Raw genomic sequence first — 56,829 nt, 5'->3', positions numbered from 1 at the left:
GGGACAGCTGCCGACGGCCGTCAGACCGACGGCCTGTTTCACCCCACTGCTGACCGTTCGTGTGGGATGCGTCCAGTCGTGGGGGGTTCGGCTGTGCTGCATCAGTTCGGACAGTCTTCCATCGTGGTACCTTGGTTGCACTCGGAGTGTTGGCCCAGACACCTGTGGAAGGGTACGCTAACAGCCGAGAATTGCCCGCACCCGGCGGTCTAGCTGTACAGAGAGAGTCGCCACTCCCGAAGCCGCCCTGGAGACTGTATCTTCATCCATCCACGGTCGGCACAGCTGGAGGGGTTCAGGGCTGTCGACTGGCCTCGATTACGACCGGGCGTCTCGAGCCGACGTGGTCTCGTGGTCGGGGATCCGGATCGAGACGACGCTGCCGTGGGGCTCATGTTCACGGAACGCGAGTGTCCCGCCGAGACGCGTCACGCCCCAGTACACGAGCCAGAGCCCGAGGCCACTGCCGTGACGGAGTGGCCGCTCTTCGCCGTCGAGAAGCACTGCCCGTTCCCGCTCCGGAATCCCCGGGCCGTCGTCACGGACTTCGATGACGACCTCGTCGCCTCGTCGTGCGTGTATCTCGACCTGTGGTGTCTCTACATCACTGTGTTCGATGCCGTTCTGGACGACCTCTTCGAGAACGATCTCGAGAATCTGACGGTCAGTTCGGAGGGTGATCGGCGAGTCCTCCGTCGTAATCAGGAGCGAGGCATCGGTGTGTGTCTCGCTGACGCGCTCCTCGATTCCGGCCAGGACCGCGCCGAGTTCGACCCGTTCGAGGTCGAGTCCCTCGACTTCGAGCAACCGATCTGCCGAGGAGAGCATGGTCCCGAGGTCAGCGACTTCAGTTGCAGTCGTTCGAATCTGTCTCGCCAGCGTGGCATCGTCTACAGGTGCGTCCTCCTGCTCGAGCGTCTCCGCGAATCCCCTGATGGCGTCGAGATCGTTCCTGAGATTGTGTCGCAACACCCTGTTGAGGACGTCCAGTCGTTGTTCGTGTGTCCGCCGCTCGGTCACGTCACGGAGGATGTAGGCACGACCCATCTGTTCCCCGTTCTGTCTGGTAAGTTCGGCGCGGTCCGACACGAACTCGCGTCGGCCCTCACTGGTACCGACGGTGAGTGGATAGCTCTCCCGGTTCGGGTCGAAGCCCAGTGCGTCCTCAACCGGTTTCCCGAGTGCGTCCGGTCGTTCCAGGTCGAACGTCCGTTCGGCTGTAGCGTTGATGTCGAGAAGCCGGTCTCGACGCCCGGTTATCGCGACCGCGGCGGACATCTCGTCGAGAACGCTCTCCCTGGCCAGGTGCCCAGGATTCGCCCCCGTCTCGAAGATGCGGTACCGAACGCCCGCGACGAGGAGAAGTACTGCTATCGAGCCGAGAATGGCCTCCGAGACTGCGAACACGGTCCCGAGCGCCAGTGGTGGGGTCAGAACCATGACGATGGTGGCGCCAACGAGGCCAGTCCCGACCGCAGACAGGACGAGGCTCCCGACCCGCGTCAGGTCGCCGTACTCGATGGCCGAGCGTGCGACAAGCACCGCACCGTATCCAACGGCGGCGATCAGAACGAACTGTATGGCGTTGATCACGAGGAACGACACCTGAACCAGAATATCGGGCATGCCCACGCTGAGTAGGGGGCTGAGGGCGGCAGTCACGCCGAAGGCAGCGAGTCCCCACGCCAGTCGCCGCGTGACGACCGGCCCGCGCCCGGTGTAGTCGAAGGCGAGTGCCACCCAGGCAAGGGAAGCGAATACGAAGGGGACGTACAGTGCGTAGATATTCCACTGCTGGGGGAGCAATCCCGACCGCGCGACCACGATACCCAGGGTCATCGCCGCGAGCAGTCCAGCGAGCACGAGGAACGGCACTGCTCCCGGCTCCTCGCGGTGTTCGAGACCGAAGACCACGACGGCGAGGAATCCCAGAACGATGGCCACGTCGATAGCGAGTGTCACCAGCGTCGTCATCGCTCCTCCACCTCCTCCGGTCCCCCGGTCGGTGAGGTCGGCGAGTCAGTGATTGGGAGCGACCGGCCAGCGGTCTCCGGGCCGCCGGACGTCGTCGGGAGTTCGACGGTCGTCCGTCGCGTGCCAGTACCCGTGGTCTCGACCGTCACTTGCCCACCGTAGTACTGCATCGCCTGCTGAGCTATCTCGACCAGTACGGCGCTCCGAGATTGGTCTTCGGTCGCAGGACTCCACTCGGGGGCGGCCTCGCTACGGTCCAGTGACCACTCACTCGCGACGATGTGGACGACGCGTCCATCCCCGGTGTCGGCCTCCTCCACACCAACCGTCTCGGGATTCCCATCGAGGGCGTCGGTGAGGAGCATCTCGAAGATAGTCTCCAGGAGGCGTCGGTCGATCCGGACGGCAGCATCCGTCTCCACGGAGATGGTCACGTCGAGTGGCTCGTCGTCGGTGACAGTCGCGGCCGCGTCGCGGACAGCGTCCACCACTGGGACCTGGTCGGCGGATTCCGTTGCGAGACTCCGTTCGATCTCTCGTGCCCAGGTGACGAGGTGCAGGAGCCTCGTCGTCTCGGTTCGCACGTGAGAGCCGAGTTCCGACGCATCGGTCCGCTCCGGCGAAGCGTCGTCGACTGAGCTCGCGACCGGGGCGGCTCTGTCTGCGATGGCGTCCATCCGCTCACTGACAGCCCCGGTCAGGAGCTGGTTGAGCACGCTCAGCCGTCTTTCGCGACGCTGGCGGTCGGTCACGTCGCGAAACACCAGAATGTGGCCGAAGAATCGGTTACGCTGGTCCGTGATTCGGTTAGCGTCACACGCGAGCGTCGCACCCGACGAGGTCCGGAGGTGTACGGTCTCGCTCGACTCCGCGACCCGCTCCGGGTCGAGCGGCGACGGGAGCAGGGTCTGCAGCGGTTCACCGCGGACGGTCTCGCTACCCACGTCGAAGTAACGTTCACTGGCCGGGTTCAAGTCCCGTACGGTGTCGTTACTGTCGACGACGACGAACGGGTCGTTCATCTCCTCGATGAGACGGTCGCGGCCGGCGATACGTGCGACTGGTGGCGCCTCGAACGCCGGATATCGGGTGATGGCGACCAGGAACGCACATCCCGCGAGCGAGAGCATCACGGGAACAGTAGTGGCGACCTGTAGATTGCTGGCAGCGACCGGCATGAACGCCACGAGGACGCCACCGCCGGCGAGGGCGACCGCCTCGCCGATACCGACGGCGTTCCGACGCAACGAGGTCGTCAGGATGAGCGCTGCCCCGACGATCATCAGGACACTCATCAAGTACCCGCCCAGGAACAGGACCAGTTCGGCGCTCGACCCCGCAGGGACGGTGGAATCGGGCGAGAAATCTCCGAGCACCGCGGCCGTGGCGACGACGAGCCAGTAGCCGACGACGCCAGCGGCCGTGATCGGACGTAAGCGGCCGCCGCGGCCGGTGTACTCCAGCGTGAACAGGAACCAGAAGCCACCGCCGATGAGAACGACCCCGATCAGGAGGGCGAACCAGAGCGGTGCGCCTGTTGCGGCCGGTTCGGTGTCCGGTAGCGACTGACGGGTCGGGGCAGCGTGGACCAGGAGTACGAATCCGACGCTCCCGACGAGCAGGAGTGCCGCGAACGCGAACAGGGGACGGGCCGTAGGTGCCGACCGACGCTTCCACATCGCGACCGTGAAGTAGCCAGTCAGGAGGACGGCGAGCAGTTCGACCCCCAGCTGTGCCGTGGCGGCTACGTCGACCATCGATCACACACATCCTGATCCCGAATCTGGTGGGCTAGTTCCCTTGCGTCTGTCTCGTTCACCCGCTCGACGCTGTCGGCCACGTGCCTGTCGATGTTCCCGTGTCCCCCGGTCGGTCCAACGCGACTCCCCATGGTTCGTCCTGTCAGAGTGTTCGCGGTATTGTGTAATCAATTTGGGTGCATATACACGCAGATCGGAGTGTCCAACGGGGCGGCCTAGACTGACGAAAGTGAACTGCGACTACGCTCAATCTGGCGGCGAAGGGCTAGTGGTTATTACACTTCCGGCAAAACGAATCGAACTGCGCATGCAACACGGCTCTGACGCGGCCGAGAAGCCGAGGGCACTGGTCGTCGACGACGAGAAACAGGTCGCTGACGCGTACGCCCTCCGACTCGAGGGCGTGTGCGACGTCGACACTGCATACAGTGGAGGGGAAGCGCTCTCGGCGGTCGAGGAGCGGGATATGGACGTGGTCCTCCTCGACCGCCACATGCCCGGCATGTCGGGGGACGAGGTCCTGTCGGAACTCGACGAGCGGGACTACTACGGTCGGGTGATCATGGTCACAGCCATCGATCCATCCTTCGACGTGTTGGAGATGCCGTTCGACGACTACCTCTGCAAACCCATCGAGCGAGAGGGCGTGCGTGCCGCCGTTCGCCAGCAGTGTTCGGTCCTCGGCTACGAGACGCTGGGGGAGTACTTCAGCGTCGAATCGAAACGGGCGGTCCTGGAAGCGGAGCTGCCACCGGCTGAGCTGGAAGACAACGAGAGATATCAGGGGCTCGGGGAACGCGCGACGACGCTCGAACGTCGCGCACGCCGGGTGCTCGAGGACCCGGACCCCTTGTTCGACCGCTTCGAGACCGTGGAGCGGGAGGGCCGCTGAAACGGGGACGGGGGGAATCAGACAGGGTGGGGATGACAGACGGTCTCTCAGCCGGATACTGTCCGCCGCCTCCGGACGAGGCGGGCACTCGCCGATACGGCCCCGAAGCGTATCAAAGCCGAAACAGTGTTTCGCACGCTGAAACGCCAGTGCTTCTCGCGAAACGCGGTGTCACCGTAGAGTACTCCCCGAGTATGCCGCCGACCAAGTTGAACACCTGTCAGAGGCTTTCGTAGACGGAGCGACTAGCTGACACGGTGTGACACCTGAATCGGTAGCACACCGTCGTCGAGACACATAGGCCAGCCACCCAAGTCCGAGTGAAGACAATCCCGCATAGCAAAGCCCACCGTCGGGTGGATAGTCGAACCATGGTACTCGGAACTACCCTATCCGCATTGGAACGGTCGCTCGAACCCCTACGGGATCTTATTCGCCCCCTGCTGTCGGACCCGACAGTGATGGCGGCCTGGGGGATTCTGGTGCTGTTCTCCCTTGCAGTACTGGTCTGGGACCTCCAGCAGCACAACCGGGCGCTCCCATCCCTGATGAAGGGTGTCTGGGGACTGGTGGTGCTCTACTCCGGACCGGTCGGCCTGGGGGTGTACACCATCGCCGGACGGGCGCAAATCGCCCGCGATTCCCTCTGGCGACGCGGTCTGCGGTCGACCGCGCACTGCTACTCCGGTTGTGGTGCGGGTGAGATTTTGGGGTTCCTGCTGCTCGCCGGGCTGCTCGCCCTCGACAGTTCGACGATTATCACCGCCGGCACGTTCGGCCTCGCGTACCTGTTCGGCTACGGCCTCACGGTCGGCCCGTTGCTGCAGGAGGGTGTCGGGTTTGCAGAATCGATACGCGACGCGCTCTACAGCGAGACGCCGAGCATCACAGTGATGGAGGTCGCAGCCATCGGGACCGACTTGCTGCTCGCCGGCGAGGCGACCATCGGAGACGTGCTGTTCTGGGGCGCCCTGGTGTTCTCCCTGTCCGTGGGGTTCCTGGTGGCGTTTCCCGTCAACGTGGCCCTCGTCCATCTCGGCGTCAAGGAGGGTATGAAGAACCCCGCTGAGATGGGCGGCACGACCGACGGTGGACCGACATTCTGAACACTCGAACAGTGTGGCTCACCAACAGTGAAAAACGTTAACTACGAACTCACCTTCTCTGTGTAAATGACCGCCATCGATGAATCCGACCACGAATCGGGAGCGACTCTCCGACAGATTCGCCGACCCCGGCGAGTCGTTGGAGTCGAAAGTCCGAGGCGGGCTGGAGTTGGGCACCGACTCCCTGGAGCTCCCGATCGGTTTCCTCACTCGGATTCGCGATGGCACACAGGAGGTCGTCTACGCCATCAGTGACCACCCGCTCATCCAACCCGGTGAGAGCTGTCCACTCGACCAGGCATACTGTCGTCGAACGACCCAGATCGACAGTGCGCTGGCTATCGAACACGTCGGGCGTTCCTCTCAGATACCACAGCAGGCCTTCGAGGCGTTCGAACTCGGCACCTACATCGGTGCGAAGGTTATCGTGGACGACGAGTCCTACGGGACGATCTGTTTCGCCGATACCGCCGAGCAAGCGATTCCACCGAATCCGAGACGTACCTCGTGGAGCTGTTCGCCAGGTTAGTCGGCCAGACGGTCGAACGACGGGAGTACGAACGAGATCGAGGCCCGCCAAGTGGCGCTCCGCGGCGGTCCCAGCTCATCGGCCTTCTGAACCGCGTGCTGCGACACAACTTCCGGAACGACATGAGCCTCGTTCTCGGGGCCGCGAAGAGACTGGACGAACAACTCGACGGACAGGACGCCGACTTCGCCTCAACCAACAACAGTGTTTTTAGCTAACGTGACAGCTTTGCTCGTGCAGCGGGAGATCTTCGGCATAGAGCTTCGCCGATTTCCCGCTTCATCTTCCAAATTCCTCCGGTCGAAACCGACGCTGTCTAGTGATTCACCAGAGCCATTAAATACTTCCCTCATGCATCACCTTGATTCAGTGTGAATGACAAGACCAGGAGACGGTTCTTAATCGCCGCGACCGGGCTTACAACTACTTTGTCGGGCTGCTCGGGCTTTATTGAGTCCGATCAAGCAGAAGCACCTGACGTCGATACGGCAGAACCAACCCCGACATCAACAGCAGAAACAGAACAGCCTACAGAGTCGGCAGAAAATAACCAGTCAGACCCAAGTGCGAGCGCTGTCTCCATTGAGCAGGTATCCTCCGGTGAACTGCGAGTCGTTAACGGTTCATCTGCGATGATTCCAATGGCCACAGTGTTTACCGAGATAGATTCAGAAGAAGGAGATTATCGAGAGCCAGAAGACGTCCCACTATTTGAAATTCCAGCTGGAGGACAACAAGAATTCGAGGGCTACAACGCGTCCGATTCCGCCTTCTCTAACCTGTACTTCGAGAATAAGGGTTACCTCGCGACGGAGGACGCTGACGTAACAAGCGCTCCGATGGGAATCACGAAGCTCCAAAACCCGACTGATTCAGATTCGACTGCTGCAGACCTGAATTATCAGATACCAAATCGGACAAATATCGCAAACGAGGATATTAGAGAGGCAACTTTATCCGGTGAAGCATATAGGCTTGAACGCTATGGCGACGATGGAAAAGAGTTAGAAGTGACTGATGAAGGAATTGTTCTTTCAACGGCCTATGCGTACCCATGGACATCAGTCAGTGAGGTCACAGTCAGCTCAGTTTCGTCGAGTGAGACGTTCACTTGGCGTGCGTCCTCTGCACCGGATATAGATATTTCTGTTTCCGGAACACTCAATGATTTTGACGTTACCGTCACCGCACAGTCACAGACACCGGTGCTAAACGCTGTTATTTACGCGGTTGCCATCGGACCGAGTGTTTCGGGGATTCCCAACGCCACGACAATGACGTACCGAAGTGAAGCACGAGTGTCCGATGATCCGACCACGACAGCCCTAGTCGCGGAATCAGTATCCGAAAGTCACGTCGGAACATCACGAACTGTGAATCTTGATTACCCAGAGATCTCGCCAGACTTCCCCCTCGAAGACGCTGACAAATTTGTCGTTGGGGTCGCCTCGGAAGAAGAAGGCAATGGGTATCCAGTAACGAGTACTGAAATTCCACTTTCGGACCTCTTTGAGTAGCTCGTGTGTCCAATTGTGTGAGCAGACAGAATCTACAGCAATCAGAAGCTCTCATTGGTTTGAATCTGGCCTTAGAAACAGCTCAGAACACAGTACCAGGTCCGGAAAGACAGGTGTGAATCAGGTCTTAGTACGACCTCCAGAAACCACGAGGCGCTCGATACCACTACTCGAAACGCTTCGGTATCGAGTCGAGCTATCGCTTGTCCGAGCAAGCGATAGCGACGACAACGACGCGAGACGCGACGGTGAGACTGCTGTAGGTCGTGGTGAGTCTGCTGCTCCAGAATGTGTGGCGGTATCTGCACTACGAGTTTGTGGCGACGCCGCGCCGAGGCGGGCGTCGCCTCTGGTGGTGGCCGTACACGGAGTTCGTGAATCTGGTTCGGGGCTGCGTGGACGGCCCTCGCGGTGCGTCGGGCCGTCCCTGCTCACCGGCCACCGGACGACCGGTTTACTCGGTAACTCTCGTCCGAGTTGGTCTGCGGTGTGAGTGGCGACGCTGTCGCCGACAGCGACAGCTCTGGGAACGTTCGTCCAGGATTCTCGCCGCCGAGACCTGCAATGCAACCGCTCCGCCACAGAACTCAGGCTTCAGAAACACTATCTGAGGATGCTTTGTGAGGTACTGAGTGTACGTATTTTCGAACGACACGGTGACGAATCACGAACCCGCCCGTCACGGGTGTCAACCCCGTCGCTCGAATCAGTTGGTCCTGCAGATGGAGACCGCAGCACGGACTGGAGCCACCAGCCGGAGCGTCCGGCTCACTCGTCGTCCGCGCTGCCCTCGCCGATGAGCTCCTCCCACTCGTCGGTATCCTGCAGGTCCGATTCCTCGACCGCTTCGAGCTCCGCCTCCATCACGCGTTCCTCCTGCCGCCGCTCCTCCTTGTGCGCCTTCTTGTCGCGACCTTTCTTCGTATCTGCCATGTGCTACCAATGTGCTTGTACCCTCCTAACCTTTGTGAACGGTGACCCAGTCGAAGTGGTCTTCTGACAGATGTCCCCCGCAGATAGAGGACTCACAATCACCGGACAACCTAAACCATCGACGGGCGTAGGTGAAAGTAGGCAACTGGACCCATTATGGAACACATCGAGTACGCGTACACACGAGGGATGGACGACGAGGAGATCGCCGAGAGACTGGCGTCCGCCGAGTCTGGTGTGCTCTCGATGGCGGACGGAGGTGACGCCTACGGCATCCCGCTCGCCCACTACTACGACGGCGAGGACCTCTACTTCCGTCTGGGGATGACAGCGGGCAGCCACAAGCGGGAGGTGCTCGATCACGGTGGCTCCGTCTCCTACGTCGTCTACGGCGCCGAGGAGACCGACGAGGCCCGTGGTATCGACTCCTGGAGCATCGTCGTGCGCGGCACGCTCGAGCGCATCCCCGAGTCGGACCACGACCGGTTCGACACCGCCGAGATCAACCGCCAGTTCACTCCGATTCGCGTGTTCGACGAGGACATCAACGATATCGACATCGTCATCTTCAGGCTGGACGCCGAATCAGTGACCGGCCGCTCGACCCCGCTGGACTGACTCACACCCCCTGCGCGGGCCTACCCGCCGAAGTCGGTGACGACCTCCACGCCGCGTGTTCCGTAGTCCGTCATCGCGGCGAGTCGGTCCGACACGTCCGAGAGCGCGACGCGACGAGTCACCAGCGCACCGGGGTCGATTCGGCCCGTCGCAATCATTCGCAGCAGTTCGTCGTAGCGCGTCGGTGGCATCCCGCGCGACCCGAGGAAAGAGATGTCCCAGCGGGACATCCGGTCGACGGGGAGCGCGATTTCTCCACGTTCCGCGTCGGTCGTCAGCCCGAGCTGGACGTGGGTCCCACGCGTCCGCAGACACTCGACGCTGTTCCGGCAGGTCTCCGCCCGGCCGAGTGCGTCGATAGAGACGTGGGCACCGCCGTCGGTATGCGTCGCCACTGCCTCGGGAACATCGTCGACGTCCGACGCGTCCACCGTCGCGGTCGCCCCGAGGTCCGACGCCAGTTCGAGCGGATCCTCGCGAACGTCGACCGCGACGACACCCGCTCCGAGCGCGGCTGCCAGTTGCACGGCCGCGAGGCCGAGGCCTCCACAGCCGTGCACGGCGACCCAGTCACCTGCCCCGAGGTCGACCCGGTGTGAGAGCGCGTGGAACGCCGTCACGTACCGACAGCCGAGCGCGGCCATCTCCTCGGACGCCACGTTCGCGGGGAGCTCGACGGCGTTGTAGTCGGCGTGTGGGACGTGGACTGCCTCCGCGAAGGCACCGGGTGCGGCCTGTTCGAAGCCGAGTGCGTACCCGTCGTCACAGACGTTGCCGTGGCCGTTCAGGCAGTGCGGGCAGGCTCCGTCCCCCAGATTGAACGGCACCGCGACGCGGTCGCCGACGGAGAGCCGCGTCACGTCCTCGCCCACCGCTGCGACCCGGCCCGCGGGCTCGTGACCGAGCACCTGACCGAGCGGAACCTGGTCGTCCGCCCACTCGCCGTGGCCCTGCCACGCGTGCCAGTCGCTCCGGCAGATGCCGCAGGCTTCGACCTCGACTACCGTGCCGTGTGGTTCGGGCTCCGGTTCCGGCACCGACTCGATACGAAGGGGTTCGCCGTAGGATTCGAGGACTGCTGCGCGCATATCGAGACGGAGCAGGGGAGCCACCTTAGCTCTGGGCCCGCGAGAGGAGGGGCGGGACCGACAAGAGCTAAATGCCGGTGTCACACACTGTCGCACAGAATGGCTATCGTCGAGGAAACGTCGAACCCGTCCCTGGTCCCCGCCCCGGACCAGCAAGGAAACCGGGCGGCTTCACGTCGGCAGGTGGGACGATGAACCGACGAGCGGCCCGCGACCGCGAGGACCGCCCGCTCGTCGCGACGTTCGACCGGTACCTGCAGGACAAGGGGAAGGGCCGCGGCGGCGATGGGGGGAACTACCGGCGGAACGCCGCCCGCGAGCTCGACCGCTTCGCCGAGTGGGCACGAGGCGAGCGCGGCCCGGGCGACTGGTCCGGCATCGCCCCCGAGGCCGACCGGGAGCCGACGTTCGCGGACCTCGACGAACGTGTCTTTCGCGAGTACGCACGCCACCTCGCCGGCGACCGCGGGCTCAAGCCCAACACCGTCCAGACCTACTACGCCTACGTCTCGGCCTGGTGTGGCTGGTGCGTCAACGAGGGGTACCTGAGTGCCCACCACGCACAGCGCGCGAGCGCGACGGCCCCGTTGCCCACCGACGACGGGCGCAAACCCGGCGACCAGCAGGCGTGGACGCCCGAACAGCGCCACGCACTGACCAGACATGTCGACACGGTGGCACGGGACGCCATCGAGGAGTTCACCGGGCTACCCGAGGACACCGACCCCCTCGACCGCGGTCGGGCCCGGTACCGGGCTATCCGTGCTGCCAGGGACCGCGCGCTCGTCTTCGTCGTCGCCTACACTGCCGTCCGTGTGGGCGAGGTGTTGCGGGACCCCGACGACCCCCGACGGCGCGGCGTCCGCTGGAACGAGATCGACGTCGAGGCAGGGAGCATGGAGGTGTACCGCAAGAAACAGCAGTGGGACGCCGCGAGCCTGCCCGACCCCGTCGTCGGACCCCTGCGGCGGTACCGCAAGCTCCTCGACCCGCCGAGCGACCGGTGGCCGGTGTTCCCGACGCTCGACCAGCGGACACTCGCCACGGTCGTGACGGACGGACTGGCCGACCGCGGGCTCAAGTCGGACGAGATTGCCGACCGGCGCGCGGAGCACGCCCGCGACCTCCTCTTGGCGCTCGAGTCCGACCTGCGACCGCCGTCGTTGACGACCGACGGTGGCCGGAGCGTGCTGCGTCGGGTGACGGAGGCGAGCGACGTCGACGTCGACCACCCGAAGCACGACTACCTCGCTCCCCACGGTGGCCGCCGCGGCATGGGAGAGGTACTGGTTCGCGCCTTCGGCTACACCGTGGCCGCGCGCTATCTCGACAACTCCGAGGAGATGGTCCGCGACCGGTACTCGCACATCGAGGCCGGCGAGCTCGGCGACGTGGCGACCGAGGCGCTGGACGAAGTGGACTTCTGACCGACGCAGTCTCGTCCGCAGATGCGCTCGCTCGGCAATGTGGTGGTGCCGGCAGTGCTGACGGTGGGCGACTGCCGTCAGTCGGTCGATACCGACGTACACATACGGGTCGCGGCTGACGAACGCCCATGGGCCTCGTCGCCGAGTTCGAGATCACCTGCGAGGTGCTGCCGTTCGTCTCCGTCGTCGACGGCCTGTCGTGCGAAGGCATCGAGCTGGAGATGCAGTTGAACCACGGCAGCACGCCGATTTTCTTCGCGTACGTGACCGGAGCCCCGGTGACCGAGGTCGAGGCGGCGTTCGACCGCGCGTCTTTCGTCGGTCAGTCCACGCTCGTCGGCCGGGCCGGCGACACCCTCCGCTATCAGGTCGTTCCGAGCGTCGGCATGGAGGCACACATGGGCGACGAGATCGACGACCTCGACGGCCTCCGCGACCTCGCCCAGGCGGAGGCCATCATCGACCACATCGAGGTCACACCGACGGGGTGGGTCCAGTCAGGGTGGTTCGCCGACCGCGCAGCGTTCGACGCGTTCAGGCGCTTCTGGCAGGACGAGGGGAGGTTCGCGCTCCGGCGGCTCACCCGCGACGGCGACCCCGAACCGCCGGGTGACGGGCTGACGGACCCACAGCGCGAGGCGCTCCGTACGGCCTACGAGATGGGCTACTTCGACGTGCCGCGCGGGGCGTCGCTCGATGACATCGCCGCGGAGCTCGGTATCGGGGCCTCGGCGGCCTCGGAACGGCTCCGGCGTGCGCAGACCCACCTCGTCGAGACCACCGTCGCCTCGACGTGGCCACCGCTGCCCGACTGACTTAAACGGCCCCACGACTGCGAGTCACCGTTAGCCCTGGCCGGCCCCGAGCAATGCATACCGTATGCAGACAGTCACATCCGCAGATGAGACACGGATCGCGTACGAACGACACGGCGAGGGGCCACCTATGGTCCTCCTCCACGGCGACTCCATCGGCAAGGAGTACTGGGACGCCGTCGTCCCCCACCTCGAGGACGACTACGAACTCACCATCTCCGACCGGCGTGGCCGCGGTCGGAGCGAGGACAGCGAAGCCTACAGCCTAAGGCGGGAGGTCGAGGACGCCCGGGCGGTCATCGACTCGGTCGACGGGGAGCCGGTCGTCTTCGGGCACTCCTTCGGCGGGCTGCAGGCCATCGAGGCAGCCCGTGAAGCCCCGGTCTCGGCGGTCGTCGCCTACGAGCCGGCCATCCTCGTCGGGGAGTACCGCGAGGAGGCCGGCCTCGCGAGCAAGATGCAGGAACGACTCGACGCAGGGGACCGCGAGGGCGCGATGAAGCGCCACGTGGAGGAGGTCATCCACGGCGGTTCCCTGTCCGGCGAGGCGCTCGACGCGTGGCTGGAGGAATGGCCCGTCTGGCCGGAGTACGTCCGGTTCGTCGAGAACTCGGTCCGGATGAACCGGGCACTGGAGAGCTACGAGCTCCCCGAGACGGTGGACGTCCGCGCGCCAGCGCTCATGCTCACCGGGACCGAGGCCCCCTCGCATCTCCGGGACGGCGTCCGAGCCGCGAACGAGGCCGTCGTCGACAGTCGACTCGTCGAGTTCGACGGTCTGAGCCACATGGGTCCCAACGAGGACCCAGAGCGCGTCGTCGACGCGGTCCGGTCGTTCCTCGCAACGGTCGACGCTGCAGAAAAGACCGCGTAAGCCACTGAAAGACGAGACGACGAGGTTTGGTCCGATCCGGCCCAAGACACTTACCTGACGCGACAGCAGCCCGACGTATGCGACAGCAGGCCCTCCCAGTCCTGGTCCTCTGCGTGGTGCTCCTCGCCGGGTGTTCGGCGGTCACACCCGGTGGTAACGGTTCGACCGAGTCACCGACGTCGACGCCAGTCGAGACGGCGACTGCGACGGAGACGGCGACAGACACAGAGACGTGGACCGCCGGCGGCACCGGCGCGATGGGCCCCGACTCAGACCTTGTCCAGCTGTCGGTCGCCGAGAAATTCTCCGGGACCGTCGAAATGGACGGTACGTGTCTCGACGACGCTCGCACGGTCGGGGCCGGGGCGACTGTCACCGTCGAGCGCGAGGAACCCGGCGGGACGTGTTCGTTCACGGTCAGGGTGAACGGGACGGTGGCCGTCGAGGACGATGTCGCCGACTACGAGACGGCCATCGTCGAGGTGGCCGCGGAGGGTACCGTCGATGTGAGCACGCTCGCGACCTGAACAGGGGCGACAGTCTCGAGGTCGAGTCCGAACGGAAAAGCGGGGGGCCAATGATTCTCACCGGTCGAGAATCATAGGGTTAGAGTATCGATTTTGCAGGCGTACTATAACATGGTGATTGAACATGACTAGAAACAGTATCTTCTCTCGAACGACCGAGACGCCCAACGTGACGACCGACGACGACCGGACCATCGCCGGTCTCCTGCTGTTCGTTCTGGGTGCGGGGTTCATGACCGCCATCATGCTCGCCGCGGCGCTGGTCCCCGGCTACGACTTCCGTGGCGGGGCCATCAGCGACCTCGGCGTGTTCTCCGAGTCCGCACTGCTGTTCAACGGCGGGCTCGTCATGGTCGCTCTGCTGAACCTCGCTGGCGGCTACCTGCTCGGGTACACTCCCACGCCCGACGTGAAGTAACGGCGACCGTTCTTTTTCCGCGTGGCGGGCATTGGTTGGACCGAAATCTGCAAGACGGATGTCTTCGAAGGGTGGGACCAGATGACGAACCCAGGTGGTCTCGGCGGACGCGACGAACCGGCACGGAACGGCGACGACCACTCGGAACTCCTCTCGGAGTTGGACTCGCACGACCTGGCCCTCGCGCTCGACGTCGTGGATACCGAGGACGCCGACGTGTTCGAGCCCGACGCCGAGGGCGACCCCGACGCGGTGTTCCCCCAGTCCGTCGCGAGCGGCGGCCCGACCCCGACTGGTGTCATCCTCTGGACGCGGATATCACCCGCCGTGTTCGACCCTGATACACCGCTCGCCGTCCAAGTTTCCGAGGACGATTCGTTCGAGACCATCGTCTACGACGGGGTCGTGACAGAATCGGAGCGCATCAGTTCGCACGACAACACCGTGAAGGTCGACCTCGACGGGCAACTCGAGTCCGGTAGTCGCTACTACTACCGATTCGTCTACGACGGCGTCGCCTCCCGGACCGGACGTTGCCGGACGCTCCCGCACCCCGACGACTCCCCGGAATCGGTCTCCTTCGCTGTCGTCGCCTGTCAGAACTTCCTGAACGGCTACTATCCGGCGTTCCACTACGTCGCCAACGAGGACGTCGACTTCATCGTCCACGTCGGGGACGCCATCTACGAGTCGGAGGCTGGCGACTTCAAGGGCTTCGGGTCGTACGACTACCCCGGACGGGAGAAAGACCTGCCGAGTGGTAAGGAACGCGTCTGGAATCTCGAGGACTACCGCTACCTCTACCGGACGTACCGGTCCGACCGGTTCTTCCAGGAGGCGCTGGAGTCACACACCCTCATCGCCGGCTGGGACGACCACGAACTCGTCAACGACGTCTACTGGGACGACCGGACCGACGCGCCAGCTGGCGACCACCCCCGTGGAGACGACCCCGAGTTCATGACCGAACTCGTCGCCGACGGGATGCACGCCTGGTGGGAGTTCATGCCCGCCCGTGTGGAGTACGACCCCAACGGCGAGTCGCTGCAGGACCGCTTCCGGCTCTGGCGCAGGCTCCAGTTCGGCGACCTCGTCACGCTCGCGATGACCGACGAGCGACTGTTCCGCGACCCGCCACGCGAGGCCATCCCGACGCCCGACAACGTCGGTCCCCAGTACGAACCGCCGGGGCGCACGATGCTCGGCGAGGAACAGCGTGAGTGGCTCGTCGACACCATAACCGAGTCCGAGACGCTCTGGCGCGTCTGGGCCGACGAGGTGCTCACGGTTCCGTTCCGTCTCGGCTCCGGCCCGCTCTCGGTGTATCCGGTGCAGGGCGGCTGGGACGGCTACACCCGCGAGCGACAGCAGATCACCGAGGCCATCGCGAGCGCGGACGTCGAGAACTACGTCACGCTGACCGGCGACATGCACTGCTACGTCGCGGCCTACCAGCAGACCTCGTACCCCGGTCGTGTCAGCGGCGGGGAGGGTGTCGCACAGGGCGACCGCATCGGCGTGGAGTTCATGACGCCAGCCATCACGTCGCTGAACGCTGCCGAAGCACTGCACATCACCCGGGGCTGGCGGGGGAAGATCACCGAGCCGCTCCTGACGAAACTCGTCACCGGCATGAACCCACACATCGAGTTCTTCGACAGCCACAACTGGGGGTACTCGGTCGTCGAGTTCACCCGCGAGGACTGCACCTACGTCGGCTTCGCGGTGGACAAGACGACGAACTCGGAGTTCGCCGACCGTGACGTGGTCGCTGCCTACCGTGTCCCCGAGGGGAAGGTGGAACTCGAGGACGTTACTGGCACTTACCGTCGCCGGTACCCCTCCCGATAGCCGGTCAGGCGCTTGCTCTCCCCCCGAGTTCGATGTCGAGCGGGTCCTCGATCTCACCCATCACAGCCTCCAGCGCGTCGGTCGCGGTCATGAGGCCGACCACGGACCCATCCTCGTCGGTTACGAGCGCGAGCTCCTGGTGTTCGCGCTGGAAGGTGTCGACGGCCGCGCTGATCTTCGTCGTCCCCTCGATGGTGAGGGGCTCCGCGGCGACGTCCTCCCAGCTCGCCGCTCCGGACCGCAGGTCGTCGATACGGTCGACCACGGCTGGCACGTAGACGATGCCGAGGAACTCCCCCGGACTGTCCCCCACCAGTGGGAAGCGGGTGTGCGGGCTCGACCCGATCCGATCGAGATTCTCCGCAGCGCTCGCATCCGCCGAGAGGAAAATCACGTCGTCGACGTCGGTCATGACCTCGGCGACGGGCCTGTCGCCGACCGTGAACGCGTTGAGTATCTCCTGTTTGCGCTCCTCGTGGAGGTCACCGCGCTCGAGCAGCGAGCCGAGCCGGTTCCGGAGGTCTGCACGAGATTCCACGCGTTCGGACTCCGTCTCCAGCCACGCCCCAGTCATCTCGACCCCGAACAGTCCCAGCGTCCACTTCGCCACCCCGTCACCGACGTAGATAGCGGGCGAGACGATCCTCGCGAACCAGTACAGCGGCCTCGCACCGTAGCGTGCGACGAACTTCGTGCGCTCCACACCGAGGTAGGTCGGCGTCTGCTCGCCGTGGGTCAGGTGCAGCAGGTTGATGATGAGGAACGCGAGCACACCGCCGGCACCGACCGAGGCCAGGGCAGTGTTCTCGAGGAACGGCTCGAAGAGCGCGGCGAGCGCTGGCTCGGCCACGATACCGACCGCAATGCTCGAGGCCGTGATCCCGACCTGGCAGCTCGTCAGGTAGATCTCCAGTTCCTCCGTCATCTCCCACGCCCGACGCAGGCCGGGGGCCTCGAACTCCGATTCGGGATACTGTCGGACCCGAGTGAGCGCGAACTCGATGGCGACGAAGAAGCCGTTGGCGAGGATGAGCAACAGACCGGCGACGAGCCGGCCCACCAGTTCGAACTCGTTCATGCGCGGGGTTTCTCGACCATCGTTGAAGTCACTGCTGCCAGTTCCCACTGTCTGCTCGTCGGTGCAGGAATCGCCTCCCATCGTCCGGGAATCGGGACAATCATCTTGTCTCTCCAGTTCGTCTGGTCAACTGATGTACGATAGAATTCTCCTTCCGACGGACGGTGACTCCAGCACGACCGACGCGACGCGGCACGCCATCGAGCTCGCCGCGGCTACTGGCGCCACCCTCACCGTCCTCTACGTCGTCGACGAGGACGTGTACGGAGCCTACCCGGGCGACGAGTACGTCCACGACCACGAGGGTGCCGAATCCGGACTCGAGGAGGCGGGCCGGGAGGCTCTCGACGCCGTGGCCGAAGAGGCCGACGACGCCGGGGTCACTGTCGAAAGCGTCATGGAGTACGGACACCCTCACGAGGAGATCCTCGACACGGTCGCCGATATCGATGCCGACCTCGTCGTCATGGGCACGAAGTCGCGCTCCGGCGAGTACCGTCAGCTACTCGGGAGCGTGACCGACCGTGTGGTGCGGCTCTGTGACGCGCCCGTGACCGTCGTGAAAACCGAAACGGACTGAGACTCTCCGGTCCAGAAGTGAGTTTCGCGCCGTCCCAACCGACACTCGGCATGCCGGAACTGTCCCGACCCAGCAGGGCGTTTTATCCAGACGAAAGAATCTGCACAGAGATAGTATCACGGCGCGCTACGAATCGTGCCTACGCTCCCGGGTTCGGGCACGTCGTTCGGTCTGCCAGGACTGAGGGCACGGACCCGTCGATGGCGGTTGTCCAGACCCTGGCCGAGGCCACAACCACCCACTCAGGTGGAGACGCTGCTCGACGACATCGGTCCAGACGTGCTGGGCCCTCTCCTTCGTTCGGACCTTCGAACCTGCCACGTGCGTCATGTTCTCCGTCGAGGAACGGACTGTTACCGCGGGCTGCGACGGGTTCGTCGTCGTCGCGGGACCCTGTTCCGGGACGGTCTGACTGACTGTCGGAACAGGGCGTTCCGAAAAACGAGTTAGGCACTTTCTACCCGGCCATTCAGTCGTCGAAACGGACTCGCGGCTTTATTATCATCAGCGGGGATGGACGTGGTGATGACTCCGAGACAGTGGCACGCATCGCCGGGATCTCGTCTGCGACCGGGACCAGTACTCCGGACGACTGGCGCGTTCCCCGTTCCCGACAGTCGAACGGACGAGGGGGGCTGAAGATGCCGTTCTGCAACAACTGCGGTCGGTACGTCTCGCACGATTTCGTCCGGGTATTCGGCTGGGAGGGCGAGGTCGAGCACTGTCTCGACTGTGCACGTCACGCCGATATCCACGATGGCGCGGCTGCCCGCTGAACGCCGACGCCCCCACGAGCAGTCCATCAACGACCGACACTGGCGAGTTCTGGTGCCCGATACCTAGTCGGAGACGCTGGTCGATTGGTAGCCCCATCCCTGCGACCGTCGACTGAGGACCCTCCCGCCGAGAGACCAGTCCCGGTCCGTCCAGCTGGCAGCGATACCGTCGTCGACGCTATCGCGACCGCTCTCGCTTCCACGCGACTCCCAGAACCGACGCCACCACGACGAGGCCACCGGCAACGATGCCGGGAAAACCACCGAACCCCGCGAGGATGTACCCGACGACTGCAGCCGCCCCGAGAAGGAGCGTCTGTCGGCTATCGTTGTCCGCACGCTCGCCCACGTCGAGATACGGATCCAGCTGTTCGGCGTTCGGTCCCTCGGAAACCGTCCCACGGTTCTTGTCGAACTCCACGACTCCCGAACTGGCCATCTTCGGGAGGTGACATTGATACAGACCGACGTAGACGCGCTTGCGCTGCTGCGCCGACAGGGCCTCCTCGGTCGTGTCGTTCTCGATTGCTGCGATGTGCTCCGAGAGGTCACTCAGTTCGAGAGTCTCTTCGTCGCTCTCATCGAGGCACTGGAGGACCAGCCGTCGGCGACTGTTCCCGATTATCTCGAATATGATATCCAGCGCCAGCTCCTGTTCAACCTTGTCCGGCCGGTCGCCGTGGTCCGCGTTTCGGTCACCTCCCGTCTCTGTTTCTCCGTCCGATCCCCCACTGTTTGTGGTTACTGTCTCATTTCGAGCGCTCATTGCCGTTGAAACGTTGCCTCGGTTCGATTTAACTCGCGGTCCGTGTTCCCCCGTAGCAGTACGTAGCGACAGCATACCGCAGCGAATGCGCGACGCTTCCGCTTCAGAATCGCCGCACACTGTGGCATGTATACACATGCCAGTAGCACGTATAAGTTTAATTCTACGAATCCGACCATAACCAGTCCGTCTCCGTGAAGACAGTCCGTACGCTCCACGTGGAGGTAGAGAGTGGTGTCAGACAGGAGAACCGACGACGGTCACTCCGACGGGACCCGACTCTGCCCGGGTGTGCCCCAGTCCGTATCAGACCCGAGTGATCTCGAGGAACCCGTTACCGGAAACGAAGATTCGGCATCCCTCGTAGAGAAACGAAACCGAGAGTGACGGCTCCGCTGACGTGACGAGTGAGTCCAGTGCCTCGCAGTCGACGAACGAGCCGAGCGGTTCCAGCTCCGTGGCCTCCCGTCCTGTTACCTGCGCGACAGCGAGGGCGATCGTCGTCGCCACCGACTCGTCGCTTTCGTACTCGAACTTCGTCCCGTACTCCTGTCGCGTGCCCGTGTTGCCGTCCGTACTGCTTCCAGTAGTCATGGTGTGATTGCCCGTAGTCCGGGAACCGCCATCGATCGGGAGAACTGCCATCAACTCTGTTGTTGTGGTGCCTCACGGTGGCTCCCGGTTTGTTCGGTGGGGGACCGCATCGAGTATAAACTTCCCGGTGTGGAGTAAGATATTCATCGTTTCTATCATTGTCCTTCTTATTTCCGACGACCAGTGATGACTCGTGTTGACACCGGATTCATCCGAGATAGTCCCCGTGTAGTGTCCACTTCGCGGCACCCCCAGAGTAAGTCAGGTCACCCCTGTAGCAGGCGGGTTCGTAATAGATTCAAATAGCGAGTCTACTCTGCAGACCGCCAGCAGTCGTAGGCAGGGACACCGCCGTTTCAGCAATTGACTCCCGAGAACAGCATCGAATGGAAGGTACCTCTGAAGCGGTTCGTTCCACCCGAGCGCGTAACGGTAGTGGCTCCAGGCGATGAGAACTCGCCTCTGACTGAAGACGAGTGAGCTCTCTAGTGTTCGCTGTCGCCGTCTGTCTCCAGTTATACCATTGGACCTATCCAGCAGCAGCTGCTGCCGCTATTCTTGGTCGGCTATACCAGGTACCGGTACGAAAGGACACCCGTAACGGGGACACACCCACCACCGTTTCAGCAATTTCGCGAAGGCGTTAGAGCGTCACGAGTGATCTCGTACTGTTCGTTCTCGGCGTTCGAATCGGAACGAAGTCGAGGCCCCACACCGTCGTGTTCGGATACGGTTCACCACCCACCACCGTTTCAGGAACGTTTCGTTGGTGCTGTGTTCCGACTGTGCGTTCAAGACGCCGGTTCGCGAGAGGACAGCGCTACTGTCGGGTAGGGACCCACCACCATTTCGGGAATTTTGGTCACGTCCCTCGCCAACGCGAACGTCGTTCCGGGACGAGCCGTGGACGCCACCGGACACACCCACCACCGTTTCAGCAATTCGAGTCGTGTCCTCCTACCGTCCCGCCGTCCACTTCGAACCGATTGCCTGCTGAGTACCAACGGGAACTGGAGCATCGGGAGTCGGATCTGTGGCCTGCACCTGTTTCAAACAGAGGTCTACTCGCCGGACACCCACACCACTGTTTCGGGAATTCGTGACAGACCGGCGGGTGGACGGGGGAATCCCCTCCCATCGTTTCGGCACTCACGGTGGACCACGGGGACAGGCGATGAGTGGACACCCACACCACCGTTTCAGCAATTACCGGGCTGGGACGTGGGCCACGACGGAGTCTGCAATCCACCGACGAGGCAGCTGACGGTGGACGTAGTCCCAGCTGTGGCAGCTCGTCAACGGGCGAGGGACCCGAAGCTAGCCAACGAACAAAGCGGCTTCGTTGCAGGAACGGTTCGATGTCGGAACGGAACTATGGACGTCGGTAGTGAACCACCACACCCACACCACCGTTTCAGCAATTTCCCGGCGAGCTGGAGGGGGTCGCTTAGCCGTAGCGTGGCTGACGGGAGCCCGTGAATCCACTGCAGAAGCCCAGTAGTTATAAAGAAACGAAATAGGAGGACGACAACTATCTAAACAGCTTTCTCAAGGTTTGATTCTCTACCCTTACTACTACTAAACGATAACGTTATATAATATAATATAAAGCGAACGGATCAGGATTCGTGCGATTCGGCGTCCTTGGATGTCAGAACCGCCGTTCACGGTTGTTTCGACCTAGCTTCCCCAGGATTCTCCTCCCCCCACCACCCTTCTCGTGGAAAATTCGCGAAACGGTGGTGTGGGTGTGGTCCCCCCAGAAGGACAATTCTAGACGTTCTCGACATTGCTGAAACTGGGGTTTTATGAACTTCCGCTGTGTGTGCTCTCGGTAATGACCCAGTTCTCCGAGACCTCGCCGATATTCGAGCGGGAGGAGGTCCTCCGTGAGGAACACTACCCCGACGACCTCCCGGAGCGGAAGGGCGAGATGGACGACCTCCACATGTCTCTCGCACCGGCGGCCAGAGGTGTCGGTGCGAACAACGTCTTCCTGCACGGGAAGGCCGGACAGGGCAAAACGGCCGCCGCGCAGGCAAAGCTCTCCGAGCTTCAGCATCACGCGGAGGAGGAGTCGGACCACCTGAACCTGACGACATGTTACGTCTCCTGCGAATCGCACGACCTCTCGACCTCGTACAAGGCTGCGTCCCGCATCTATCAGGAGCTAACGGGGGAGACGAGACCGACCGGGTACGCAACGGACGTGGTGATGGACATGATGTTCGAGGCGATGAACGATATCGGTGGCACCATCATCATCGTCCTCGACGAGATCGACACGCTGGGCGACGACGATCGGATCCTCTACAGTCTCCCGCGGGCACGGGCTCAGGGATACGTCGACGACCACGTGTTCCCGAGTATCATCGGTATCAGCAACGACCTGCAGTGGCGGGATAATCTCAGCCCAAAGGTCAAGAGTTCGCTGTACGACGACTCGGTACTGTTCTCACCGTACGATGCGACGCAGCTCCAGCAGATTCTCCGGCGGCGGGCCGCCAAGGCGTTCCGTGAGACCGAGCTCGTCCCCGTCGACGGCTCAGCACCGACACAACTCGACGACGACGGCGACGAACTAGATTCCGGTGACGACACTGCATCGACGTCGACGGACTCCACCTCGACCGCATCAGCGTCGGCGGACGCTACCTCGACGGCCTCTGCATCGACAGCCGATTCAGAAACGAACGACGGCAGTTCTCCCGAGAAGCTGACCGCAACGACGGACACTGTTGCGAGCGAGGAGACCGAGCAGCAGACCGACGCTACCGTCCAGGGAACGCCGGTGCAGGTCGACAACTCGGGCCAGGAGTACATCTTCCGGAGCGAGATCCTCACGGACGATGTCATCCCGCTCATCGCCGCACTGTCGGCACAGGACACCGGCGACGCTCGACAGGCGATCAAGTATCTCCGCAAGGCGGGCGAGCTGGCCGACAAGAGCGACGAGCCGATGGTCACCGCGGCGCACGCCCGTGAGGCACAGGCGCTCGTGGAACGCGAGGCGGTCGTGGAGGCGATGCGCGAGATGACTACGCAGGCCCACCTCGCGCTGGCAGCGCTCACCACACTCGAACTCTCCGGCGACGCCCCTGTTCGGGCGAAGCCTATCTACGGCGTCTACAAGAGCATCGCCTCCGAGGTCGACGCGGACAAGCTCGGGCAGCGTCGGTTCAAGGACCACCTCCGCGAACTGGACATGCAGGGCATCGCCGACGGCGAGAAGGTCGCAGCGGGCTCTATCGGCGGCCCAGCATGGCAGTACCAGCTTCAGGTCGACACCGAGATCGCCGTCGAAGTGTTGAAGGACACGACCCGTGTCGCCAACATCAATTTCAAGACCATCGGCGACGACCGGTCGCTCCCCTGATCGACAGCTTATCGGTGCCGAGCGTTGCGTCCTCGTGAACACTCCATCTCCATCACGCACACCACCGTTTCGAGAAATTCTTCTGCACCGTCGACTGCGCTCGGTGCCAGCAGGGGACATCGGTGTTTAACGTGGTAGACGCCGAATCTCCGGACGAGTACAATGTACGATACGGTCCTCGTTCCGACGGATGGGAGCGATCACGCGATACGCGCTGCCGAGCACGGGAGTTACCTGGCGTTGTTGTTCGATGCGACGGTCCACGTCGTCACGGTCGGTGACGTGGCAGACGTCGACCACCGAGTGGCAGGTGGCGACGTCGAGGAGACAACGACCGACGGCGAGACTCCAGCTGCAATCGATACCGAGGCTTCAGCCGCAATCGATACCGTGACCGGCGTGTTGGGCGAGACCGTCGAGGTCGAGACGGCGGTGCTCGAGGGTACTCCGGAAGAAGCGATTCTCGGGTACGCGGACGAGAACGACATCGACCTTCTGGCGATGGGAACCCACGGTCGAACCGGGGTGCACAGGTACGTGACCGGGAGCGTGACCGAATCGGTGGTCCGCCACGCGACCGCACCGGTGCTGACGGTCCGGGCGGTCGAGGACAGTCGGGTGGGTGGGTCGTACGACGACGTGCTGGTGCCCACGGACGGCAGCAACGAGGCCGGGCGGGCGGTCGAGCACGGACTCGCCATCGCGAAGGCGGCCGGTGCGACCGTCCACGTCGTCAACGTCGTCGACGTGGCGGGTCTGGGTGCGAGTCCGGAGTACACTACGCCAACGAGCGTGCTCGCGGACCTGGAGTCGAGCGGCGAGTCGGCGGCGGATGCCATCGCCGACCGTGCGAGAGACGCGGGACTCGAGGCGAGGACCGCGGTCCGACATGGCTCTCCCGGCTGGGAACTGCTGGACTACGCGGAAGAGTTCGACGTCGACCTGATAACGATGGGAACGGCAGGTCGCTCGGGCATCGACAGGTTCCTCCTCGGCAGCACGACGGAACGGCTCATCCGCCACGCGGACGTGCCCGTCGTGGCAGTCAACGCCGTGAATTCCGGTTCGGAGTAGGGAACTGGAGTGCGGATTCGAATGAGGGTTTGCGTGAGAGCAGCGAGACACGACGGAACAAATTCTTAACCAACAGAGTCGCCAGTGTTGGTTAAGACTCGTCTCGCGGGCGCTCCTTGCGGACTTCCAGTCCCGGCGTACGGCGTTCTGGCTCAGCCAGTCTCGACGAGCACGTCGTCGACGGCTCCTGGGGACTCGACGCGTATGTCCGGTGAGGGCCCGAACGGCTCCCACGGCGTCCCCGTGCGGTCGACCCAGGCTGCCTGCGTCCCTGCGTGGACCGCTCCGAACACGTCGAACCGGGCTGCGGTCACGTGCCGTACGAGTCGAACGTGACCGTGCAAACGGGTGTCGAGGCGAGTAATACCTTGGAACGCACTAGAACAGTTACAAGCGAGGGCGTCGAGGTGGCAGGTATGTCGGACCCGTTCGTAATCGTCGGAGGGGACGCGGCTGGGCTGAGCGCGGCCAGCAAACACAGGCGCGAGAACCCGGACCGGGAGGTCATCGTCTTCGAGAAGGGTCGCTGGGTCTCCTACGCGCAGTGCGGTATGCCCTACTACGTGAAAGGCGAGGTCGACTCGCTGCTCGACATGCTGTCGTTGACGCCGAGCGAGGCCAGAGAGCGAGGCATCGACCTCCGACGGGAGCACGAAGTCGTCGGGATAGACACGGACGCGAGCACTGTCTCGGTCGACGGGCCGGACGGCCAGTTCGAACAGCCCTACGGTGACCTGCTCGTCGCGACCGGTGCCGAGGCGGTGTCTGCGCCTATCGATGGGTCTCATCTGGATGGTGCCTTCACCATCCACAGCATGGACAGTACGGCGGCCGTGAGGGCGTTCCTGACCGACCCCGCGGAGCCCGAGTTCGCCGAACCGGACGTCGAGTACGTGGACACGGCACTGGTCGAGGAGTTCCTGGCCAGAGAGCCGCCGGAGACGGCCGCGATCGTCGGCGGCGGCTACGTCGGTGTGGAGATGGCCGAAGCGTTCGCCGCACACGACCTCGACGTCCACCTGTTCCAGCGCCCCGACCAGTTGCTGGAACCGTTCGGCGAGGCGGTCGGTGAGCGGGCCGCCGAGACGCTTCGGGAGAACGGTGTCACGCTCCACCTCGGCGAGACAGTCGACCGGATCGAGTCCGACGGGAACGGCGATGTCGGCGGCGTCAGGTCGACAAGTGGCTCGGTCGATGCGGACGTGGTGGTCGTCGGAATCGGCATCCGTCCGAACAGCGGACTCGTCGCCAACACCTCCATCGAACTCGGCGAGTCGGGAGCCATCGCGACCGACCGGTACGGCGAGACGAACGTCGACGGCGTCTACGCCGCGGGCGACTGTGCGGAGATGCGCCACGCCGTGACCGGCAGTCAGGACTGGGTCCCGCTGGGGCTGACAGCGAACCGGGCGGGGCGGGCTGTGGGCCAGACCGTCGCCGGGAAGCCGACATCCGTCGGTGACATCGCGGGGACGGCCGTCGTCAAGGCGTTCGACATGGAGTGCGGTCGGACGGGACTCGTCGACCACGAGCGAGCTACGGCTGCGGGGTTCGACCCCGTCTCGAAGACGGTGACTGCGGGCTCGCGCTCCGGCTACTACCCCGGCGGAGCGGAGACCACGGTGACGCTGACCGCCGACCGGGGCAGCGGCAAACTGCTCGGTGGGACCATCGCCGGGACGGACCGCGCGGCGATCCGCATCGATACCGTGGCGACGGCGCTCGAGAACGACATGACGGTCGCCGAACTCGAGCGGACGGACCTCGCCTACGCGCCGCCGTTCAGTCCCGTCTGGGACCCCGTCCTCGTCGGGGCGAAGGTGCTGAACGGGGCACTCGAGGACTGATTCCGCGGGGGAACGCTCGCGATATCAGTCGGCGGGCTCGGTCAGATGTTCGAGTCCCCAGTCCCGCATCTCGACGATTATCGGTTCCAGGGAGGCGCCCCGGTCGGTCAGCGAGTACTGCACACGGAACGGTTTCTCGCTGAGGATCTCCCGTGCGACCAGCTCGTTCTCCTCGAGGTCCTCCAGGCTGTCCGAGAGTACCTTCGAGGAGATTCCGTCCACGTCGGTCTTGAGCTCGTTGAAGCCGCTGGGCCCGTGTTCGAGGAGACGGTGGACGATGACTGGGTGCCACTTTCGGCAGATGAGTGACGCGGTCGTAGTCACCGGACACCAGTCCTCGCCGGCACACCAGACCTCCAGTTCGTCGGGTGCGCCGTCCCCGGCCGACTGGTCTACCATAGTCGAATCAACACACCCGGCCATGATAATAGTGCGCAAGCGAAAGTGGCTTTGGCACCGTAGCCCGACCGGATTCGAAACCGACCACCTTCATGTCGGAAAAAACGAATGGATGTCGGAAGTATGACGCTAGCTATCGTGTCGCTTACTATCTAGGCTTTGACGGAGAACGACGTACAGCAGGTATGAACAGACGTTCTTTCCTCGGCGCCAGCGCGCTGGTCCTCGCGGCTGGCGTCGCCGGCTGCACGACGTTCGAGGTGCGGAGCAGCGAGACGACGACGGATTCGACCCCGGCCGACGGCATCGACCGGATTCGTGTCAGCAACGCCGTTGGGGACGTCTCTGTCACCGGTGCCAACATCGAGAATATCGAGTACAGTGCGGAGAAGCAGCTTCGTGGCGAAGGCGACGACTTCGACCGACTCACCGTCACGGCAGCACAGTCGGACGGGCTGTGGGAACTGACCGGCGGATTCAGGGGGTCCAGCTCCGTCTTCGAGGACCGCGGCAGTATCACGCTCGATGTCAGGGTGCCCCGGGACCTCGTCGTCGAGGCTGTCGACGTGGACGTCGGACGCGTTTCGCTGCGTGATACGACCGGGGACAGCATCGTCCGCGTCGGTGTCGGCGGCATCGAGGCCCGACAGGTCGATGGATTTCTCGACATCTCGACCCAGACGGGGACGATAGAGGCCACCGACATCACGGGCCTCGACCACGCGAGCACCGACATCGGTGACGTGACAGTCGAAGTACGCCAGCTTCGCCGTGATGTCGACGCCAGGGCGGATATCGGCGAGGTCGACGTACGCGTGCGCTCGGACCTCGACCTGTATCTGGACCTCCGAGGCTCCAGAGTACAGAGTGACCTCCCACTGGTCGACGGAACCCGTGATGACGGCCACATCACTGGGCGGCTCAACGCCGGCGGCTACCGGTTACGGGTCGGGAGCGACCTCGGCGAGGCCCGGGTCCGCGCGCTCTGAGGTAGCCGCACGGGCAAGTCAGAGAGAGGAGTCCCAGACCGAGCTGGCGTAAATCACTTTGCGTGGTCGCTTACGGTTCGTCGAGAACGGGGAACAACGAGTCGAGTTCGGGGGCGGAGTCCCGGAGTTCGTACTCGTTACCCACGAGCGAGACGACCTCGGCCGCACGGAGGTGTTCAAGATGCGCGTAGGCCTCTCCGGGCCCGTGGAGGATGTGGATGCCGTCGAGCTCACCGAACAGGTGGGCACTCACCGTCCACGCGTCCGCTGGTCCGTGAGTCTCGAGAACGTCGACGACCCGGTCGGTGCGGTCTCGATGGTGGCGCAGAATCTGCCGTGCCCGCGCTTCGGGAGTCGAAATCGGGGCACGATGCCCGGGATAGGCGACGTCGAACCCGCCGTCGTCGATACGGACCAGCGTGTCGAGGTACGACCGCAGCGCGTGCTCGTCTCTGATGTCTGCCCCGCCGACGTTCGGCGTGTACTTCGGCAGCAGCGCGTCGCCACTGAACAGTGCACGGTCGCCGTCGCCGTCGACAACGAACCCGGACTGGCCGACGGTGTGCCCGGGCAGGTGCCACACGGTTGCCTCCCCGTCACCGACGGGAAACCGGTCGCCGTCGGTGAACGGTTCGACGTCCGCGTCCTCGGCCGACCAGAGGGTGTCGTCCGCGAGGCTCGCTCGGAGCTCCGCCGCTGCGGGTTCGGGCATCCCCCACTGGTCGAACAGCGACGAGTGCCGCTCGTCGAACGCCGCGAGTGCGTCAGGGTCGCGGGTCACGAGTGGTGCGTCGGCCTCGTGGACCCGAACGACCGCATCGCCGGCCGCCTGTATCGCTCCGGCTCCGCCCGCGTGGTCCCCGTGGAAGTGCGTGAGCAGGACCTGGTCGATGTCGGCCGGGGAGACACCGACGGCCTCGAGTTCAGCGACGAGCGCTGACTGTACGGTCTGCTGTGCGGTCGCGGTGTCCACCAGTGTCGTCGGCCCGTCGGAGTGGGCTCCCAGCAGATAGACCACGTTCGAACCTTCGAACTCGCGATTGTCCAGCTGAATTCTGTGCACGACTACCGGACCGAACGGCGGCTGGGGTCCTTAGACTGTCGTCATCGGACCTCCGAACTGGTGGGAGAAGGCCGACCGACTTAACCAACAGAGCGAAGTAGAACGGCGCCGTTGGTTAAACGGTCTAGCCGATGCCAGACGATCCACCGACGCCACCGGCGAACGTCCCTGCCGACCTCCGCGATGCCCTGGCGGACTGCACGCCAACGCAACTGCGTGAGGCAGCGACGTACGCACAGGAACTGGTAACGCACCGGGAGCGGAAAGCACGTCTCGACGAGGCAGAAGCATCCCAAGGAGCCACACCCGACTCCGACAGCAGGCCCGCAGCGGTCCCGATGAAGGCCAGCATCACCACGAAGACCATCAACGACAACCAGTACTACTACTGGCAGTGGCGCGACGGTGACGAGATAAAGTCGAAGTACCACGGGCCGGTCGAGGACGCGGACTGAGCCACCGGTCGGTCAGAGCGTGGCGGCGGCTTCAGCCAGCAGCGACGTTGCGAGCAGGAAGACGAGCCAGTCGAGCGACGGCTGTTTCTCGGCTGAACAGCTCTGTCCCTGCCCGCCCGGTGGCTGGGTCAGTCAGTCCGAAAGTTGCTCGCGATAGCCGGTACCTCGGATGGAGTTCACGGGCCTCGTCGACCGCTGGGACACTGTTTCGCCTCACTCCCCACGCTTGCGGTACCACACTCGCTCTCCAACTGGTGACTCGGACTCCCCGATGTCCAGCCGCGAGACGAACAGGTCACGGATGGCGAACGTGACGGTCAGGTCGATGGACTCGCCTTCTGCCGTCCGGACCCTGACGACACAGTGGCCGTCGACCTCGTCTAACGCCTCGATGGTTCCCGTGGACCAGCGTTCGATGTCGTGGCTCGGCTTCCTGGCGTGGATGCGGTCGTGGTCCATCAGTTGCCACCACCGAGGCCGGCGTCGGCAGTGACTGACGTGGTAGGCGAAGGCCGACCGCCGTCCGCCTGGTGTGCGAGGTCTGGCTCCGACATCTTCGTTCGTCTAGTATGCAGGTGTCGCAGCCCCAAAGCCACTCTGGATGCGGGGGCTGGATGGGGGCGTGACGGCGTCGATGGGGACCACACGGACACGCCTATTGCGATGGAACACCCGTGGTCGAGTATCGAATGGTCTCCGACTCGCCGGCCCGAATCGCCGCCGCGGCCCCCGGCTTCGTCGAGCGAGCGACGGCCAGTGCGCTCGACGACTGGCTGACGTACTTCGAGCCCGACGTGGTCGTGCTGGCCGGGGTGGAGCCGGCGCGCCGGGCGAGCAGCGCGCTCCGGCGCGTGACCGGCGACGAGACCTTCGTCTTCGATCCGAACGGTCTGGACCCGATTCGCGGACCCAGACAGGTGGCCGGGGTCCAACTGCAGTTCGCCCCCTCGCTCGACGACCTCGCGAGCCTGGAACGCAGCGGGACGACGTTCGTGCTCTCGGGCCTGCTCTCGCTCGACGTGGACCGGGCGACACTCTCGACCTCGCTGGATGGCCTGGTCGCGTATCGGGAGGCACTCGACCCGGCCGCCACCGGGACGGAACTCGTCCACCTCTCGACCCGGCTCCCGGCGAGCTACCGGCGCGAGTGGGACGGGCTGACCGTCGTCGGTGCCGGTGCGGACGCCGGTGTCGGCGACGAACCACTGACCGCACTGGACTGCCGGGCCGACGGCCGGGTGTTCGTACACACACTCGAGCGCTCGAACCTCGGGCTCCAGGCGCTCGACGGCGTCGGCGACACTCGTGCCAGAACGCTCCGGGACGCGGGGCTCGGTTCCCGGACGGCCATCGCTGCGGCGGAGCCATCGACGCTCGCGGAACTCGACGGACTCGGGGAATCGACCGTCGAACGGATTACGGCCAGCGCCCGGGCAGTCGCCGACGGCGAGGTCGTGCGGCGTACCGACGCCCAGCTTCCGAGCGGTGACCCGGTGTTCGTGGACATCGAGACGGACGGTCTCTCGCCGACGATCACGTGGCTCATCGGCGTCCTCGACACCGCGGGCGAGGAGGCCACCTACCGCTCGTTCGTCCAGCGCGACCCCGACGACCCCGGTGGCGCAGTCCGCGAGTTCCTGTCGTGGTACGACGCGGGAGGTGACGGCCGCCCCGTCGTGGCCTACAACGGCTGGCGGTTCGACTTCCAGGTGCTCGGCGAGCACGTCGCCGAATACTGTCCCGCGTTCGAGCCGATCTGGGACGCGATGGACCGCTTCGACCCGTATCGGTGGGCGGTCCGAGACGACAACGCCGTCCTCCCGGGTCGGACGAACAAGCTGGACGACGTGGCGGCGGCGCTCGGCCACGAGTCCGCCGAAACCGGGCTGACGGGGGCCGCCGTCGCTCGCGCGTACCGCGCCTGGATGGACGACCGCTCGCCCGAGACCGAACTCGACTGGGAGCGGTTCGACGCCTACTGCGAGGACGACGTGCGCGCTCTCGCGACCATCTGGACGGCACTCCAGGAGAGCGGCCGGGTCGTCTCGGCGACGAGTACCGACCCCGACGACGAGACCACCCAGGGCACGCTCTCGGACTGGTGAGACATGATGAGTCAGGACACACCCACCGACGCACCGACTTCGGCCGACCGACTCCGGGAGTCGTACCCCGACTACGAGGGGCAGCTACAGCACGCGGCGACCATCCCACCGCGCCCGGCGCACACCGTCGACCCGCACGAGGTGCTGCGTCCGGACCTCGCGCGCAGGTTCTCCGACGCCGTCGGGGAACTCTACACCCACCAGGCGCGAGCACTCGACGCCCTCGCCGACGGGGAGAACGTCTGTGTCGCCACCTCTACGTCGTCCGGGAAGACGTTCGTCTACGCGCTCCAGATCGCCCGCAACCACCTCGAAGACCCGGACTCGACCGCGCTGCTGGTCTACCCGACGAAGGCGCTCTCGCGCGACCAGGAGGGGGAGCTGAACGAGTTCTACGGCGACCTCGGGCTCGACATCTCGGTCCGGGTGTACGACGGCGATACGCCAGGCGACCGGCGGCGACGTATCCGCGACACCGCCGACGTCATCATCACGAACTTCGCGGGCGTCAACGCCTACCTGGGCCATCACAGCGGCTGGCGGCGGTTCTTCGCGAACTGCGAGCTGCTCGCTGTCGACGAGTCCCACACCTACACCGGCGTCCACGGGATGCACGTCGCGTGGACGCTGCGCCGCCTGCGGCGCATCCTCGACCACTACGGCAGCGACCCGCAGGTCGTCTGCACCTCCGCCACGGTCGGCAACCCCGCCGAGCACTCCGCGCGGCTCGTCGGCGAACCGTTCGCCGTGGTCGACGCCGACGGCTCGCCACGCGGCGAGCGCGACGTCGCGTTCTGGAAGCCGCCGGTCGACGAGGACGAACTGGCAGACGACGCCGACTTCGAGGCGTTCCAGGCCGCGGCGGCGAGCCCGGTCTGGGAGGGGGCGTCCATCCTCGCCCACCTCGGGCTCTACGGCCTCCAGACGCTCATGTTCGCCCGGAGCCGGAAGAACGCCGAGCTCGGCGCGAAGTACGCGGGCGACGCCGCCAGCAAACATCCACGACACGGCTACGTCGACGTCGCGCCGTACCACGCCGGGCTCGGCAAGGAGACCCGGCGCGGCACCGAGTACGAGTTCAAGACCGGCGCGCTCGACGGCGTCACCTCGACGAACGCGCTCGAACTCGGCATCGACGTGGGCTCGATGGACGCCACCGTGCTCACGGGCTACCCCGGCACCAGACAGTCGTTCTGGCAGCAGGTCGGCCGCTCCGGCCGGGGGGAGAGCGACGCGCTCTCGGTGTTCGTCGCCCGCGCCGACGCCATCGACCAGTACATCCTCGACAACCCCGACTACGTCCTCGGCGACGCAATCGAGGACGGGGTCGTCGGGCTGGAGAACAACCCCGTGTACGCAGAGCACGTCCGCTGTGCGGCGCACGAGAAACCGCTCACCGCCGACGACCGGCAGTGGTTCGACGGTGACCGCCTCGACCGCGCCGTGGCGATGTGGGCCGACGCCGGGCAGCTCGCCGGGGACCTCTCGCGTGCCGTCCGCTACACCGGTTCGCCCAGGCCCCAGGCGGACGTGTCGATGTACGGCGCTGGGGACACGCAGTTCGTCGTCCGCCGCGAGGGCGGCGACATCGACATGGAGCCGGTCGACCGCGACCGAGCCTACCGCGACCACCACGAGGGGGCGCTGTTCCTCCACGCCGGCGCGCAGTACCTCGTCACGGAGTTCGTCGAGGACGCGCCACAGCCGTACATCACGGTCGAACGCGTCCGTACCGACGAGTACACCGAGACGACCTCGGAGAAGACGATCCGCGACCTGTCGGTCGACGAACGGCGGGAGCTCGGCGACGGCTACGCACTGGCCCACGGGACGGGAACCGTCGAAATCCACTACACCCACTACCAGCGCAAGAACATCAGCACGGGGCGGGCGACGACGCCGCTCCAGCCGACCGGCCTCCCGCCGGTCGAGCTCCGGACGGACCTCGTGTGGGTGGAGACGCCCCCGGCGCTGCGCGACGAGATACTCTCCGAGGTCGGCGGCCTGGACCCCGCGACGGCGTCCGAGGGCGAGACGATGGAGGTGTTCGGCGGGGGCCTCCACGGCGCGGAGCACGGGATGATCAAGCTCACGCCGCTGGAGCTCCGGCTCGACACCGGTGACCTCGGGGGGCTGAGCACGCCGATGCATCCCGAGACGGGCGTGCCGACGTGGTTCGTCCACAGCGCCGTCGAGGGTGGCCTCGGGTTCGCGCGGCGCATCTACGAGCGCGCGGCGCCGCTGGCCCGGCGCACTCGCGAGCGGGTCGCGGGCTGTGACTGTTCGGGAACCGGTGGCTGTCCGGCGTGCATCATGGACTCGCAGTGTGGCAACCAGAACCAGTTCCTCCACACCGAGGCCACTGTGGCCGTGCTGGACCGGGTGCTCGAGCGACTCTGACGGGACGGCCGTCTCGCAGTTGGCCGCTGTCTCCTACATTCCCACAGCTGGTGCAGTCACAGCATCGCCGGCGACTCCGGGGCACAGCGTTATCAGAACTGATAGCGTACGGATGGTATGGCAGACGACAAACGCGGCAGGGAGAAACAGGCCCGCGACGCGGACGTACGGCAGCGAATGCGCGCCATCCGCGAGGAGCTGGAACGCACGGGGGAACCCGAGCCGCCCGTCGACGTCGAGGCCCTCGCGGAGGCAGCGGCCGCACTCGAGTCCGTTCCCTTCCCGGCGACGGGGCGGGAAGTCGTCGAGGCAATCGGCGATGTAGAGCTCGACGCACGGGAGGGTCCGATGCGGGCCGACGAACTGCTCCCCGACGCCGACGCGGAGACCTTCGACTCACCGACCGAGGTCAGGTTCCGGCTCCAGCGCCCCACGGTCGCTTCGGGGATGAAACGCGTCGTCGAGGCGGCCGACGAGGCCCGCGATGTCGAGCTCAGCGGCTCACAGCGCGACGCCTACGAGAAGACGTTCACGGCACTGGAAGACCTCGCTCCGACCGACGAGGACGAGGGTATCCCGTACATCTGCGACTGGATACTCGACCGGTTAGCGCAGGACGGCGAACTCCCAGGCTCCCGCTCCGTGCGGCGCGAGGCGGCCACGTTCGCCCGCGAGAACGGCTACCCCGTCAGGAAAGACGAGTGGCTGGGAGTCTGAACCGACACCCAGTCCGCCACGCGACCGGCCTCCGTTTCGACGACCCGCTGGACTACTTCCCCGGCTCGAACACGTGTACCCTGTCTCGCGTCGTCGTCGTGGAGTCGACCTCCCGGAGCCCGCGGGACGTGAACTCGGCGCTCCAGTCCCGGACGTACAGCGGAATGCCGCCACGGACCTCCGTCACCGTCCCGGGGTCGCCGTCCTCGTACTCGACGACGACGACCAGCTCGCCCGCGACCCGGGCGATCTCGTCGAACACCCACGCCTCGTCGGGGTGGACGTGCTGGAGCGTCTCGACGGAGACCACCGCGTCGAAGGCGTCGTCCGGGAGCTCCGGAAGGAACTCCTCGATCGACGCTGCGCGGAACGTGCCGGTCTCCGCCAGTGCCGGGTAACTCTCGGCGAGCACGTCCAGCGCGTCGGGGTTCACGTCGATACCGGCCAGGTTCGTGAAGCCCGCGTCGGCGAGCGCGGCGAGGTGTCGCCCGGAGCTACAGCCGAGCTCGAGCACGCGGGCGTCCTGCCCGACCCGTCGCTCGAGCGTCGACACCAGGAACTCGCTCGCCTCGTCCGACCCAAGCTGGGCGTAGTACGCCGGCGAGTACTCGCCGGACCGGTCGGCCCACTCGCGTCGGACGTCGTTAGAATCCACGTTCGGTAGCCGCGGCCAGGGCGTAAAGCTCTGACGACACGCCCGCCAGTCGATAGTTCGGCGGTCCGACTACAGCTCGACGGTTCCGAGGTCCGACTCCAGCCCCGCGACGAACTCGTTGTAGGCGTCCACGAAGCCGGCGAACCGGGGAGCGTACTCGCGGACGTCGGCGGCGGAGGGGTGCTCGTACTGCGAGAGCAGGTAGAGGCCGCCGGAACCGCCCACGCGGAGGTACGAGGTGCCGTCCTCGTCCCACTTCAGCTCCCAGCGGTCGCCGTCGACCCGCTCGGTGAACGTGCCGTAGTCGCCGCCCTCGTAGCGGCGCAGTTCGCCCGCGATGGCGTCGCACACCTCCCGGATGCGGTTCACGACACGGTCGCGCTCCGCCACGACCTGGTCGGTGCTCGTCACGTCCGGGAACTCGGTCGACACGTCGTCGAGCACGCCGGTCCGCTCCGAGACGTACCGGTCGAACGCCGCCACGAAGGCGTCGTAGTCGGCCATCGCGGTCGCCAGCGCCCCGGGTTCGGGCGGCTGCTTCGTCGAGACCACGTACACGTCGTCGCCGCGCTTCGGCTCGAACAGCAGGAACTCGAGGTCGCCACCCTCGTACTTCACGGTCCACTCACCGGCGTCGGTGGTGAACGTCTCGCGGCCGTAGTCGCCACCCTTGAGACGGGCGAGCTGGTAGGCGATGCCACCGGCGTGGTCGTGGACTGCGGCGACGAGTTCGTCCCGGTGCTCGATGGCGTCGGTCGCGTCAGCGGGCTCGCGTGGTGGCCAGTCAGTCACAGTCACACCAGTCGCCGGAGGCAGATAATCGGTCTGGTGTCGGTCGGCTCGCCCCGCAGAACCTCCCCGACCCGTAGCTACTTACAGTGCTAATACCTGTCACTACCCATGACAGAGATAGACAGGACGACCGTCGAGTCGGTCGTCGAGCGGCACGGCCTCGACACGGACGAAGGAACGGTGGGGGCATTCCTGGAGGCCACACGGGAGCAGGCTGGACAGTACGACGCACTCGCCGCCGCGGTGCCCGAGAACGACTACCGTGTCGACCCGTCGCCCGGCGAGGACGAGTACAATGCCTTCCGCCAGCGGTTCGAACTCGGCGGTGGGGACGGCCCGCTTTCGGACCTCGAGATGGCCGTCAAGGAGAACATCCTGGTCGCCGGTGCCCCCTCGACCTGCGGCTCGCCCGGGTTCGAGTTCGAGCCGCCCCACAGTGCGACCGTCGTCGACCGGCTGGTCGACGCCGATGCGAGTCTGGTTGGGACGACGAACATGGACGAGTTCGCCTTCTACATCACCGGCGAGACGTGTGCCCACGGCCCGACCAGAAACCCGGCCGTCGATGGCTGCGTCCCCGGCGGCTCCTCCAGCGGGAGCGGTGCCGCGGTCGCCGCGGGCTACGTCGACGCCGCGCTCGGTACCGACACCGGCGGGTCGGTGCGAATCCCGGCGTCGTTCTGCGGTGTCGTGGGCATCAAGCCGACCCACCAGCGGGTCTCCCGGTTCGGGGTCGTCGACCTCTCGCAGTCGCTCGACCACGTCGGCCCACTCGCGCGTGACGTCGAGACCGCCGCGCGGGTCCTCGAATCGATCGCCGGGCCGGACGTGGCCGACCCCTCGACGCGGGGCACGCCGGCGGCGTCGGCGTACGCCGACGCGGTCGAGGGTGGCGTCGAGGGGCTCGACGTCGCCGTCGTCTCCGAGGCGATGGCGACGAGCGAGGATGCGGTCGGGGCGCGTGTCTCGTCGGCCGTTGACGGACTGGTCGACGCCGGCGCGTCGGCCGACGAGGTGTCGCTCGACGGCTACGCGACGATGGGGCCCGCCGTCGGCGCCATCGCCGGCCTGGAGTTCGCGGCGTCCGTGGGTGCGAACGGCGCGTCGTACGCGACCGGCACCGGTACGTCGGAGCCGCTCCGTGGGGCGCTCGCCGACGCGAACGGCCGTGGTGAGTTCGGCGAGAACGTCGCGGGCCTCCTCGTCACGAACGGTGTGCTGACGGAGGGTGACGGCTCGGCCTACGTCGCAGCGAAGGGGGTGCAGCGCCAGTTCACCCGCGCGGTCCGCGACGCGCTCTCGGAGTACGACGTGCTCGTGACGCCGACCACGCCCATCCCGGCGCCCGAGTTCGGCGAACTCTCCGGCATGGAGGGGCTCCTCCGGGCGGTCGAGAACACGGCTCCGTTCAACTGCACCGGAACGCCGGCCGTCTCGGTCCCCTGTGGCACGGTCGACGGGAAGCCCGTCGGGCTGCAGGTCGTCACCGACTGGAACGACGAAGCGACCGCGCTCGCCGTCGCGAGGGCTGTCGAGGCACAGTGAACTGCTCCCGGTGTCCCGGGCCGTAACGGCCGCTCAGATATTCAGTGATGAACGTAACTACTGAACATCTCTACTGAACATGCCTCAGTCGCGCGGTTCTCGCTTTTCTCCGGTCAGATGGCACGGGCGAGCCGTGCGAGTACCTCGGCCCCGTCGGCGGGGAGCGGCCGGCCGTGCCCCATTCCGAGCACGTCGAAGTTTAGCTCCCGGGCCGCCAGCCTGTGGACGCTCTCTCGGTTCCGTCCCTTGTCGTAGGCCATCGGCCAGGGCAGCGTCCCGAGCTCGCCGCCGCTCTCACGGACCAGATCGCCCACCAGCGCGACCCCCAGTTCGGGGTGGTGGAACGCGGTGTGTCCCGGCGTGTGGCCGGGCGTGTGGTGGGCGACGAAGCCGCCGATGGACTCCTCGTCGTCCAGACGGAAGACGGGACCCTCTGGGAGCGTGAGAAACGCGCCGGCCACGCGCTGGAACAGCCCCTTCCCGTTGCGGAGCGGCGGTTTCCGCGAGCCGTCGAGGAAACTCGCATCCGGCTCCATCGCGTAGAGCGGGCAGTCGAGGTCGAGGCCGGCGAGACCGCCCACGTGGTCCAGGTCGAAGTGCGTGACGAGGACCCGGTCGACGTCCGCGACGGTGTAGCCGGCGGTCGAGAGTCCGTCCCTGATGTCGTCGACGGAGCGTGGGGTTCCCGCGTCGACCAGCGTCACGTCCCCGTCGTCGACGAGGTAGGCGTTGACGGAGCCGAGGTCGAGTCGCCAGAGCGCCTCGTCGTCGTCGAGCGATGTCGCCCCAGTCACGTCTGGAAGAGGTTGACGACCTCGTTTGCGACGGCCGGTTCGACGGCGACGATGTAGGTCTCACCGACCTCGAGTCTGGTGTCGGACCGCGCGGTGTGGTCGCCATCCGCACCGGAGACCACGAGACTGCCCCGCGGCAGGGAGACCTCCTCCAGGGTCCGACCGGCGACGGGCGCACCCTCGACGACCTCGATCTGGAGGATGTCCAGGTCACCCGTCACGGACTCCAGCGTCTGGACGTCGCGCTCGATGAGGTTGACCGCGGCGCGGGCCCCGGCGGCCTCGGTGAAGACGACCTCGTCGACCATCCCGTCGTACTCGTCACCGACGTCGTACTCGCTGCGCATGACCGTCCGGAGATTCGGACGGAGGTGGGCCGCCGTCATGCAGATAGCGAGGTTCGTCCCCGTCTCGTCGGTCAGTGCCGCGAGCGAGTCGACGCGGTCGAGGCCGACCTGACTGAGGATGCTCGGGCGTGTCGCGTCGCCCGAGATGACCGTTGCGACGTGCTCCTCCTCCAGCAACCCGACCTGTTCCGGGTCGTCCTCGATGACGACCACGTCGTGGCCGCGGTCGTCGAGGAGGTTCGCTGCTCGTCTGCCGACACGTCCACCGCCAGCTATCGCGATGCGTTTCTGTGGCATAATTAATCGTTCCCTCCGGTGGTCTCGCCGGCCCCCTCGGGACCGGTCTGGTCGGTCGTCGTCGCGGTCGTCGGCTCGCCCGGCGCTTCCTCGCCGGTCTCACGGAAGTACGCGAAGTAGAACACGACCCCGAGCAGTATCCAGGCCACGCTCAGCACGAGCGCGAGCGGGTCGGTACGGAGCAGGTAGTCCACGAGCACGACCGTCAGCACGAGGTTCAGCAGGATGCCCATCAGTGGCGGGATGGGGTAGTACGGGATCTCGTACGGCCGGTTCATGTCCGGCCGCTCGCGGCGCAGCTTGATGACCGCGCCGTTGACGATGATGAAGGAGAGCAGGAAGAACAGGCTCGACATGTTGCCAGCGCTCTTCGTCGGCAGCCCGACCGACATGAGCATGACCACCGCACTCGTCAGGATGGCGACGAACGGCGTCCCGTACCGGTGGTGGATGTTGCCGACCGAGGTCGGCAGCTGGTCCTCCCGACCCATCGCGAAGGCGACGCGCGAGGAGGCGATAACGACCGCGTTGAGCGCCGTGATGGTCGAGAAGATGGCCCCGAAGACGATGATGGCACCGCCGTTCTTGATGACCGGCAGGTTCTCGGGCATGAACGACGTGGCGGCGACCGCGATGCCGGCCTCGCCGTTCTCCGCCAGCCCACCGGCCCCGAGGGTACCGATGGCCACCGTGACCACCAGTATGTAGACCAGGACGGTCACCGCGAGGCTGAAGAAGATGGCCTTCGGGATGTTCTCGCGCGGGTTCTCGACCTCCTCGGTGACCGTCGTGATGAGGTCGTACCCCTCGAACGCGATGAACGTCAGTCCCATCGCGGGCAGGATGCTGAACGCGCCCTTCCCCTCCTGAAACAGCGGGTCGAAGTTCTGGAAGGTGAAGCTCGTCTCGCCCCCGCTGCCGGCCGAGAGGAAGCCGAACGCGACGAACACCAGCAGTATCGTCACCTTCGTCGCCGTGAATATCGTCTCGATGCTCCCGCTGGCGGCCGTCGAGAGTGCGTTGACAGTGACGAGTAGGAGCACCGCCGCGAAGGCGAGTGCGACCTTCGCCGGAATCCCGACCGGCAGGACGCCCAGCGTCACCGCTCCGACCTCACCCGGCGGCGGCACGAACCCGTACACGTGCAGGAACTCGAGGAAGTTCGGTGCGAAGCCGAGCGCGTACAGCGCGCCCGCGATCATGTACGCGAACCAGAGCATCCAGCCCATCACGAACGACGGGAGGTCGTCGAAGATCTCCCGCACGAACGCGTAGCCACCGCCGCTCTTCGGAATCGACGACGCCAGTTCGGCGTAACACAGCCCGGTGAAGGCGGTCACCACCCCGTTCAACACGAACACGAGGATGGCGGCCGGCCCCGAAATCTCGGCGGCGAGTCCGGTCAGTACGAAGATGCCAGCGCCGATCATCGCGCCCATGCCAATCATCGTCGCGTCGAGCAGTCCCAACTCGGCGGCCGGTTCGCGCTGGCTCATCTGTGACCTATCCCGAGCATCACGAGTGACTGTGATAGTGCTTTTCCCTGCCGGCGAGGCGGCCCCGAGCCGTTGGTCGTCGTAGCGGACGGACTGCTCCGCCCCCGCCCGCACATATCTCTGTGGCGTGCTCTCGCCGACGGGAGCCGAAACACACTCGCAGCACGAGCGAGAAGGGGCAGCCCGAGGATGTTACAGTCAGTCGGCGAGTGGCTGAGCGGGACCGAGGCGACGCTACTGGTCATCGTGCTCGGCCTGGCGACGCTCGGGACGACGGCACTGTTCCTGATCGGGCTGACCGGCTACCGACGGCGCCGGTCGCGGGTCTACCTCCTGGTGTCGGCCGCACTCGGACTGCTCGTCGGCCGGTCTGTCGTCGGGTTCGGGACGGTGTTCGGGGTCGTCCCGATGCCGGTCCACCACCTCGTCGAACACGGCTCCGACTTCGTCGTCGCGACGCTGGTCCTGTACGCTCTCTACCGGAGCGAACCCCCCGCCCCTTCGACCTGACGGTGCCAGTTCTCGCTGACCGGGAACGAGTGGGGCATATTTAGTCTGGAGACGGCTACCGTCGACTGTTATGAGCGACGTGCGACGGAGCGTCCACAATCACATCGAGTCCCATCCCGGCGTCCACTTCAACGAGCTCGCCAGGGAGCTCGACATCGCAACCGGGCAGGCCCAGTACCACCTCCGTCGTCTTCTGGAGGCCGGCCGACTCGACACCGAGGAGCTACGCGGTCGGACACACTACTTCCCCACGGGGTACGAAACGTGGGAGCAGCGGACCATCGCGCTCCTGCGCCGCGAGACGGTCCGCGGTATCATCGTCGTCGCCCTCGAGAATCCCGAGCCATCGGCGGCCGACCTCGCCGAGGAACTCGACGTGGCCCGAAGCACAATCTCCTGGCACGTCTCGACGCTCGTCGAGGCCGGAGTCGCGGAGAAGTGCTACGACCAGCAGGGCCGGAGCCACATCACGCTGACACGTCCCGAGGAGACGCGGCGGCTGCTGGACGAGGTCACGCCCTCGCTGCCCGACCGGCTGGTCGACCGGTTCACCCGGCTAGTCGACGACGGCCTGCTCGACTGAGCTGCGGGCGGCCCGTACCCTGGCCGGGTTCGCGGGCCTACCCGTCACTACTCCAGCAACTGGCCACGGTACTGCTCGGCCAGCTCCCGGTCGAAGGCGGAGAGTTCCACGATATCGTCCTCGCTGAGATAGTCGACCTCGTCGACGTACGCAACCGCATCCTCGCGCGAGGAGAACGGTGCGGGGTTCACGCGCATCGGGTCGTCGTACCTGTCCTGGTCGGTTTCGAGCGCGTAGTACGCGGCCGTCCCGTCGACGAGCTCCCGCGAGTTCAGGTCCCTGACCCAGACTCCCGCGATGTCGGCGTCGGTCGCCGCGAACTGATCCGTGACTGCGTAGTAGGTCGTCGCACAGCCGGCCGTACAGAAGAACTCACGGGTGTCGTCGGCGTGGACGGCCTGTGCGTTCCACTCGGGGAAGTTCGCGGCCATCATGTCACAGACGGCACAGCGTGCGTCCTCGGGGACGTCGATGGGCGAGACCGACTCGCCGCCGTCCCCGCCGTTTTGCTCGTGGGCGACGTAGCTCGTGCAGTAGCCGCTCGGGTCGATGGTCCCTTCGACGATGGTACAGGCACCGACGCCGTCCCCGTTCTTGTCGGGGATGTAGAACGTACAGCCGGAGCACTGCTGCCCGCCCTGGGGCTGGGACTGGTAGCTCACGTCGCTCTTGCTGGCGAGATTGTCCGGGTCGCGCTCGCCGCCACCAGCCCCCGTCGCAGTCCGGTACTGTTCGGGGACCCGGTCGCTGGGCGTCGCCGTCGGGGTCGGGGTCTCCTCACCGCCGTCACCGCCCAGACAGCCGGCGAGGGCGGTCGCCGAACTGGCTCCGACCAGCGCGAGCATCGTTCGTCTACCGAACGCCGTGGAGTCGTGTTCTCCCATGATTGCACCTTCGGGGACGGTGGGAATAGGTAGTCTGGTACGACCGTCGTAGTATTTCTAGAACTGCACCAGACTGCTTACTTCCACCAGGCAGAAAGTGGCGACCATGCAGCGACGGACCTACCTCGCGGCCAGCCTCGGGTTCACCACGGCAAGCGCCGGCTGCCTCACCTCGGCGCTCGGGGGAACAGACGGAGGCGAGACGGTGCTCGACCCACCAGCGGACCAGCAGTTCGACAGCAGTCAGCTGCCGTATCCAGCCCACGGGGAAGCACTGCCCGAGTTCGAGCTACCGGATCCGCTGGCCGGCGAGGTCGTCGAGAGCGCGGCGGTCGACGGGACGCTCGTCGTCACCGCCTTTTTCGCCTCCTGTCCAGTCGAGTGCGTCCGCCTCATCGGCCAGCTGGCGGGCGTCCAGCAGGGGACGGTCGAGCGAGGTATCGACGACGAGGTGACGTTCCTCGCGATCACGTTCGACCCGGAACGCGACGACGTCGCGACGCTCCGCGAGTACGGCCAGCGGATGAACATCGACATGGCGGCGGGCAACTGGCGGTTCTTGCGTCCGGAGTCGCCCGAGCGCGCCGAGTCGGTCGTCGACGAGAAACTCGGCGTCACCTTCGACAGAATCGGTGCCGGGGAGTCCCAGCGGCTGCCCGGCTACGACTTCCGGCACCTCTCCCTGACCTTCCTCCGGAACCCAGCCGGCACCGTGGAACGAGCGTACCGCACCGACCGTCCCGACCACCAGCGCGTGCTCTCGGACGTCGAGACGGTCGTCGAGGCGACAGCCTGACAGATGGCCGCATGTACTCCAGCCAATCCACTCCTCGGGACGGAGACGCTCGGACTTCCGGTGCTGGCGCTCGTCGGCCTGCTCGGCGGTGCGCACTGCATCGGGATGTGTGGCCCGCTGGTCGCCACCTACGCGGCCAGGATGGACGGGGACGGCCGCGAAGACGTGCTCTCGGTCCACGCGGTCCGGCAGCACGCGGTGTTCAACCTCGGCCGCACCGCCAGCTACACCCTGCTCGGTGGCCTGTTCGGGCTCGCGGGCCAGCTCGTCTTCGTGAGCGTGCGGGACGTGACCCTCGTCGCCACGGAAGTCCGTGCCGCGACGGGCATCGTCGTGGGGCTCGTCGTCGCCGCGGTCGGCGTCAGCTACGTCGCCGGCAACGGCGCCCGCAGCGTCCCGATTCCGGCCGTCGAACGGGTTGCGAGTGCGGTTCGGGGAAGCCTGCTCCCGCGCGTCGACGAATGGGTCGGGGACTACCGCATCGCCGGCCTCGGGGCAGTCCACGGCTTTCTGCCGTGTCCGCTGCTCTACCCGGCGTACCTGTACGCGTTCGTCCAGGGGTCTGCGCTCGGGGGTGCGGCGGCGCTCGCGGCGCTCGGCCTCGGGACCGTCCCCGCGGTCTTCCTGACCGGGACAGTGTTCGGAGGGCTGGACCACTCCGGCCACCAGCGGCTTCACCGCGCGCTCGGCGTCGCGTTCGTCCTGCTTGGCTACATCCCGCTCCAGCACGGGCTGGCCGCGCTCGGCGTCCCACTTCCGGGTGTCCCGCTGCCACACTTCCAGCCGTGGTGACTGGCCGTGCTCGTGGCGCACCGACTGGAGGTGACTCCGTTGCGACGGCGTGAGCTGCTCGGCTCGGTCGCCGCCGCGACGACGGCCGCGACCGCCGGCTGCAACAGCCTCGGCAACGCTCTGACGGGCGGCGACGACGACCCGGAGCCGGTGACGGTCGAGACCATCGACGCTCCCGGCAGCCGGGCCGGCAGTACGGTCGTCCCCGAGCCGGGCCGGGTGACGTTCGTCGAGTTCTTCGCGACGACCTGCCCGATCTGCGCGTCGCAGATGTCGGTCGTCGACGATGCCTACGGCCGGGTCGGCGAGGAGGTGCAGTTCCTCTCGGTGACCAGCGAGCCCGTCGGCCTGACCGTCTCGACGGAGAAGGTCGCATCGTGGTGGGCCCACCACGACGGCAGCTGGCCGGTCGGCGTCGACGACGGCGTCGCACTGGCACGCAAGTACGGAGCCACCAGCATCCCGACGGCCGTCGTCGCCGCCCCCGACGGAACCGTGACGTGGTCGCATACGGGGCGAGCCACCGCCTCGCGAATCGTCGCGGAGATCCGGGCAGCAGGGGGTGACTCGGCGCCGTGACCGCCCTGGATGCGGGCCACCTGACGTTCGCGGCGGGAGCGGGTTTCGCGACGTTCCTGTCGCCCTGTGCGCTCCCGCTCGTGCCCGGCTACGTCGGCTTCTACGCCCGGTCGGCAGACGGGGATGCGAGCACCGCGGGTGTCCTCTCGCGCGGCCTCGCAGCTGCGGGCGGGCTTCTCCTCACCCTGGGGCTCCTCGCCGCGCTGGCCGTCATCCTCGGGCGACCGGTCGCCCGGCTCCTGCCGCTCGTGGAGCCGGCCGTCGGGCTGGCCCTCGTCGGCCTCGGCGTGCTCGTGGTGTCCGGTCGCGCCCCCGCGCTGACTGTCCAACTCCCGGAACGCCGGGCCGACACGCCGGGGTTCGCGCTGTTCGGGGCCGGCTACGCCGGCGCGTCGGCCGGCTGTGTCCTCCCGGTGTTCCTGGCGGTGGTCGTCCAGTCTCTTGCGCTCCCGCTCCCACAGGCTGCCGCCGTCGTCCTCGTCTACGCGCTGGGGGCAGCCCTGCCGCTGCTGGCGCTTTCGCTCCTGGTAGGGCTCGGCGTCGACGTCGCCGCCGCGCGGCTCGGCGGCCTCGGCAGTCTGCTCGAACGCGCCGCCGGCGTGGTCCTCGTCCTGGCAGGAATGGGACAGCTCGTCGTCGCGGTCGCACCGTCCGCGGTCCCGTCCACACCGATTCCAGTATGACAGGGGAGACATCATCCGTACAGGCACGCGAGCAGGGTCAGACGGGGTGGTCCGCTCGACTATCACACCGCGTCTGTAGCCCAACGGTATTGTTCAAAATTCGCACTGGTGCAGCTCTCGAAACCCGCCTGGGACCGGCAGCCGTCGGTGGTCCCGTCGCCGCTCGCAGTCCGTTCAACGTGGTAGGGGGTGAGCCATGAGGAGTGTCACCCTCGCCGGCGTCGTCGTGGTGCTCGCGCTGCTGGTCGCGGGGTGTGGGCTCGTCGTCGACACCGGCGACGGCGAGCAGCTATCGCCGGTACCGTTCGACCGAACCCTCACGACCGGCCTGACCGGTGTCGACGTCGAGCAGGCACGGGAGGCGGGCCACGTCGTGCCGCGGGGACAGGTGTTTTACTCCCAGTACGAGTACGTCGTCGGCTACTACGGGACCGACGCGCTCGTCGCGGGCGTATCAGACCCCAGCCACCGGGCGCAGTTCGGCCGGCCGCTCGCGGTGTTCGTCACCGACCTCGCCGGGACCGACCCCGCGCTGACCGACGAGGGATACGTGACGCTCCCCGACGCCACAGCGCCCGGCTGGACGCGCACCGAGGACGCCTGGTTCGTCGTCGGGACGCCGGCGCGGACGCCCGGCGGACCGACCGCGCTCCCCTTCGGCGACAGGGGGGCGGCCCGGGCGTTCGCGACGGCCCACGACGGCACCGTCGTCGACTGGGACGGGCTGCGGGAGCGACGGACGGACCGGCCCGACGCCGGCGACCACGAGCCGCCCGTCGCCGAGCGACAGCAGTGGGCCGACCGGGCCGTCGAGCGGGCACGCGAGACGCGGGACCGGCCGGTGTCGATGGTCGTCGGCACGGACCGGGCGGCGGTCGAGACGGCCGTAGACAACGTGCCGCCGGCGGACGCCGCCGGCGACGCGCCGGCCGGGGTGGTCCTTGGCGAGGACGCGCCGACGCTCGCGGCGGCTGTCGACCGCGCGCCGGCGAACACCACGGTCAGGCTCCTCCGTGGTCGGTACGACGCGAACCTCTCAGTCGGCAGACCCATCACGCTCGACGGGACCGGGGCCGCCACCGTCCTCGACGGCGGCGGCGACGGGTCCGTCGTGACCGTCAGCTCGCCCGGCGTCGGGCTCACCGACCTCCGTATCGTGGGGGTAGGGAGCGCCAACGCCGGACAGCTGGAGTCCGACGACGGGTCGGCGTGGGACCGTCGCATCAGGCTCACGTACGGCTACGGCGACGCGGCGGTGCGGCTGCGCGACGCCGACCGGTCGCTGGTCGAGAACGTCAGCATCGCCACGCCTTCGAACGGCGTCGTCGCCCTCGACAGCGACGGTGTCGTCGTCCGCGAGACCCGGGTGAACGGCACCGACGGGCTGTCGGGATTCATGAGCGTCCTGCCGATGTACTCCCGAATGGTCGTCGAGGACTCCCGGTTCGACGGGGGGCGCGACGCCGTCTACGCGCACTACGCCGACGGGACGGTGGTCCGTGACAACCACGTGGCGGACCTCCGGTTCGGCTTCCACGACATGTACACGAGCGACGCGCTCGTCGTGAACAACAGCGTCCGCGACGTGAACACCGGCATCTACGTGATGACCCGGCCGGCCGGCAACGCCGTGGTCGGCAACGACGTCCGGAACAGCAGCGTCGGCATCAGCACCGCGGGCACGGCCTCCTACGTGACCGGGAATGTGGTCGTGAACAACGAGGTCGGGCTCTCGGTCGGCACCACCCGGTCGACCTATCGCGGGAACACGGTCGTCGCAAACGGCGTCGGTGTCCGGTCGACGACGATGCTCCCGACCAACGACGTCTTCGAGAACGACATCGTCGGGAACGACCGCCCCGTCTCGCCGGGGTTGGCGACGCTGGAGAGCTGGGCGGTCGACGGCCGCGGCAACCACTGGGGGGCGGTGCCGGGTGTCGACCGCGACGGCGACGGCGTCGTGGAGCGGACCTACCGGCCGACGGACCCCGTCGACCGGAACGCCCGGCACTCGCCGGTCGCGAACGCACTCGCCTACTCGCCGGCGGCCCACCTGTTCGACCAGTTCCAGCAGGCAGCTCCGGGACTCCGGGGGCCAGCCGTCGTCGACCCTGCACCGCTGACTGACCCGGTCCACCCGGGCCGACTGGAGACGCACAACGTGAGCACACCATGACCCCGCGACAGACCGGCCGACCCGACGAACAGCCAGCCCAACAGCGACCGGCCGTCGAGGTCGCGGGCGTGAGTCACTCGTTCGACGGCCTCGACGTGCTCGGCGACGTGTCGTTCACCCTTCCGGGCGGCACGGTCGCCTGCGTCGTCGGGCCGAACGGGAGCGGGAAGACCACGCTGCTGCGACTGGTCGCCGGCCTGCTCGAACCGGATGTAGGGACCGTCTCCGTCGCAGGTGACGCCGGTCGCCGGGTCGGCTACCTCGCCCAGCAGCCGGCGTTCCGCAGGCAGTTCACTGTCGCGGAGACTGTCGCCTTCTACGGATCGCTCGTGGGGGAGCCAACGGACGTCGATGCCGTCCTCGACCGCGTCGGCCTCTCGGCCGTCGCCGACCGGCGCGTGGACGCGCTCTCCGGCGGGATGCGTCGGCTGCTCGGACTCGCCCAGGCGATGGTCGGTGACCCGTCGGTGTTCGTCCTCGACGAACCGGCGACCGGGCTCGACCCAACGATGGCCCGTCACCTCCGGGCGGTGATCGACGACCTCGCCGCCGACGGTGACGCGGTGCTCCTGTCCACCCACGACCTCCACACGGTCGACCGCATCGCCGACAGGGTGTTGCTCGTCGACCACGGCGAGCTCGTCGCTGCGGGCCCGCCGGCGGAGCTGCTGGCAGAGTCCGGGGCGACGACGCTCGACGACGCCATCGAGACGCTCGGCCACGGCGGGGGCACGGTCGGTGTCTCGCCTGGGCTCCGCGGAGGTGACCGTACGTGACCGAGCTCGGCTACGTGGCAGACGTCGCCGAGCGCGAGTTCCGGACCGTCCTCCGGACCCCGTTGCTGCTGGCCGTCGGCCTCGGCTACGTCCTGCTGGTCGGCGGCATCGGGTGGCTGGGCGGGACCGGTGCGTACCTCGCGCTCGTGCTCGACCTCCTGACGCCCGTCGAGCTGCTCGTCCCGGTGCTTTCGTTCGCCGTCGGCTACCGGGCGCTGCTCGGCGACCGCGAGAGCGGGGAGCTGGAGACCATCCGGACGTATCCGATCACCGGACACTGGTACGTCGTGGGGGTCTACCTCGGCCGGGCCGTGGTCGTGCTCGGGCTGGTGCTGCTTTCGTTCGTCCTCGCCGGCTCGGTCGTCCCCACGAGCGACACGGCACAGCTCTCGGTTGTCGCCTCCCACCCCACGGCGGACTCTCCCGCGCTCTATCTCCGGTACGCGCTGGCGACGGCGCTGTTCGCGCTAGTCGCGCTTGCAATCGCGACGCTGGTCTCGGCGGCAGCACGCTCGACCCGTGGCGGGCTCGCGCTTGCCACCGGCAGTGTCGTGGCGCTCGTCGTCGGGCTGGACAGCGCGCTGCTGGGTGCGGTCACCGGCGAGCAGGTCCCGACCACCGTGCTCGCGCTCAGTCCGAACAGCGCCTACCGGAGCCTCGTCCTCGAACTGAGCGTCGCGCCGACGGGTGTCGCCGTCCCCGGCGGGCCGACCGTCCTCGTCAGCACGGCCGCCCTCTGTGCGTGGCTCACCCTCGCGCTCGGGCTGGCGTCGCGACTCGCCTGGCGCTGACGAAGCAACCTCGGCCGGGCCGGGGGCTGTCGTCCTGCCGACATCGAGCACGTGCAGTCAGTCCGGAGCCTTCGGCGACCGCTCCGGACCGCGGTTTCAGTCCCCGCTCGTCGCGCTGCCGCCGTCGAGTTGCCTGTACAGGTAGTACGAGTAGACCACCGTTCCAACCGCCGTGAGCAGGGACGGCACGAGCAGGAAGAACATCGCGTACTCGCCGAAGGCGAGGCCGACGAACGCGAGCACCCCGGTCAGCTTGAACAGTCTGCTGCCCAGCGCGTGAGTTCGCTCCCACACCTCGTCGCTGCTCAGCGTCCAGGGAGTCCGGATGCCGACGAACCAGTTGCGTTGTGCGTTCTCCAGCAGGATTCCGACGTAGTAGAACAGGGCTGCGACGCCGGCGAGGACGAACAGCGTCATATCGAACTCGTAACCGAGGTTGAAGGCGACGATGCCGGCGTGCAGGACCGCGAGGTACGCCGCGAACACGACGACGAACCAGTCGTAGTAGCGACGGAAGGACGCGATGTTCTCCTGCAACGGGTCGATACGTGGGACGAGAGCGAACAGTCCGAGGAGGACGGCACCCAGTGCCGGGAAGAGGGCGAGCGCGGCGGTCTTGCCCATCGTCCCGTTCGGTTCACCGCCCGCTCCCCAGTTCGTCACCAGCCGGTCGGAGAGCTCCGGAGCCGCGAGGAGACTCACCACGGCCGAGAGTACGACGAAGCCGGCCGCGATGGCGTAGCGCTGTCTCGTGTTCATACCGCTGGAAAGGAGGGCGAGACTGAAAAAACAACCCCGGACCCGAGCCGATTCGTCACGCCCGCTCTGTCCGTCACTCCGAGTGCGTCGACAGCTCGTACCCCCAGGACAGGTTCCCGGAGCCACTCGGCGGTGCGGACTCGTAGGTGACGGTCACCGAGTCCGCGGCTTTGGCCGAGATGTAGTGGGCGCCCGCCGCGTCCGCGCTCTCCGCCCAGACGTTGGCAACCGCGGGGGCCTCGACGAGACCGTGCGGGATGTCGAACGACCGACCGCCGCTTCCGCTCGCCGTGTAGGTGCCGCTCTCCTCCGTGGGGTGGCCGAAGTTGTGCCTGATGACGTTCGCTTCGCCGTCACCCTCGATTCCCGATTCGATGTCGTTCTGGACGACCATGCAGTCCGCTGCGTCGACGAGGTTGACGTCGCTCCCCCCCGTCAGGGAGAAGTTGTTGTTGGTGACGGCGGCATCGTCGGTCTGGTAGACGAGGATGGCGTCGTTCCCGCCGCGGGAGAAACTGTTCCCGGTGACCAGCCCGCCAGCACGGACGAGCAGTCCCCGATTCCCGTAGCGGTTGAAGTCGTTCGCGGCGATCAGGTTCGGTCTCCCCCCGAGGATGGCCGCGTACGAACCACTCACTTCGGAGAGCGAGTTGCTCAGGAACCGTATCGGACCACTCACCGACCCGGCAGCGACGACGTAGTTGCTGATGTCCTCGAAGTGGTTCCCGACGAAGTTCACGTCCTCGATGGAGGAGCTCCCGATCTCCGAGATGTTGAACGCGGTGCTACCGCAGGTCTGGACGACGTTCTCTGTAACGCCCAGGAACTCGCAGGTATCCCCCTCTGGCGTCCGGAACCGCATGATGTTCCCGCTCAGTCTATCGAAGTCGTTCGCGGCCATCCCGATCTCGTTCATCCCGGTCGGGTTGCTGTACAGGTTCACGCCCATGCCGTCGATCTTCCAGAACTGCGAACTGTTGACGATGAGCGAGTCGGGACGCCCACGACTCTTGATGGCGTCGTCCGAGAGGTTGCGGAACTCGCAGCCGTTGATCTGCGTCTCCTCCGCTCCCGTGATGATGCCACCGCTGCCGTTCGCGAATCGGTTGTCCTGGAACTGGATGACACCGCCGAAGTGAACGTCGGCGTTATCCTGATAGTACTCGTTCCCCCGGAACGTCAGGAGCCTCGGGAAGCCGTCGGTGCCGGAGCCCCCGACGGTCGTGCAGTGGTTCTTCGTGTCGTAGATGACGTTGTTCCGGACCGTGATGTTCCGGACCGCGTCCGAGAGTGTGACCCCGTAGCCGACGCCACGACCGTCGTAGCCGATATCGTACAGCTCGCAATCGCTGACGGTGGAGAACACCGACGACGACATGATGACCCCGGAGTGAGCGAGGTTGTGCATCTTCGTCTGGGAGACGAGGAGGCTGTTCGCGTACGTCGCAGTGACGCCCGAGCGGAACACTGACCGGTCGCGCCCGACGATCTCGAGGTCTCGGATCGTGACGCCCTCAACGAGGTCGAGCCCGATCGCGGCCGCACCGTTCTCCGGGCGGTAGGTGTCGAAGAGGCCACCGGCCGAGATACGTATCTGCCCGTTCTCCTCGTCCACGTCGAGTAACTTGTGTATCTCGCCGTACGGCTGGTTGCGGTACGTCGTCGTCCGATTCGTGTTGATGAGGACGTGCTCGCCGATTTCGAACGGTCCCGTGTCGTCGACCGGGATCACCTCGTTGCCGACTCTCGACGTGACCGAGGCGCTCCCGGTGCGGTTACCCTGGACGTTGAATGCGGCGCTGCCGGCGACCTCGATCGTCGTGCCGCGGCCCATGCCAGTGACTACCGTGTCCGAGTCGAGCTCGATCGGCTCGGATGCGACGTAATGCCCCGCCTGGATAACCAGTTTCGAGACGCCGTGGTCGACGACCGCCTGGACGACGCGCGAGAAGTCCGGACCGCTCTCGACCACTTCCTCCTCGACATCGGCGTGAACGGTCCCATCCTCGTCCTTCCAGACGACCGCGCCTGCGTTGCGCGAGTCGGTGAGGAGGTGGTCGGTGCGGACTGTCTCGACGTCGACGACGCCCGGCGTCGTTCCGTTCTCCGTCTCGGTCGGCCGGGTCCGTCCGGGGCCGTCGGCTGTCACGTCCGTCGACGGTGACCGGTCTGGTGGCCCGCCGAGGCAGCCACCGAGGGCAGCCAGGAAGCTACTCGACTGTAGGTACTCTCGTCTGTTGAGTCCGTCATCGTCACCCATGGACGAGCCTTTCGGCGTCCAACGGTTTGCTATAGGCTTGTTAAGGCGAGGGCTCGACGACCCGTCACCCTTCCGCAGTCGGGCGAAACCGGTCCGCTGAGGTTCCCAGCGAGGAGTGGCCCTGTTCGGGCCGGCGTGGGACCGAACCATGGCCACGGAGCTGGTAGAACGCGGGGAATACGCGACTCCCAGTCGGTGGGGAACACCTTACCAGCACGATAATAATGCGGCTGGCGGCACTGGACCCGATAGCGTGAAACCCTCCGAATCGACATCTCGGACGAGACGCAACGCACTCAAGTCACTCGCCGCTGCAGGCCTGCTCGGTGTCGCCGGCTGCCTCGGTGACTCGGGCAGTACCGACCAGCCCACGCAGACCCCGGGTTCGACGACGAACCGACAGACCACCACCGGGAACCGCTCGACAGAGACCGACACGAGCGACGGCCAGCAGTCGGAGCCGAGCAACGTGGCCCAGTCCACGCTCGTGGACGACTTCGAGAACCTCTCGGAGTGGACCGTCGAGAGCGGGTCGTTACACGCGGACGACTCGCAGACGTTCACGGGGTCGCAGTCGGCACGCCTCGAACGGACCCAGGGCCCGGTGAGCATCTCCCGCCCGGTCGACATCGACGGGTCGACGACGGACCTCTCGCTCGCCTTCCGCATGGACTCCTCGGGGAACGCTGTCCCCCAGGTGAAGCTCTACGCACCGGACGAAGCGAACTCGCTCGTCGTCGGCGAGGGCATCCGTGAGGAGTCGAACCGGAACTGGTTCCGGCTGGACCTCGGCGCCCGTCGCGTCAACGGACTTCCGAACCTGGAGGAGGTGAGCCGTCTCGAGATACGCATCCGCGGCGGTGGCCCGGACACGAAGTTCTGGATCGACGACCTCCGCACCACGCCCTCGCCCGACAGCGGGAAGGCCATGATATTCTTCGACGACGGTCTCGTCTCCGCGTACGAGAACGCCTATCCCGTGTTGCAGGAGCACGAGATGAGCGCCGCCTCCTCCATCGTCACCGGCGAGGTCGGCGCGGAGAACCACATGAGCATCGAACAGATGGAGGAGCTCCAGTCGAACGGCTGGGAGATGGTCTCGCACACCCACTCGCACGTGAGCCTGCAGGGCATCTCCCGCGTCGAAGCGGAGCGGGAGATCGTCAACGCCAGGCAGTGGCTCGTCGACCACGGCTTCGAGACCGGTGCTCGGTCCATCGTCTATCCCTACGGCGGTTTCACCGACGCTACCGCGTCCTTCGCGAACCAGTACCACGACCTCGGGTTCCGGTACATGGACACGCTGAGCTCCGGCTCGGGGCGTGTCACCCAGAACATGACCGCCTCGCGTGGCGACGCGAGCAACCTCGAACGGGCCAAGAAGATGGTCGACCTCGGACAGCTGTACTCCGACCTCGAGATGTTCACTTTCCACGAGGTGGGCGGCTCGAGCGAGGGGCTCCAGATGTCGACCGGCGACTTCGAGGAGTTCGTCAGCTACCTCGACGACAGCGACCTCGAAGTCATCACGCCGTCCACCCTCTGGGACCGCTACCAGGCGACCGCTCCGATGGACTGACTTCACGGCGGACCCCGCGTCGAACCGGCACTCGAACGACCGATACGGCCGACGACCGGCCGACTACCATCCCACCACGAACTGTCATCCCCTTCGACACATGAAACACTTCGATACAGACAGCGACCAGAGCGGAACCGTCTCGGTGAGCCAGCACCGTCCCAGTACCACGGCGGGGGACGGCCCGACGACCACCGAAGTCAGAGAGCTCAGTAACTTCCAGCGCGACCTCCTCTTCGTCGTCGCGGGCGCAGCGGAACCGAGCGGGCAGGAGATCAAACGCGAGCTGGAGGCGACGACCATGGAGATGGTCCTCCCCGGGCAGCTCTATCCGAACCTGGCAGAACTGGCCGAGCGCGACCTCGTCGAAAAGAGCGCCCGGGACGGGCGGACGAGCGCGTACGACCTGACCGAGCGCGGTTCGCGCGTTCTGGGCGAACTGTGCAGGTGGCAGATTCGCCACCTCCGTGCCGAGCCTTCTGACGTACCGTTAGAGGAGTTACAGACCCTATAGTAACGGGTGGCGCTCCCGTGGTCACGGACGACCACAGAGCCAATGTATCAGGGCAACACCATCGGAGCCGTCATCCCCGCGTACAACGAGGAATCGTTCGTGGGCGAGGTCATCGAGACACTCCCATCCTTCGTCGATAGAGCCTACGTCGTCGACGACTGTTCGACCGACGACACCTGGGACGAGATAGCCCGCCACGCGGACGCGGGGATCGAGCCCGACGCAGTACAGAGCCCATTGCCGGATGGCGGTACTGCGGCTGGCCCGCAGGTCGTCCCGATCCAGCACGACGAGAACCGCGGTGTCGGCGGCGCGATCAAGACCGGCTACCAGCGAGCACTTGCCGACGAGCTCGACGTGACTGTCGTCATCAGCGGCGACGGCCAGTCGGAGCCGGACATCGTCGAGCGCGTCCTCCAGCCGGTCGTTGACGGCGAAGCCGGGTACGCGAAGGGGAATCGTCTCCACAGCGGCGACCGCGATGAGATGCCGGCGTTCCGGCGGGTCGGGAACTTCGTGTTGACGTATCTCACGAAGATCTCCAGCGGGTACTGGCGGACCATGGACCCCCAGAACGGCTCGACCGCGATCTCGCACTCGGCACTCTCGGCTGTCGACATCGGCGAGATGTACGAGGACTACGGCTACTGCAACCACCTCCTCGCCATGCTCAACGCCGAGGAAGTCACCGTCGCCGACGTCCCCCACCGTGCCGTATACGACGACGAGGAGAGCCACATCGAGTACCAGACGTACGTCCCGAAGGTGTCCTGGCTGCTCCTCAGGAACTTCACCGGCCGACTGCAGGAGACGTACCTCGGGAGGGAGTTCCACCCGCTTCCCGCGTTCTATCTGGTCGGTGCTGCGGGGTCGCTCACGGGGCTGCTCGCGGCGGCCAAACGAGTGTTCGACGGGGAGGACGGCGGGCTCGTCGCACCGCTCGCCATCGTCCTCGTCGGGGTTCTGAGCATGCTCGTCGCTGCCGTCCTCGACTTCGAGGAGAACCGGGACCTCACCGTCCACGCAGAGGAGCCCTGACCGCCGGGGGCAGCCGGCTTCCGGCCCCCGTTCGCCCCCGCCACCCCTTCGTTCTCTCTATTCTGTGTACCGACGGACCAGCGCCCCGACCGGCGGGGCACCGTCGAGCAACCAGAGCCCGAAGACCGTCGTGAACAGGAGCAGATACAGCGGCACGTAGACGCCGATATCGCCGTCGGCGAGGTTCACGAGGAACGCGTTCAGGTAGCGCGTGACCCGTTCGACGAAGCCGATGTCGGCCGTGTACCCCGTCGGGTTCGATAGCGGCCAGACGATGCGACCGAAGGGCGAATCGACGCCGACGAGCAGTCCGAACAGCACGTCTCCGCCCAGGTGCGAGAGGTAGCCGACGCCGAAGGCCGCACCGAATCCCACGGCGCGGTGGCGTCTGGCGAGGAGGCCGATGAGGACCACCAGTGGGAATGCGAAGAACAGGGAGTGCGCCAGTCCGTACCCGGTGGTGAACACGTGGAACGTCCAGGCCAGCGGCTTGTCGATCAGATCGGGGAGCTGTGAGGCGAACGCGAGAACGATGACGGGCGCCGTGGCGGGTGGTCGGTCGGAGCGGAGTCGGCTCCAGACCGAGTAACAGAGATAGCTGAACGCGAGGTGTCCCCAGGGCCACATCGTCAGCTGTGCTCCTCTGGTCCGACGAGGACCTGTTCATCCGACTCCGTGACGGTGACCCAGACGCGTAGCGAGCGATAGGCGTTGTCGCGGGTCGGGTTCGTCGGTGCCTCACCGGTGTAGAGTAGGTAGGCCACACGGTAGCGCTGGCCCGCGTCCAGCGGACCAAGCGAGTGGGTGATGCGGGCACGTTCCCCGTCCGCGAGGTCGCGCTCGAAGCTGGTCAGTCGCCGACTCGACCGGACCGTGACCCCGTCATCGGTGCGTTCGGTGCGCTGGAGCATCGCGACGACAGTGTAGCTCTCCGGGGCGCCTTCCTGATTCCGGATGGTGACGTAGACCGGTTCCTCGGTCCCCGGTTCGAGCTGTATCGGGAGCGACTCGACGGTGTAGTTGCCGGACTCGTTCTGTCCGGTGACCGAGAACTCGGTGAACTGCTGCCCTGCCGTCGGTGCGGTGAAGGCGAACGCGGCAGTCACCGGGACCAGCAGGAGGGCGAGGACCACGACCACGTTCAGCGCCCGGACGAGCGTCGAGGACTGGCCGATGCCGCCGTCCGAACTGCCCTCGCCACCGAACAGGTTCGTAGCCGCGGCGAACGACACGCCACCGCGTCGTTCGAACGAGAGCCTCGCCCGTCTGGCGACTGCACCCACCGAGAGGAGCAGCGTGAGTCCCGCGATGGCGACGAGGACGGGCCTCGGTCGGACACCGGCACCCGTGAAGTTCAGCAGGAGTGCGACGAACGGCGTCAGCGCACAGCTGATCAGGACCGAGAGGACGAGGCGCTCTCCAGCGGGGATGCCCGCCTGTGCCCGGTGCGCCGCCAGCGCGTGGGTCGCGTCCCGGCTCTTCGTCGACGGTTCGTGGCGTTCCGGATAGACCGTCGCCAGGAAGGCGTATCCCGGGACGAAGACGAGAAACGGGAGCGTTATCGCGGCACGGAGGGGCGACTCGACTCCGACGACGAGGACGGCGACGGGCACGAGCAGGGCCAACGCGATACAG

At 66.2% G+C, this 56,829-nt stretch carries 54 protein-coding genes and 2 pseudogenes (1 of these 56 cut by a window edge); 35 read left to right on the top strand and 21 right to left on the bottom strand.

The genetic code is table 11. From position 1 onward, the window contains the following. Positions 1-318: 318 nt before the first annotated feature. On the bottom strand, positions 319-1,974 hold the full coding sequence (locus tag NO978_RS14870) for an ATP-binding protein (protein ID WP_257300383.1): 1,656 nt from the start codon (positions 1,972-1,974) through the stop codon (positions 319-321). After that, entirely contained in the window at positions 1,971-3,731 is a 1,761-nt protein-coding gene (locus NO978_RS14865; protein WP_257300382.1) for a histidine kinase N-terminal 7TM domain-containing protein, read from the bottom strand. The genes NO978_RS14870 and NO978_RS14865 overlap by 4 nt, the downstream gene beginning before the upstream one ends. Before the next feature lie 310 nt (positions 3,732-4,041). On the opposite strand from NO978_RS14865, the gene NO978_RS14860 reads away from it, so the two are divergent. The 5 genes and pseudogenes from NO978_RS14860 to NO978_RS14840 form a co-directional block, all read left to right on the top strand. After that, positions 4,042-4,626: a response regulator gene (locus NO978_RS14860; protein ID WP_257300381.1), complete on the top strand. Its 585-nt coding sequence runs from the start codon at positions 4,042-4,044 to the stop codon at positions 4,624-4,626. A 461-nt stretch (positions 4,627-5,087) separates the two neighbouring features. Continuing rightward, on the top strand, positions 5,088-5,732 hold the full coding sequence (locus NO978_RS14855; RefSeq protein WP_257300380.1) for a DUF4396 domain-containing protein: 645 nt from the start codon (positions 5,088-5,090) through the stop codon (positions 5,730-5,732). A gap of 79 nt (positions 5,733-5,811) precedes the next feature. Beyond that, positions 5,812-6,261 carry a hypothetical protein gene (locus NO978_RS14850; RefSeq protein ID WP_257300379.1) on the top strand — a complete coding sequence of 150 codons (450 nt, stop codon included), beginning with the start codon at positions 5,812-5,814 and terminating at the stop codon, positions 6,259-6,261. 371 nt (positions 6,262-6,632) lie between these two features. Further along, positions 6,633-7,778: a hypothetical protein gene (locus NO978_RS14845; RefSeq protein WP_257300378.1), complete on the top strand. Its 1,146-nt coding sequence runs from the start codon at positions 6,633-6,635 to the stop codon at positions 7,776-7,778. A gap of 146 nt (positions 7,779-7,924) precedes the next feature. Next, a pseudogene (locus tag NO978_RS14840) lies at positions 7,925-8,243 on the top strand (ISH3 family transposase); the annotation flags it as partial. Between the two features lie 303 nt (positions 8,244-8,546). On the opposite strand, the gene NO978_RS14835 reads toward NO978_RS14840, so the two are convergent. Continuing rightward, complete coding sequence (locus tag NO978_RS14835; protein WP_257300377.1) at positions 8,547-8,711, bottom strand: hypothetical protein; 165 nt, start codon at positions 8,709-8,711, stop codon at positions 8,547-8,549. A gap of 156 nt (positions 8,712-8,867) precedes the next feature. Here NO978_RS14835 and NO978_RS14830 point away from each other — a divergent pair, with 156 nt between their 5' ends. Continuing rightward, entirely contained in the window at positions 8,868-9,329 is a 462-nt protein-coding gene (locus NO978_RS14830) for a pyridoxamine 5'-phosphate oxidase family protein (protein WP_257300376.1), read from the top strand. A gap of 20 nt (positions 9,330-9,349) precedes the next feature. Here NO978_RS14830 and NO978_RS14825 read toward each other — a convergent pair whose 3' ends face one another. Next, complete coding sequence (locus tag NO978_RS14825; RefSeq protein WP_257300375.1) at positions 9,350-10,417, bottom strand: alcohol dehydrogenase catalytic domain-containing protein; 1,068 nt, start codon at positions 10,415-10,417, stop codon at positions 9,350-9,352. A gap of 191 nt (positions 10,418-10,608) precedes the next feature. On the opposite strand from NO978_RS14825, the gene NO978_RS14820 reads away from it, so the two are divergent. From NO978_RS14820 to NO978_RS14795, 6 genes are all read left to right on the top strand, one after another. After that, entirely contained in the window at positions 10,609-11,844 is a 1,236-nt protein-coding gene (locus tag NO978_RS14820; protein ID WP_257300374.1) for a phage integrase SAM-like domain-containing protein, read from the top strand. A gap of 128 nt (positions 11,845-11,972) precedes the next feature. Continuing rightward, positions 11,973-12,659 (top strand): helix-turn-helix domain-containing protein, encoded by a 687-nt coding sequence (locus tag NO978_RS14815; protein ID WP_257300373.1) that lies wholly within the window; start codon positions 11,973-11,975, stop codon positions 12,657-12,659. A gap of 64 nt (positions 12,660-12,723) precedes the next feature. After that, the gene (locus NO978_RS14810) at positions 12,724-13,533 is read left to right on the top strand and encodes an alpha/beta fold hydrolase (RefSeq protein ID WP_257300372.1); all 810 of its coding nucleotides are present in this window, start codon (positions 12,724-12,726) and stop codon (positions 13,531-13,533) included. Between the two features lie 77 nt (positions 13,534-13,610). After that, a complete protein-coding gene (locus NO978_RS14805; protein WP_257300371.1) occupies positions 13,611-14,060 on the top strand; it encodes a hypothetical protein in 450 nt (149 codons plus the stop codon). A gap of 124 nt (positions 14,061-14,184) precedes the next feature. Next, complete coding sequence (locus NO978_RS14800) at positions 14,185-14,478, top strand: DUF998 domain-containing protein (RefSeq protein ID WP_257300370.1); 294 nt, start codon at positions 14,185-14,187, stop codon at positions 14,476-14,478. Positions 14,479-14,559: 81 nt separating this feature from the next. Beyond that, positions 14,560-16,329 (top strand): alkaline phosphatase, encoded by a 1,770-nt coding sequence (locus NO978_RS14795; protein WP_257300369.1) that lies wholly within the window; start codon positions 14,560-14,562, stop codon positions 16,327-16,329. 4 nt (positions 16,330-16,333) lie between these two features. Here the strand turns inward: NO978_RS14795 and NO978_RS14790 are convergent, their stop codons facing one another. Continuing rightward, a complete protein-coding gene (locus NO978_RS14790) occupies positions 16,334-17,407 on the bottom strand; it encodes a hemolysin family protein (RefSeq protein WP_257300368.1) in 1,074 nt (357 codons plus the stop codon). A 133-nt stretch (positions 17,408-17,540) separates the two neighbouring features. Here NO978_RS14790 and NO978_RS14785 point away from each other — a divergent pair, with 133 nt between their 5' ends. Further along, entirely contained in the window at positions 17,541-17,987 is a 447-nt protein-coding gene (locus tag NO978_RS14785; RefSeq protein ID WP_257300367.1) for a universal stress protein, read from the top strand. Between the two features lie 641 nt (positions 17,988-18,628). Beyond that, positions 18,629-18,763, top strand: coding sequence for a hypothetical protein (locus NO978_RS14780; RefSeq protein WP_257300366.1), 135 nt, complete (start codon positions 18,629-18,631; stop codon positions 18,761-18,763). A gap of 178 nt (positions 18,764-18,941) precedes the next feature. Here NO978_RS14780 and NO978_RS14775 read toward each other — a convergent pair whose 3' ends face one another. Next, positions 18,942-19,529 carry a hypothetical protein gene (locus tag NO978_RS14775; RefSeq protein ID WP_257300365.1) on the bottom strand — a complete coding sequence of 196 codons (588 nt, stop codon included), beginning with the start codon at positions 19,527-19,529 and terminating at the stop codon, positions 18,942-18,944. Positions 19,530-19,835: 306 nt separating this feature from the next. Further along, the gene (locus tag NO978_RS14770; protein WP_257300364.1) at positions 19,836-20,123 is read right to left on the bottom strand and encodes a HalOD1 output domain-containing protein; all 288 of its coding nucleotides are present in this window, start codon (positions 20,121-20,123) and stop codon (positions 19,836-19,838) included. A gap of 1,837 nt (positions 20,124-21,960) precedes the next feature. Between NO978_RS14770 and NO978_RS14765 the strand changes: the two genes are divergently transcribed. Continuing rightward, positions 21,961-23,499: a Cdc6/Cdc18 family protein gene (locus tag NO978_RS14765; RefSeq protein ID WP_257300363.1), complete on the top strand. Its 1,539-nt coding sequence runs from the start codon at positions 21,961-21,963 to the stop codon at positions 23,497-23,499. 162 nt (positions 23,500-23,661) lie between these two features. Beyond that, positions 23,662-24,573 (top strand): universal stress protein, encoded by a 912-nt coding sequence (locus NO978_RS14760; RefSeq protein ID WP_257300362.1) that lies wholly within the window; start codon positions 23,662-23,664, stop codon positions 24,571-24,573. Between the two features lie 152 nt (positions 24,574-24,725). Here the strand turns inward: NO978_RS14760 and NO978_RS14755 are convergent. Continuing rightward, positions 24,726-24,896, bottom strand: a pseudogene (locus NO978_RS14755) (haloacid dehalogenase type II); the annotation flags it as partial. Between the two features lie 93 nt (positions 24,897-24,989). Between NO978_RS14755 and NO978_RS14750 the strand changes: the two are divergent. After that, a complete protein-coding gene (locus NO978_RS14750; RefSeq protein ID WP_257300360.1) occupies positions 24,990-26,420 on the top strand; it encodes an FAD-dependent oxidoreductase in 1,431 nt (476 codons plus the stop codon). A 24-nt stretch (positions 26,421-26,444) separates the two neighbouring features. Here NO978_RS14750 and NO978_RS14745 read toward each other — a convergent pair whose 3' ends face one another. Next, positions 26,445-26,819, bottom strand: coding sequence for a helix-turn-helix domain-containing protein (locus NO978_RS14745; protein ID WP_257300359.1), 375 nt, complete (start codon positions 26,817-26,819; stop codon positions 26,445-26,447). Positions 26,820-27,004: 185 nt separating this feature from the next. On the opposite strand from NO978_RS14745, the gene NO978_RS14740 reads away from it, so the two are divergent. Further along, positions 27,005-27,808: a DUF4097 family beta strand repeat-containing protein gene (locus tag NO978_RS14740; RefSeq protein ID WP_257300358.1), complete on the top strand. Its 804-nt coding sequence runs from the start codon at positions 27,005-27,007 to the stop codon at positions 27,806-27,808. 70 nt (positions 27,809-27,878) lie between these two features. On the opposite strand, the gene NO978_RS14735 is transcribed toward NO978_RS14740, so the two are convergent. Further along, on the bottom strand, positions 27,879-28,826 hold the full coding sequence (locus NO978_RS14735) for an MBL fold metallo-hydrolase (RefSeq protein WP_369684147.1): 948 nt from the start codon (positions 28,824-28,826) through the stop codon (positions 27,879-27,881). A gap of 176 nt (positions 28,827-29,002) precedes the next feature. On the opposite strand from NO978_RS14735, the gene NO978_RS14730 reads away from it, so the two are divergent. Beyond that, a complete protein-coding gene (locus NO978_RS14730) occupies positions 29,003-29,326 on the top strand; it encodes a hypothetical protein (RefSeq protein WP_257300356.1) in 324 nt (107 codons plus the stop codon). Positions 29,327-29,539: 213 nt separating this feature from the next. Here the strand turns inward: NO978_RS14730 and NO978_RS14725 are convergent, their stop codons facing one another. Then, on the bottom strand, positions 29,540-29,785 hold the full coding sequence (locus tag NO978_RS14725; RefSeq protein WP_257300355.1) for a hypothetical protein: 246 nt from the start codon (positions 29,783-29,785) through the stop codon (positions 29,540-29,542). A 230-nt stretch (positions 29,786-30,015) separates the two neighbouring features. Here NO978_RS14725 and NO978_RS14720 point away from each other — a divergent pair, with 230 nt between their 5' ends. The 3 genes from NO978_RS14720 to NO978_RS14710 all read left to right on the top strand — a co-directional run bounded on the left by NO978_RS14720 (position 30,016) and on the right by NO978_RS14710 (position 34,548). Continuing rightward, positions 30,016-31,431 (top strand): ribonuclease H-like domain-containing protein, encoded by a 1,416-nt coding sequence (locus NO978_RS14720; RefSeq protein WP_257300354.1) that lies wholly within the window; start codon positions 30,016-30,018, stop codon positions 31,429-31,431. Positions 31,432-31,437: 6 nt separating this feature from the next. Continuing rightward, positions 31,438-33,831, top strand: a complete 2,394-nt coding sequence (locus tag NO978_RS14715) for a DEAD/DEAH box helicase (RefSeq protein WP_257300353.1) — start codon at positions 31,438-31,440, stop codon at positions 33,829-33,831. 117 nt (positions 33,832-33,948) lie between these two features. Next, positions 33,949-34,548: a hypothetical protein gene (locus NO978_RS14710; RefSeq protein ID WP_257300352.1), complete on the top strand. Its 600-nt coding sequence runs from the start codon at positions 33,949-33,951 to the stop codon at positions 34,546-34,548. Positions 34,549-34,600: 52 nt separating this feature from the next. Here the strand turns inward: NO978_RS14710 and NO978_RS14705 are convergent, their stop codons facing one another. After that, positions 34,601-35,203, bottom strand: a complete 603-nt coding sequence (locus NO978_RS14705; RefSeq protein WP_257300351.1) for a class I SAM-dependent methyltransferase — start codon at positions 35,201-35,203, stop codon at positions 34,601-34,603. Between the two features lie 69 nt (positions 35,204-35,272). Next, entirely contained in the window at positions 35,273-35,995 is a 723-nt protein-coding gene (locus NO978_RS14700; RefSeq protein ID WP_257300350.1) for a hypothetical protein, read from the bottom strand. Between the two features lie 108 nt (positions 35,996-36,103). Between NO978_RS14700 and NO978_RS14695 the strand changes: the two genes are divergently transcribed. Then, complete coding sequence (locus tag NO978_RS14695; protein ID WP_257300349.1) at positions 36,104-37,540, top strand: amidase; 1,437 nt, start codon at positions 36,104-36,106, stop codon at positions 37,538-37,540. 113 nt (positions 37,541-37,653) lie between these two features. On the opposite strand, the gene NO978_RS14690 is transcribed toward NO978_RS14695, so the two are convergent. Genes NO978_RS14690 through NO978_RS14680 form a run of 3 tightly spaced genes read right to left on the bottom strand, consistent with a single transcriptional unit; the run spans position 37,654 to position 40,474 of the window. Then, positions 37,654-38,334 (bottom strand): MBL fold metallo-hydrolase, encoded by a 681-nt coding sequence (locus tag NO978_RS14690; RefSeq protein ID WP_257300348.1) that lies wholly within the window; start codon positions 38,332-38,334, stop codon positions 37,654-37,656. Then, positions 38,331-38,978: a TrkA family potassium uptake protein gene (locus tag NO978_RS14685; RefSeq protein WP_257300347.1), complete on the bottom strand. Its 648-nt coding sequence runs from the start codon at positions 38,976-38,978 to the stop codon at positions 38,331-38,333. The genes NO978_RS14690 and NO978_RS14685 overlap by 4 nt, the downstream gene beginning before the upstream one ends. A 2-nt stretch (positions 38,979-38,980) precedes the next feature. Further along, on the bottom strand, positions 38,981-40,474 hold the full coding sequence (locus tag NO978_RS14680; RefSeq protein WP_257300346.1) for an APC family permease: 1,494 nt from the start codon (positions 40,472-40,474) through the stop codon (positions 38,981-38,983). 189 nt (positions 40,475-40,663) lie between these two features. On the opposite strand from NO978_RS14680, the gene NO978_RS14675 reads away from it, so the two are divergent. Both NO978_RS14675 and NO978_RS14670 read left to right on the top strand, forming a co-directional pair. Next, positions 40,664-40,984: a hypothetical protein gene (locus tag NO978_RS14675; protein ID WP_257300345.1), complete on the top strand. Its 321-nt coding sequence runs from the start codon at positions 40,664-40,666 to the stop codon at positions 40,982-40,984. 70 nt (positions 40,985-41,054) lie between these two features. After that, positions 41,055-41,567, top strand: coding sequence for a winged helix-turn-helix transcriptional regulator (locus NO978_RS14670; RefSeq protein WP_257300344.1), 513 nt, complete (start codon positions 41,055-41,057; stop codon positions 41,565-41,567). Between the two features lie 47 nt (positions 41,568-41,614). On the opposite strand, the gene NO978_RS14665 is transcribed toward NO978_RS14670, so the two are convergent. Next, positions 41,615-42,451 carry a nitrous oxide reductase accessory protein NosL gene (locus NO978_RS14665; protein ID WP_257300343.1) on the bottom strand — a complete coding sequence of 279 codons (837 nt, stop codon included), beginning with the start codon at positions 42,449-42,451 and terminating at the stop codon, positions 41,615-41,617. Positions 42,452-42,557: 106 nt separating this feature from the next. Between NO978_RS14665 and NO978_RS14660 the strand changes: the two genes are divergently transcribed. From NO978_RS14660 to NO978_RS14630, 7 genes are all read left to right on the top strand, one after another. Continuing rightward, positions 42,558-43,247: an SCO family protein gene (locus NO978_RS14660; protein WP_257300342.1), complete on the top strand. Its 690-nt coding sequence runs from the start codon at positions 42,558-42,560 to the stop codon at positions 43,245-43,247. 3 nt (positions 43,248-43,250) lie between these two features. Next, positions 43,251-44,039: a sulfite exporter TauE/SafE family protein gene (locus tag NO978_RS14655; RefSeq protein WP_257300341.1), complete on the top strand. Its 789-nt coding sequence runs from the start codon at positions 43,251-43,253 to the stop codon at positions 44,037-44,039. A 39-nt stretch (positions 44,040-44,078) separates the two neighbouring features. Continuing rightward, positions 44,079-44,618 carry a TlpA disulfide reductase family protein gene (locus NO978_RS14650; RefSeq protein WP_257300340.1) on the top strand — a complete coding sequence of 180 codons (540 nt, stop codon included), beginning with the start codon at positions 44,079-44,081 and terminating at the stop codon, positions 44,616-44,618. Further along, positions 44,615-45,301 (top strand): cytochrome c biogenesis protein CcdA, encoded by a 687-nt coding sequence (locus tag NO978_RS14645; protein WP_257300339.1) that lies wholly within the window; start codon positions 44,615-44,617, stop codon positions 45,299-45,301. Before NO978_RS14650 ends, NO978_RS14645 begins: the two co-directional genes overlap by 4 nt. A 196-nt stretch (positions 45,302-45,497) precedes the next feature. Beyond that, positions 45,498-47,477 (top strand): NosD domain-containing protein, encoded by a 1,980-nt coding sequence (locus tag NO978_RS14640; protein WP_257300338.1) that lies wholly within the window; start codon positions 45,498-45,500, stop codon positions 47,475-47,477. After that, positions 47,474-48,253 (top strand): ABC transporter ATP-binding protein, encoded by a 780-nt coding sequence (locus NO978_RS14635; RefSeq protein ID WP_257300337.1) that lies wholly within the window; start codon positions 47,474-47,476, stop codon positions 48,251-48,253. Before NO978_RS14640 ends, NO978_RS14635 begins: the two co-directional genes overlap by 4 nt. After that, positions 48,250-49,044, top strand: a complete 795-nt coding sequence (locus NO978_RS14630; RefSeq protein WP_257300336.1) for an ABC transporter permease — start codon at positions 48,250-48,252, stop codon at positions 49,042-49,044. Before NO978_RS14635 ends, NO978_RS14630 begins: the two co-directional genes overlap by 4 nt. A 96-nt stretch (positions 49,045-49,140) precedes the next feature. Here NO978_RS14630 and NO978_RS14625 read toward each other — a convergent pair whose 3' ends face one another. Beyond that, a complete protein-coding gene (locus NO978_RS14625; RefSeq protein ID WP_257300335.1) occupies positions 49,141-49,803 on the bottom strand; it encodes an SdpI family protein in 663 nt (220 codons plus the stop codon). A gap of 73 nt (positions 49,804-49,876) precedes the next feature. Further along, complete coding sequence (locus tag NO978_RS14620) at positions 49,877-52,063, bottom strand: right-handed parallel beta-helix repeat-containing protein (protein WP_257300334.1); 2,187 nt, start codon at positions 52,061-52,063, stop codon at positions 49,877-49,879. Between the two features lie 253 nt (positions 52,064-52,316). On the opposite strand from NO978_RS14620, the gene NO978_RS19995 reads away from it, so the two are divergent. The 3 genes from NO978_RS19995 (at position 52,317) to NO978_RS14605 (ending at position 55,194) form a co-directional block, all read left to right on the top strand. Then, entirely contained in the window at positions 52,317-53,642 is a 1,326-nt protein-coding gene (locus NO978_RS19995; RefSeq protein WP_257300333.1) for a polysaccharide deacetylase family protein, read from the top strand. 100 nt (positions 53,643-53,742) lie between these two features. Beyond that, positions 53,743-54,156: a PadR family transcriptional regulator gene (locus NO978_RS14610; RefSeq protein WP_257300332.1), complete on the top strand. Its 414-nt coding sequence runs from the start codon at positions 53,743-53,745 to the stop codon at positions 54,154-54,156. A gap of 42 nt (positions 54,157-54,198) precedes the next feature. Beyond that, positions 54,199-55,194, top strand: a complete 996-nt coding sequence (locus NO978_RS14605; protein ID WP_257300331.1) for a glycosyltransferase family 2 protein — start codon at positions 54,199-54,201, stop codon at positions 55,192-55,194. Between the two features lie 57 nt (positions 55,195-55,251). Here the strand turns inward: NO978_RS14605 and NO978_RS14600 are convergent, their stop codons facing one another. Both NO978_RS14600 and NO978_RS14595 read right to left on the bottom strand, forming a co-directional pair. Continuing rightward, positions 55,252-55,821, bottom strand: coding sequence for a metal-dependent hydrolase (locus NO978_RS14600; protein ID WP_257300330.1), 570 nt, complete (start codon positions 55,819-55,821; stop codon positions 55,252-55,254). 2 nt (positions 55,822-55,823) lie between these two features. Beyond that, positions 55,824-56,829, bottom strand: the 3' portion of a protein-coding gene (locus tag NO978_RS14595) for a DUF1616 domain-containing protein (RefSeq protein ID WP_257300329.1). It continues 41 nt past the right edge of the window; 1,006 of the gene's 1,047 nt are visible here — the last part of the coding sequence; its start codon lies beyond the right edge, outside the window; the stop codon is at positions 55,824-55,826.

Source organism: Haloarchaeobius sp. FL176 (assembly GCF_024609245.1).
GTDB lineage: Archaea > Halobacteriota > Halobacteria > Halobacteriales > Natrialbaceae > Haloarchaeobius.
This window is presented reverse-complemented; position numbering and strand designations above follow the sequence as displayed.

Coding starts and splice junctions, on each gene's coding strand:
- NO978_RS14710 (WP_257300352.1), top strand. CDS start 33,949: ATGGCAGACGACAAACGCGGCAGGGAGAAACAGGCCCGCGACGCGGAC.
- NO978_RS14795 (WP_257300369.1), top strand. CDS start 14,560: ATGACGAACCCAGGTGGTCTCGGCGGACGCGACGAACCGGCACGGAAC.
- NO978_RS14860 (WP_257300381.1), top strand. CDS start 4,042: ATGCAACACGGCTCTGACGCGGCCGAGAAGCCGAGGGCACTGGTCGTC.
- NO978_RS14600 (WP_257300330.1), bottom strand. CDS start 55,821: ATGTGGCCCTGGGGACACCTCGCGTTCAGCTATCTCTGTTACTCGGTC.
- NO978_RS14680 (WP_257300346.1), bottom strand. CDS start 40,474: ATGAGCCAGCGCGAACCGGCCGCCGAGTTGGGACTGCTCGACGCGACG.
- NO978_RS14780 (WP_257300366.1), top strand. CDS start 18,629: ATGCCGTTCTGCAACAACTGCGGTCGGTACGTCTCGCACGATTTCGTC.
- NO978_RS14765 (WP_257300363.1), top strand. CDS start 21,961: ATGACCCAGTTCTCCGAGACCTCGCCGATATTCGAGCGGGAGGAGGTC.
- NO978_RS14720 (WP_257300354.1), top strand. CDS start 30,016: ATGGTCTCCGACTCGCCGGCCCGAATCGCCGCCGCGGCCCCCGGCTTC.
- NO978_RS14655 (WP_257300341.1), top strand. CDS start 43,251: ATGGCCGCATGTACTCCAGCCAATCCACTCCTCGGGACGGAGACGCTC.
- NO978_RS14835 (WP_257300377.1), bottom strand. CDS start 8,711: ATGGCAGATACGAAGAAAGGTCGCGACAAGAAGGCGCACAAGGAGGAG.
- NO978_RS14830 (WP_257300376.1), top strand. CDS start 8,868: ATGGAACACATCGAGTACGCGTACACACGAGGGATGGACGACGAGGAG.
- NO978_RS14770 (WP_257300364.1), bottom strand. CDS start 20,123: ATGACTACTGGAAGCAGTACGGACGGCAACACGGGCACGCGACAGGAG.
- NO978_RS14760 (WP_257300362.1), top strand. CDS start 23,662: ATGTACGATACGGTCCTCGTTCCGACGGATGGGAGCGATCACGCGATA.
- NO978_RS14695 (WP_257300349.1), top strand. CDS start 36,104: ATGACAGAGATAGACAGGACGACCGTCGAGTCGGTCGTCGAGCGGCAC.
- NO978_RS14740 (WP_257300358.1), top strand. CDS start 27,005: ATGAACAGACGTTCTTTCCTCGGCGCCAGCGCGCTGGTCCTCGCGGCT.
- NO978_RS14635 (WP_257300337.1), top strand. CDS start 47,474: ATGACCCCGCGACAGACCGGCCGACCCGACGAACAGCCAGCCCAACAG.
- NO978_RS14670 (WP_257300344.1), top strand. CDS start 41,055: ATGAGCGACGTGCGACGGAGCGTCCACAATCACATCGAGTCCCATCCC.
- NO978_RS14725 (WP_257300355.1), bottom strand. CDS start 29,785: ATGGACCACGACCGCATCCACGCCAGGAAGCCGAGCCACGACATCGAA.
- NO978_RS14790 (WP_257300368.1), bottom strand. CDS start 17,407: ATGAACGAGTTCGAACTGGTGGGCCGGCTCGTCGCCGGTCTGTTGCTC.
- NO978_RS14620 (WP_257300334.1), bottom strand. CDS start 52,063: ATGGGTGACGATGACGGACTCAACAGACGAGAGTACCTACAGTCGAGT.
- NO978_RS14605 (WP_257300331.1), top strand. CDS start 54,199: ATGTATCAGGGCAACACCATCGGAGCCGTCATCCCCGCGTACAACGAG.
- NO978_RS14745 (WP_257300359.1), bottom strand. CDS start 26,819: ATGGTAGACCAGTCGGCCGGGGACGGCGCACCCGACGAACTGGAGGTC.
- NO978_RS14610 (WP_257300332.1), top strand. CDS start 53,743: ATGAAACACTTCGATACAGACAGCGACCAGAGCGGAACCGTCTCGGTG.
- NO978_RS14800 (WP_257300370.1), top strand. CDS start 14,185: ATGACTAGAAACAGTATCTTCTCTCGAACGACCGAGACGCCCAACGTG.
- NO978_RS14825 (WP_257300375.1), bottom strand. CDS start 10,417: ATGCGCGCAGCAGTCCTCGAATCCTACGGCGAACCCCTTCGTATCGAG.
- NO978_RS14660 (WP_257300342.1), top strand. CDS start 42,558: ATGCAGCGACGGACCTACCTCGCGGCCAGCCTCGGGTTCACCACGGCA.
- NO978_RS14855 (WP_257300380.1), top strand. CDS start 5,088: ATGGCGGCCTGGGGGATTCTGGTGCTGTTCTCCCTTGCAGTACTGGTC.
- NO978_RS14640 (WP_257300338.1), top strand. CDS start 45,498: ATGAGGAGTGTCACCCTCGCCGGCGTCGTCGTGGTGCTCGCGCTGCTG.
- NO978_RS14865 (WP_257300382.1), bottom strand. CDS start 3,731: ATGGTCGACGTAGCCGCCACGGCACAGCTGGGGGTCGAACTGCTCGCC.
- NO978_RS14625 (WP_257300335.1), bottom strand. CDS start 49,803: ATGAACACGAGACAGCGCTACGCCATCGCGGCCGGCTTCGTCGTACTC.
- NO978_RS14815 (WP_257300373.1), top strand. CDS start 11,973: ATGGGCCTCGTCGCCGAGTTCGAGATCACCTGCGAGGTGCTGCCGTTC.
- NO978_RS14820 (WP_257300374.1), top strand. CDS start 10,609: ATGAACCGACGAGCGGCCCGCGACCGCGAGGACCGCCCGCTCGTCGCG.
- NO978_RS14775 (WP_257300365.1), bottom strand. CDS start 19,529: ATGAGCGCTCGAAATGAGACAGTAACCACAAACAGTGGGGGATCGGAC.
- NO978_RS14870 (WP_257300383.1), bottom strand. CDS start 1,974: ATGACGACGCTGGTGACACTCGCTATCGACGTGGCCATCGTTCTGGGA.
- NO978_RS14665 (WP_257300343.1), bottom strand. CDS start 42,451: ATGGGAGAACACGACTCCACGGCGTTCGGTAGACGAACGATGCTCGCG.
- NO978_RS14675 (WP_257300345.1), top strand. CDS start 40,664: ATGTTACAGTCAGTCGGCGAGTGGCTGAGCGGGACCGAGGCGACGCTA.
- NO978_RS14750 (WP_257300360.1), top strand. CDS start 24,990: ATGTCGGACCCGTTCGTAATCGTCGGAGGGGACGCGGCTGGGCTGAGC.
- NO978_RS14810 (WP_257300372.1), top strand. CDS start 12,724: ATGCAGACAGTCACATCCGCAGATGAGACACGGATCGCGTACGAACGA.
- NO978_RS14785 (WP_257300367.1), top strand. CDS start 17,541: ATGTACGATAGAATTCTCCTTCCGACGGACGGTGACTCCAGCACGACC.
- NO978_RS14715 (WP_257300353.1), top strand. CDS start 31,438: ATGAGTCAGGACACACCCACCGACGCACCGACTTCGGCCGACCGACTC.
- NO978_RS14730 (WP_257300356.1), top strand. CDS start 29,003: ATGCCAGACGATCCACCGACGCCACCGGCGAACGTCCCTGCCGACCTC.
- NO978_RS14850 (WP_257300379.1), top strand. CDS start 5,812: ATGAATCCGACCACGAATCGGGAGCGACTCTCCGACAGATTCGCCGAC.
- NO978_RS14685 (WP_257300347.1), bottom strand. CDS start 38,978: ATGCCACAGAAACGCATCGCGATAGCTGGCGGTGGACGTGTCGGCAGA.
- NO978_RS14805 (WP_257300371.1), top strand. CDS start 13,611: ATGCGACAGCAGGCCCTCCCAGTCCTGGTCCTCTGCGTGGTGCTCCTC.